Below are 57671 nucleotides of genomic sequence, written 5' to 3'. Positions count from 1 at the left end.
GTTCGGGTTTACTGACTTTAGGCGAAGGTGAGCCAACTTCAAAAGGCGTACCTGCTGATTTTGCTAAACATACATTAACGCTGCCGTATAACAATATTGAAGCGTTGAAAGAATGCTTTAGCAAATTTGGTCATGAGATTGCTGGTGTAATCATTGAGCCTGTTGCAGGCAATATGAACTTGGTGACGCCAATCGATGGTTTCTTGCAAGCGATTCGTGATGTTTGTGATGAATATAAATCAGTGTTCATCATTGATGAAGTGATGACTGGTTTCCGTGTTGCTTTAGGTGGCGCACAATCGGTATATAACGTTAAACCTGACTTGACTACTTTGGGTAAAATCATTGGTGCTGGCTTACCTGTGGGTGCTTTTGGCGGTAAACGTGAAATCATGGAATGCATCGCGCCTTTAGGCGGTGTGTATCAAGCAGGTACATTGTCAGGGAATCCATTGGCAATGCGTGCAGGTATTGCGATGTTCAAGCATCTACGTGAGCCAGAGTTTTATGACAAGCTGGCTGCACAGTTAGCCAAATTACTTGCAGGTTTACAGGCCGCAGCAGACGAAGCGGGTATCCCATTTAAGACTCAGCAAGTGGGTGGCATGTTTGGTTTGTATTTCACTGATCAAGATGACATTACCAGCTTTGATTCAATGTTGGCCTGTGATGTTGAAGCATTTAAGAAATTTTTCCATGGCATGTTAAAGCGTGGTGTATATCTTGCGCCATCTGCATTTGAAGCAGGCTTTATTTCATCGATGCATTCGGATCAAGACATTGCAGAGACGATTCAAGCAGCAAAAGAAACCTTTGCTGAAATGAAATAACGTTGTGATGCATACAGAAGCCCGATTTGTTCGGGCTTTTTTATGGCAACGGTTTAGGTTGATCTGAATAAAAAGAGACCTTAATGGATTTAAAAAAATAATGCTTGATCGGAACGGAATCTTACGAAGTTTCTATCTATTTATATAATAAATCTCAGCTATGAATAGTAGTAAAGATAAACAATCTTTACTGTACTGCAAGCTAAAATATGCTTGAATAATCCACTATCTTTGCGGTTGTCTTCGGCTGCACCAAAGTGCGAACATTTTGGCTTATGCAGGCTGTGGATAGCGTTGCGAGATATCATATTTTAAATAAACGTTTATAAGAAACTCATAGGAATGGAGTAAAAACATGAAAACTAAACATTATTTAGCTTCCGCTGATGTAGACATTCTGGTTGATGCAGCATTGAAATATGCAACAGAGCACAGCTTTAATGTCAGCATTGCAGTGGTCGATGACGGTGGAACGCTGTTGATGATGAAGCGAATGGATGGTGCATCAGTATTATCGACAGCGATTTGTCAAGAAAAAGCATATTCTGCCGCGGTCAGCCGAAGAACAACCAAGGCATCCGAAGATATGATCCGTGATGGTAAAATCGGCTTTTTAACGATCAATGCAGCAAAAGGAATGTTAGAAGGCGGTGAGCCAATTGTATATCAAGGGCAGGTCGTGGGTGCAGTCGGCATTTCAGGCGTACAATCTTTTCAAGATGCAGAAATTGCCCAGCATGCAATTCAACAATTTCTAGCGCAACAGAGCTAAATCATCATTTAAATTCGATTCTGGATGAAAATTCGAGAGAAACACGAAAAAAATCAGTAAAAATACGTGTCATGCATTGTAATTCAGCGCCAAGCTTTTTATGATTGCCCGCTTGTTTTCATCCAGTCGTTGGAAGGCTACCTTGAATGATTTTCTAAGTGAACATTTGATTCATCGTGATGAAGATTTTATGGTCATCCATAAACCTGCAGGCTTGCTCACCGTACCAGGAAAAACACCTGATTTACAAGATTGTTTGATCAATCGTTTATTAGAATTAGAACCGAAAACCTTACTGATTCATCGTTTAGATCGTGATACCTCTGGTATTTTGGTATTTGGTTTATCCAAATTTGGACAAAGTACCATTTCTCGTCAGTTCCAAGACCGTCAAACCTCAAAAATTTATCAAGCTTTGGTTGCAGGGCATTTAGAAGGTCAGGGCACCGTCGATATTCCTGTGATTTATGATCCAAGCCGTCCGCCCTTACATATTGTTGATGCGTCTTATCACAAACCTGCATTAACAGAATGGCAAGTGATCGAACATTTCGAGATTCAAGGACAACCTGTAACCCGCGTTCAACTAATTCCGATTACAGGTCGTTCACATCAGCTTCGTGTGCATATGCAATATTTAGGTCATCCGATTCTTGGTGATACCTTATATGCCACACCCGAACAGCAACAGCTTTATGCGCGTTTGTGCTTACATGCAACGCAGTTAAGCTTCACTCATCCTAAAATTGGTACACAACTGACATTTGATTGTTCCGTACCGTTTTAATCTAAAAACTTTTTTATGAAACACGATGTGATGCACGCTATTTGGTTGCGCTTTGTGTCAAAATACATCGCTTAAAACTACATAAAATGCCTTAACTTTTAATTGAGTCAGGGCATAAAATATGTAGGCTAACATGAGATAAAGGTGGAAAAATTGCAGCAATTTGCTATTGGTCAACGTTGGTTATCAGATACAGAAACTGAACTCGGTCTAGGGGTTCTTATTGATGTAGATGAACGTTCTATCAGCATTTTATTCCCTAAAAGTGATGAAACTCGTGTTTATGCACGGAACAACGCGCCTTTAACTCGCATCATCTTCAATGTAAAAGATGAAGTGCAAGACCAAGAAGGCATCAAGTGGATTGTTGAGTCGATTGAAGACCGTCACGGTGTTCTTCGTTATGACGTTGTTCGCAACTTAGACAATGGTGAACAAGAGCGTAAGGCACTGAATGAAACCCGTATCGGTGCGCAAATCCAGCTGTCAAAACCTTTAGAGCGTCTGTTAGCAAGCCAAGTCGATTATAAAGAATGGTATGACCTGCGTATTGAAGCGATGTTGTTGCAAGCACAAATGCATACCAGTCCTTTACGCGGTTTTTTAGGTGCTCGTGTTGGTTTGATCCCACATCAATTGTATATCGCACATGAGGTCGGTAAACGTTTTGCACCACGCGTTTTGTTAGCGGATGAAGTGGGTTTAGGTAAAACCATTGAAGCTGGTTTGATTATCCATCAACAACTGAAAACAGGCCGTTCAGAACGTATCCTGATTTTAGTACCAGATTCATTGCAATATCAGTGGATGATTGAAATGCGTCGCCGTTTCAATCTGCAATTCTCTCTGTTTGATTTAACCCGTACTGCTTCGATTAAAGAGCATGATCCTGATCTAAATCCATTCCTGACTGAACAATGCATTATTGCCAGTGTCGACCTGATGGTTGACCATGATGACTTGCGTGAGCAAGCCATTGAAGCAGGTTTTGATTTGCTTGTGGTCGATGAAGCGCATCACTTGATGTGGAGCGAAGAAGAAGGCGGCAATGATCGCTATGATTTGATCGAAGAGTTGTCTGAACAAACGGCGGGTGTATTACTGCTCACCGCAACACCTGAGCAATTAGGGGTTGAAAGCCATTTTGCGCGTTTACGTTTACTTGATCCGCAACGTTTCAGCAGTCTTGATCGTTTCCTTGATGAAGAAGAACAATATCAACAAACCGCAAAAATTGCGGAAGTGTTGATGTCAGATGAAGCATTAACAGAAGAGCATTTGGCTGCGTTGGAAGGCTTGTTGGGTCATCGTATTGATGATCAGCCTGAACATCGTATGCGTGCGATTCATGAATTATTAGACCGTCATGGTACAGGTCGTATCTTATTCCGTAATACCCGTGAAGCGATTCAAGGTTTCCCTGGTCGTGATTGCCAACCTGCACCATTAGCAGCACCAGAAGACTGGTCTTTCGATGGCAAAATGCGCGAGCAAATGTGGCCAGAAGAAGGTCAACTTGATGGTGCATGGATGGAAAATGATCCGCGTGTGCCTTGGTTGATGGAAGTGCTGCGCAAAGATTTAAAACATAAAAAAGTGTTATTGATCGCGCGTAGTGGACCTGTGGTTGAAGCATTGGAAAATGTATTACGTCTACATGCAGGCATTCGTACCGCAATGTTCCATGAAGGCATGAGTTTGTTGGAGCGTGACCAAGCAGCGGCATATTTCGCTGAAGAAAGTTATGGTGCGCAAATCCTGCTGTGTTCTGAAATTGGTTCAGAAGGACGCAATTTCCAGTTTGCCAGTGATTTAATTTTATTTGATTTACCTGCAAACCCTGACGTACTTGAACAACGTATTGGTCGTCTGGATCGTATTGGTCAAGAGAACCGTATTCAGATTCATGTGCCGTATTTAATTGGCACAGCGCAAGAGCGCATGTTCCGTTGGTACAACGAAGCGCTCAATATTTTCAGCAGTATTTCTCCAACCGCGCAAACGCTACAAGAGAATTTTATTGTTGAGTTAAAAGATTGTTTATTGGCAGATCAAGGTCAGACGTTTGAAGATTTACTTGAAGAAGTGAATGTACAACGTCAAGCACTAGAAGCAGAGTTGCAAGCAGGGCGTGACCGTTTGCTCGAGTACAATTCATGTCGTCCAGTGGTGGCGCAAGGCATTGTGCAAGCCCTTGAAGATTATGATGACAACACGACTTTGCCAATGTTCGTGAAGCGTTTCATGTCATCAACCAATATCGATTTTGATGAGCAAAGCAACGGTACGGTGATCATTAAGCCGACTGATCAAATGCAAGTTCAAGGAATTACCTTGGATGAAGAAGGCATGACGGCGACCTTCTATCGTGATCAGGCACAAATCCGTGAAGATGCACAATATTTGACCTTGGAACATCCATTTATTGAAAGTGTGATGGAGATGATCCGCACACAATCATTTGGTAGTACCAATGTTGCTTTACTGAAATCCAATGCATTGAAACAAGGTTCAGTGTTATTGGAAGTCTGGTTTAAGGTCGATGTAGTTGCACCAAAAGCATTGAACCTGCCATCCAGCTTACCGAAGCAATTGATTCGCGTATTACTCAGTGAGAATGGTCAAGACTTGTCTGCCAAGATTGATCCAAGCATTTTACGTCCGTACCTGCATCATCTCGATGGTAATAGTTGCCGTCAAGTGGTAAAAGCGCGTCGTGACGTGATTGAAACCCGCTATGCACAAGCTTTAGATATTGCTAAAACCTCTTTGCCAGAATTGATGCAACAAGCCAAAGAGCATTACAGCGGCAAATGGCAATACGAGATTGACCGTTTAACTTATCTCAAGCAATTTAACCCAAGTATTCGTGAAGATGAGATTGAGCGTTTACAGAAATTCCAAAAAGAAGGCTTAAGTCTATTGGATGGTCTATCTGTGACACCAGAAGCGATTCAGGTCTTGGTTGTGGTTAAGCCATAACCGAGGCATAAAAAAGAGGACTTGAATGGTCCTCTTTTTTATGCCGTGAATAAACTTAGTTTTGATCGATATTGGCTTCCAAGAACCATAAATATTGATCCAGATCTTCGAGTGCCGCATGCAGAATATCTTCGGAAATTGGATCCTGAATTTCTTCAATGGTGTCACGTAAGTGATTGGCGACCACACCATAACGATCTGCCAGTTCTTTTAAATGATCTTGTACCGCGTGAATGGCGACAGGATAGGCTTTCAGATGCGATGTTTCCGCAACAGTCTGCGTTGTTCCTAACGCTGTTCCACCGATTTGAACCGCACGCTCTGCGACATTGTCTAAATGGGTGATCAGCGAAGTACGGAACATATCCAACATTTCATGTACCGCAATAAAGTTGCTCCCCCTCATGTTCCAATGCGCTTGCTTGGTGAGTAATGAAAGATCAATCAAGTTGGCAAGGATCTGATTTAATATTTTAACTGTGGCCTCTTTAATCGAGTCATCTAAATTATTACGTGTATATACTTTTAAAGCTTTTGCTGCTGAAGAACTCATAGTTACCTCATTCAATTATAATGTGATGAAACATAGTGAATAAAAACCATTAGATTCATCACTAGCTTATCCCTTGAATCAGCACTTAAGTGTTTTCATTTTCTAGGCTTTTGTAAGTTTGCTTATCATCAATTTTCTTTTTGATACAGCCCGTTTGAATTCAGATTAAATGATGATGACATCTGTTAAACTGCATCTATACGGGTTGAAAATTCCTTAAATCAATCCTGCATCTTTGCATTCTAATTTAATATACGCATAGAAAACTGGCGCAACAATGAGTCCACTTAAGCCAAAAATAGACTCAAAAATCAGCATTGCCAATAACACTTCCCACGCACTGGCATTAATTTTGGTACCAATGATTTTGGCATTTACGAAATATTCAAGCTTATGAATAATCACTAAATAGGCCAAGGCAATTGCTGCGACAGATAAGGAAATCGTCAGGCCAGCCATGATGATCAAGGTATTGGAAATCAGGTTTCCAATAATGGGCAATAAACCAAAGATAAAGGTCAGGATGGTGAGGGTTTTCGCAAAAGGCAGGTGAATGTCAAACAACGGTAGCACGATAAAGACAAAGATCATGAACAGTGCTGTATTGATTAGAGAAATCTTGACCTGAGCAAACACGACATTTTTAAAAGAAACCGATAGCTTTTGAATACGATGTAAAATCGCGGCTTTGAACACAGGCTGTGGCGCATGCTGTTTGAAATTTTGGATCGAGACCAAGATTCCGACAATCAGGCCAATCACCATGGTCGCCAAGTTATGCAGAATATCGGTGCCCGTATTTTTCACAATGGAAATATTATTTTTGATAAAAGACAAGATCTGATTTTTGATATCGGCAACGCTATGCGGCAGATAACCTGGCAGATATTGACTCATTTCAGCCTGAAACTTAATCAGGGTTTGATCAATTTTAAAATTGAAGGAGTTTAGCCCAGTCCCTTTTAAATCATAGATCACAAAACTAATCAGACTGGTAATAAAGAAACCAATCAAGAAAGTGGTTAAAACCCCAAGAATAATACTGATAAAGATACGTGCGCGTTGCCCATCAATATGTTTTTCAACGATCGAACTTAAGCTGTTAATAATTTCAAAGATCAGAAAGCCTGCAAAAAAACTAGGCAGCAGATGCAGGGGAATGACCATCATTAAAAACAAAAACATCAGAATGAAACTGGCGATGATGCTTTGACGGTCACTGAGAAGATTCATGATCTGTATGCCTAATTTAGCTTGTCATTATAATAGCGGACAAAGATACAATTTTTGTTACATTCAGTTTTAGTTTAGGCCGATACAAAGCGTTAATCAATTTCCATTTCATTGATATGACGTGCACCCTCTAAAATCATGCGGATCATGATCATGGTTTGTTCTGCCACTTCAGTACGCTGTTCTATCGGCAGATCAAGCACTTTTGCGCCCATATTGAATACCAGTTGAGTAATGGCTTTAGCAACAAGATCAGCATGACTGATTTTACTGTTATTCATCTGCTCTAAACGAATGAGGTCTTCTTGAAGCTCTTGCTGAAAGAAGTTCAGTTGACGGTCAACCGCTGCTTTATAAGAGGTCGAACCGGTATAACCTTCGCGGAGTAATAAGCTCAGATTTCCTTCATCGGTATTCAATTGTTGAATAAACACTTCAACCGAACTACGGATAATGCTCTGCTGCTTTGACGCTTGTAAGCGTGCTTCACGAATAATACGGCGGAGTACCAAACCAGACTGGTCAATCAGCGCGATTGCGAGTTCATCAATATCTTTGAAATGACGATAAAAGCTATTCGGAGCAATGCCAGCTTCACGTGCAATTTCACGCAAGCTAAGCGAGGCGATACTTTTTTGCGGACCAATCAAACTCAGTGTGGCTTGAAACAACTCTTCTTTAGTAATGGTTGCTTTTCTACCCACTGAGCGCACAGGAGATTTCATAGGAATGACATCTTGTTCATTTATGTTGTCATGGCCGAGCGGTAAAAAAGAAGAATGAACCATTGTTTTCAATATATAAGTAAGCTACTCGGGATTATAACGATTGTCGGTGTACTTGTGAAATGTAAATTCTTATACGAGCGTATATACAAATATATATACATATGTATAATAATTAGCAAACAACCAGAGTAAACCTGCTCATGCAAGCAATTGAAAAGAGAAATTCTCTATTTAATTCGTTGGCTCAAAGTGTAATGAACAGCCATGACGCCAATTTTTGGTTACAGAAAATCAATCCATTGTGGTCAATTAATCAGTCTCTTGCCAAAATCGTAAAAAAACAAATCGTGGCAAAAGATACGGTCAGTCTTATTTTGCAATGTAACAGACACGTCACGCGCGGAGTTGCAGGGCAGCACCATCCAGTTACGGTTGATATTGCGGGTCGTCATTACGAACGAACCTATAGCTTGATGCAGGTAGATGCAGATCATCTTTGTTTAACGGTTAAAAAAGTTGATCAAGGTTTAGTGAGTTCTTGGCTGGTTGAGCAAAGCCAAACAGGTGATATCTTACGTTTGGGGCAACCTTATGGTGAGATGCAGCAGTCAGTTGCAACACCTCATTTGGTATTATTGGCGGCTGGTAGCGGTATCACGCCGATGTTGAGTTTGATAGAAGGTCTATGCCAATCCAAACAATTGAACAAAACTGCTGTGCAATTGATGTATTGGGTGAAAACTCAAGCAGATGCTGCTTATGTTGAGTATTTGAAAGAAGTCTCTGAAAATTTCTCTCAGTTTAGTTATCAAATTTTTTATACCCAAGAACAGGATCAGCGTTTAAATCAAAGTCATGTTGATCAATTGACGGCTTTGGATAAAACCACGGTTTATGCCTGTGGACCATCAGGTTTTGCGGCTACAGCGGAAAGTTTGTTCCAAGGCGCTGCTGCACTGCAAACAGAAGCTTTTAGCTTAAGCCAGTTGGGTAGCGATACAGCAGAAACGGGTTTTATCAATGTTACTTTGACCCAATCAAATAAAACTGTTGCGATTCCAAAAGGTCAGTCGATTTTAGCCAGTTTGGAACATCAAGGCATAAAGCCTAATCATGGCTGTCGTATGGGGATCTGTAACAAATGTGCCTGTAACAAAGCACAGGGCGCGACTAAAAATTTATTGAATGGCGCTGCCAATAGTGAACCAACGCAGTTATTAAAAATTTGTGTCAATTCAGCCCAGTCTGATCTTGTGATTGATCTATAAGTGAGAAATTGATTATGAACATGCCTGTTAAAATTGAATTTTTTAAAAATCCAAAAAATCGTGATTTAACTGCTGCTGAGTTAGATGCTTTTGCTCGTGAACTAGATCAGATCAAACAAGAAGTGCTGGATGATTTGGGTGAGAAAGACGCCAAATACATCCGCCGTGTTTATTCCACCATTCGTTATAGCAGTATGCTTGGGCGCGCTTGCTTATTCTTGGGTTGGTTCCCTCCAGCGTGGTTACTGGGTACAGGCTTACTTGGTTTTGCCAAGATCATGGAAAATATGGAACTTGGTCATAACGTCATGCATGGTCAGTACGACTGGATGAACGATCCTAAATTCAATGGTCAAACCTATGAATGGGACACGGTTGGAACCTCAGATAACTGGCGTCAAACCCATAACTATAAGCACCATACCTATACCAATGTAAAAGGCATGGATGATGACGTAGGTTATGGCGTATTCCGTTTGTTCCCTGAACAACGCTGGTCTAAATTTACCCTAATCCAACCTATGTATATCTTGCCATTTGGCCTGTTATTCCAGTGGGGGGTGGCAATTCAAAACCTAGAATTGGGCAAAGTGGTGTATAAGCGTAAAACCATGACTGAGTTCAAACAAGAGTGGCAGCCTGCACAGAAGAAAATTTTAAAGCAGATGTTTAAGGATTATGTGTTCTTTCCATTGATTGCGGGGCCTGCAGCACTTCCTGTGTTTACAGGGAATTTGGTGGCGAACGGGATTCGTAATGTTTGGACATTCAGCATTATTTTCTGTGGTCACTTTACCAAAGATGTAGAAGTGTTCCCTAAAGCGGTTTTAAAAGATGAAAGCCGTGGACATTGGTATATGCGCCAGATTCGTGGTTCATCAAACCTGACTGGATCAGAGGCTTTTCATATTTTGACAGGGCATTTGAGTCATCAGATTGAACATCATTTGTTCCCAGATATTCCTGCGCGTCGCTACCGTCAAGTTGCACCTAAAGTTCAGGCAGTCTGTGAAAAATATGGTCTGCATTATAATAATGCGAGCTTCGTGAAACAGTTTGGTGAAGTCGTTGGTCGTATTTTTAAATATGCACTGCCTTTCAAAAAATAAGATGTAGCATTAAAAAAGCCCTGAATGCTTTCGCTTCAGGGCTTTTTTATTTTATTTCTTCTTTTGGGAAATCCACATGGTAATGGTGGCATGAAAAACTTTTTCATTATGTTGATCAAGCACATCAACATTCACTAGGTATTCACCTGCTTTTTCCCAATCATAATCAGGCTCAACAGGTGTCGCGATCGCGATCAGATCAGTTTCAGCCTTCTTTAAATATTCAACGGTCATGCCTTTCGGAATCCAGCGATGCGTGTTAGGAACCGTCACCTCAGTCATGGTACCACCAGCAAGTTCTGCCATATTACACATCGCAATCGCATGAACCGTACCTATATGATTGAGCACATTCCGTTTTTTCTTAATGCTGATTTTACAAGAGTTGGCTTTTAGTTCCTCAAATAGCGGAGAAATGCTACTGAAATAAGGTGCCTTTAAGCACAGCATACGTGTGAATGTCCACTTTCCAGCAGGCAAGGCAGATACTTTGTTCCATAGATCTAGAGTTGAGGCCATGGCTAAAACTTCCTATAACAGAATTAAATTCTTTTACAGAATATAATTCTGTTTACAAGTTGTGGTCAAGTCATACACAATAGTTCCGACGATTGGTGAATTTGATTAAACTATGCAAGCAGCCCAACAATTATTAGAACGTTTATATCCACAACGTAGATCATTATTAAAAAGACAGATTCTACAAGATGCTTTGTCATGCTTTCTTGAATATGGCTTAGACACCACCAGTATTGAAATGATTCGGGAAAAATCTGACAGTAGTGTGGGGGCGATTTACCATCATTTTAAGAATAAAGATGGAATCATTGCAGCATTGGTATTTGCCGCTTTAGATGATCAAGCACAATTGCGTGAGGAATATTTGCAAGAAGCAAAATCGCTTAAAGAACTGCTCTATGCGCTGATTTACAGTTATGTCGATTGGGTAGCTGACCAGCCCAAGTTTGCACAGTTTTTATTACTTGCCCATTTTAGTGTGTTACAAGGCGAATATCGACAACGCTTAAATGAAAAAAATAAACACAGGAATCAAAAAATCGTTGGGTATGTTTCAAGCTATGCCGATGCTGCATTATTAAAATCAGTGCCAGCAGAGTTGATGATGTCTTTGGTCATTGGTGCAACAGAAAGCTATTGTCGTGCTTGGCTCTCTGAAAAAGTCGTGACCAATCCTAAAGCATATCAAGAAACTTTGGCACAAGCCGCTTGGGATTCATTGCAAAATCTAGCCCAGCATCAATAAAACAAAAAAAGATCAGGAAAAAATAGATGTCAGCAATGAAAGAACAGCAAAAATATACAGGGGTTTGCTTATGCGGGGCAGTGCATTTTGAGTTTCATCTGACAAAAATTAAAATGATGTATCGTTGCTACTGCAGCCTATGTCGTAAGCAGAGTGGAGCTGCTTCCAATGCCTCAACCTTTGTTCAAGCTGAATTATTCCAATGGCAGCAAGGCGAGCAGTTGATTCAAACCTATGTCAAGGATACAGGCTTTACTAGCAGTTTCTGTACCAAATGCGGTTCACCCGTACCGAATGCTTTAGCTATCAATCAAAAGGTGATGTGGATTCCTTTAGGATTGATTCAGGAAGATTTTATCCCCGAGCTTGAACTAAATTTTTGTGTGAACTCTAAGACCAGTTGGGCCGAAACTCACCAAAAACTTAGTGAGTTTGATGAGTTGCCGAATATGCTGGATTTGGAAAATTATTTTGAAATAAACAACTAAAAGCAGAAAACGGGTGTTTCTGCTTTTAGTAAGCGACATGAGTATTGATTTAGAAATCAAACGAAGTCTGTAAATAATAAGTGCGGGAAGGGCCAGCATAGATTCCACCGACCTGATCAGCTGAACGGGTGTAATATTCTTGATCGAATAGATTTTTGATCCCTAATCCTACTTTTAATCCCGACAATGGAGTATTTGCAAAGTCATAGGCAGCACGAACACCCACAATGCCATAGCCTGGGATATTGCCATAACGTCCAGTACCATCATCCTTACCCGCCGCAATTTGGCTAGACTGGGCATATAGATTGGTATTTAATGTCCATTGATCATGTTTGTAATCAACGCCTGCATTAGCAATCCAGTTTGAATAGAAATCAAGCTCATTGCCAGTGTCTTGACCAGCGGAGGCTGTTGCTTTGGTATAGGTCGTGTTGGCATAGACAGATAGATTAGCCAAGGTATCATTGATGGCGCCAAAGTTATATTTCAAGCCTAACTCTGCACCTTTATGTTTGGTTGCACCCAGATTGGTATACGTCTGAGCCGCATCATCACGTTTGAGCTGATCTGCGAAATCAATATAAAACAAAGTGAATTCTAGTGATAAATAATCATCTAAATAATGCGTTCCGATTTCATAGTTATCTGCCTTTTCAGGATTTAAACCATCCATCGTTAGGTATGCACGATCAGAATTCGTAGTTGCCATCTGGCTATATTGAAAAGGGGCAAATGATTTGCCATAGTTGGCAAAAATGTTCCATTGATCATTGGCCTTGTACATAACGGCAAAGCTTGGAAGCAAGGAATCATAAGTCTTGCTGGCATTGACGCCATTAAAAACCGAATAATCACGATTTAACTTGTACATATTTTCGTTGGCTTTAATTCGCTCGAATCGAAGTCCTGGTGTGAGCGACCAAGCACCTAGATCGGTACGGTTATCGATATAGAATGCATGAGCCTCAGTGTCACCATCGGCTTTAGTCCAACCATAAGAACTACGAGGACCAGTCTCACTGTTATAACTTGCACGATCAACCGATTCACGGCTGGTTTCTTTTAAATAGCGATAGCCGACAGAGACTTCATTAAGTGTATTGCCAAGAGGAAATGCATGTGAATAACGAGGCTCAATGGCAGTGACTTTATAATCACGTGGTGCAGTTTGATAAACGCTAGAGCCAAGACGTTCTACACCAGCATCACGATAACTATCGAGGTGATAAGTGAGAACTTCAAAAGCATTATTGTCTTTTTTATAATTATATTTCAGTGATACGTCATTACGATTTCCTTCCATATAGTCATGGTTGCGCAAAGACTGATAGGGGTTTTGAGCATACTGAGCAGGTGTTAAGCCACCGGGCATGTCGACCTTGGCTTCGTAACGATGCAAGTTCGCTTCGATGCTTGAGTAATCATCTAAAGCGTAGCTGGCTTTCAAACGTAAATCATTGATATTTGAATAATCGTTTTGATCACGATAGCCATCGCCGTTTACACCTGAATAGAGTAAAGCCAACCCTAAACCATTGTCTAATGTGGTTCCGACAAATAGGTTTGGATTTACTTTTAAATTGCCATTTTCAGCAATTTCTGTGGTCATGCCAATGCTGGCTGCAAAACTTTCAGGAATGCGGCGCGTATTGAAATTGATAATTCCACCAACGTTTTGTGGCCCAAAACGTACTGAACCTGCACCGCGAACTACGTCAATCGATTCCATATTGCCCAATGTAGTGGGTGCTAAAGAAAGCTGAGGTTGTCCATAAGGTGCAACAGCTAACGGAACACCATCAATCATCAATTGTGAGCGTGGTGAAAATCTTGAGGTGAGACCTCGTACCCCAATACTTAAAGAGGCATCGCTACCTGAAGTACCTGAATTTTCAGAGGCTTGTACACCAGGAACGGTGCGTAGGGCTTCTTTTACCGATGTAATACCACGTGATTCTAATGCTTGCTGATCAACCACAGTACGGGCACCAGGATGATTTAAAACCTTTTGAGCATTGGCCTGTTCTAACCAGTTTCCTTCTGCCTGAATTGAAATAGTTGCGAGTGTTTGTGTTGTATTCGCTTGGTTATCATCTGCAAATGTTGTTGTGGCAACACAACTGAGTAACGTCGTGATTGCACAGCTTAGAGGTAAGCGTTTAAATTTTGAGAAATAAAGAGAATGAGAAAATGAACACATCATAAATTGATTGCCGAATGGAGTAGGATAGGGGAGTTATTTTGCGCTATTATTCTAATTGATTATAATTCTCATTTATAGCTATTGTTTAGCTAAACTAATTAAAATTTCACATAAAATATATAATTTTTATTGAGGATGTAAAACCTATATCTATTCAGTTGGCATAAAAAGGTTTGATTTCTATATAAGTGGGATGAGCAATTCTTTGTACAGGCAGGATGCAGAAAAAGCCGAACTTATCAGCTCGGCTTTTTTGATTTAGAAATCATATGAGGTTTGTAAGAAGAAAGTTCGTGGTTGTCCCACGTATTTACCGCCAGTAGAGTCTGATGAGCGCGTATAATATTGCGTATCAAACAGGTTCTTTACACCACCTGCAATTTTCAAGCCTTTAAGCTGATTGTTAAAGTCATAACCTGCTCGTACCGCAAAGGTTGAATAGCCAGGGATGTCGCCTGTGCGGCCATCTGCGGTTTCTTCGGTAATATAAACGGTACCTGAACCTGGTGCATGTTGTTTAGACTGAGCGAACATATCCGCATTGATTGACCATTGATCGACTTGATAGGCTAGCCCTAGATTGCCTATATGACGTGAATAGTAAGGTAAGTCTTTACCTTCAAACTTTCCTGCTTCAGAGGTTGCTTTGGTAAAGGTGTAGTTACCATAGATTTTTAGTCCTTCTAAAGCATCAGCGAGCTGACCAAAATCATAGCTGATTCCAGTTTCAAAGCCTTTATGACTGGTGGCACCTAAATTAGTCCAAATTCCTGTACCGATATTATCAGGACGTTCCAGCATCAATTCTTTGTCAAAATCTAAATAGAAGACGGTCAATTCAGCACTCAAACCATTGCCTAGGTACTTGGTTCCTATCTCATAGTTTTTAGATTTTTCAGGATGTAGTCCATCAAGGGTAGTAAAGGCAGTATTGATTGTTTTATTCACCATTTGAGTGGTGACTAACTGGTTATATTGTTGTGGACCAAACGAAACGCCTGCATTGGCAAAAATATTCCAGTTTTCAGTGGCTTTATAAAGTACCGATAGGCTTGGCAGGAATTCTTCTGACTTGATTTTTGGATAAACCGTATTGGTGACGACACCATCTTGATAAGCTGTGAAGTCATTATGTGTATCAATCGATTCGAAACGCACACCAGGCGTAATCACCCAATTGCCTAAACCAAAACGGTTATCGATATACACGGCATGGGCTTTGGTACCACCATCACTGGTTGTATTCGGAAGGCGATCACCTGGTACGCCAATTAGGGTGTTATATGGGAGCGTACGTCCTGAAAATTCAGAACTTTCTTCCTGTAAATATCGATAGCCGACAGTCACTTCGTTATCCATACCTGCCCAACTATAGGCACGTGAATAGCGTGGTTCAATGCCAAAATACTTATAATCACGAGGTGAATTACTGAGTGTATTTGTGCCTTTATTACCAATCGACTCTAAGTCACTGGTACGAAAAGAATCGACGTAATAGCCTAAAACCTCAAAGTTATTTTGTTCGTCTTTATGGCTATATTTCACAGAAATATCAGAACGGCGACCGGCGAAATAATTACGGCTTTGATTGGACTGATAAGGATTGTCTGCAAATTGTGCGGCTGTTAAACCTTCTGGCATTTCTCCACGACCTTCGTAATGGTGCAGATTGACTGCAATCGCATCCTGATCAGTCCATTGGTAGGCAGTTTTTAACATGACATCATCGATATCAATTTTATTGTTGGCTTCTCGATAGCCATCACCTTTACTGCCAGAGTAAAGTAAAGCTAGCCCCAAACCATTATCCAGTGTTCCACCAATAAACAAATTCGGTGTGTACTTTAATTGGTCAGTTCCTGTTGCAAACTCAGTGGTTAAGCCCACTGAACCTGAAAACTCTTGTGGAATTGCACGAGTGGTAAAATTAATGATTCCACCAACGTTTTGTGGCCCAAAGCGAACGGATCCAGCACCACGAACCACATCAACTGACTCAATATTCCCCATCGAAACAGGCGCTAAAGATAATTGGGGCTGACCATATGGGGCAAAAGAAAGTGGTACACCATCCATTAACACAGTCGAACGTGGTGATAAACGTGAAGCTAGGCCGCGAACCCCAAGATTGAGCGAAACATCGCTACCACCTGTACCATTGCTGTCCTGAACTTGTACGCCTGGAATTTGTTTTAACGCATCACGAATCGACGTGGTTGCGATTTCATCCAATCGTTTGCGGTCAATAATCGTTCGAGCACCTGCATGCTGTTGTACTTTTTCTGCATTGGCATTATCCAGCCAATTACCTTGTGCTTGAATTGAAATTGTCGCAAGCGTTTGAGTTTCATTCGCTTGTGCTTCATCGGCAAAAGCCGCATGAGATAACCCACTGAGTGAGATAGCAATCGCAAGACTGAGAGAAGAGGGCTGAAATTTTATCAATGACGCAGCAGAACAGGATGCAGATTTCATAGAGATGGCAAATGCTGTAAATTTTCCGAATATTAATCAGTTATTCGAACAAATGAAATAAGAACGATTATCACTTATAACTATGGGATGAGTTAAGTTAATTGTTTTTTTGCTAAAGATATTTTTGGCTATTTAAAAACACAAAAAACCGTGCTTGAGCACGGTTTTAGTGGGGGGATGAAATTGAGGTTATTTAAACTGAATTGAACCGTTGGCGTTAACTGTGATTTTAGATTCGCCCGCTGCCATATCCTGAGCAGGTGCCGCTTCTGCCATGGCAAATTTCGCCATACCACCACGCATCATTGGTTGTGGGAAGTAATTGCTGGTATTCAGATTCAAGCTGACCAGATTGTATTGGGCTTTACTCCAAGCTTGAGTAATCGCTTGCGCGCGTTGCTGGAAGTTTTTCGAAGCTTCAATCAACAACTCATTTTCAACTTTTTTACGCTGTTCATCAGACACGGTAAAGTTAATGGATTGTGTTTGGAAGGTTTGTTGTAACTCACTGATCAACTGGCTCGCTGCTTTAAAGTCTTTACTTTCAAGTTGGATCTCGGCACGAGCGCGCCATTCTTTCAGTTTATTACTGTCATTGTCATACACAGGGTAGGTACTTTGTGCACCTGTTTCGACTTTCACTTGTGAATATTTACGTGAAATTGCTTGCGCCTGATTCATCAATTGGTTGATCTGATTTGACAATTCAGCAGGTTGTTTGTTGCTTTTTTCGATATAAAGAACGGCACGCATTTCATCATTCGCGACTTGGCGTGAAGCATCCGCTTGGATATTGACAATATTGTAGTTCAAATTTTCTGTCTCGTGAGCAAAAAGGCTTGGGCTGAGTGCTGCCCCGATCATCATTGTTGCAAGTGCTAAAGTACGCATAAAAATTTCCTTAGAATTTAGTATCGAAAATTTATTTTTACAAGTTTGATATTAAAAAGAACTCATGGTGAACTTCTGCATATTTTGTGGTGACTTTGTAAGGGATTAGCAGTGTTTTGCAACAGAAAAATAAAACAAAAAATATTAAAAATGAATGAATTATATGGATTAATTTGACCATTTATCTAAAAACAGAAGTCCAATTAAAAAAAGCTTACTTTCTTTAGCTTGTCACATAGTATGATGATAATTCATCATACTTATTGGAACGAAACATTTTTTCAATAAGATTAGATGAACGTAAGACATAAAAAGTGTTTATTTTATTTCAAAATTAGGTATCATCTCGCTCCTAGTTGAAAGATATAAAATTTGTGTCTCACTAGATTCTAAAAAGCACCGAGTCAAACGACCGCAAGTCACCAGACTTATTTCTTTTACCCATATCAGAGATGGTAATTCGATATGAGCGTTACTTCTGTAAACCCTGCCACTAATTCTACTAACGAATACTACCTGACTCGCCAAAGTCAGATGGAATCCAATGTTCGTAGCTATCCACGTAAATTACCATTAGCGATAGCCAAAGCATTAGGTTGCTGGGTTACTGATGTTGAAGGTACTGAGTACCTCGATTGTCTAGCTGGGGCAGGAACATTGGCTTTAGGTCATAACCATCCTGCGGTAATTCAAAGTATTCAAGATACGCTTGCAAGCGGTCTCCCATTGCATACTTTAGATTTAACAACGCCTTTAAAAGATGCATTTACTGAAGCATTACTTGAGCAATTACCAGGTGGTAAGGAAGAGTATTGTCTACAGTTCTGTGGTCCATCTGGTGCAGATGGTACAGAGGCAGCAATTAAATTAGCGAAAACCTACACAGGTCGTAGCACAGTGATTAGTTTCTCTGGCGGCTACCACGGCATGACGCACGGCGCACTTGCAATGACAGGTAACCTGTCTGCGAAGAATGCGGTGAATGGCTTAATGCCTGGCGTACAGTTTATGCCATACCCGCATGAATATCGTTGCCCACTTGGTTTAGGTGGTGAAGCGGGTGTTGATGCTTTAACTTACTTCTTTGAAAATTTCATTGAAGATGTTGAAAGCGGTGTGACGAAACCTGCTGCTGTGATTCTTGAAGCAATTCAAGGTGAGGGCGGTGTCGTGACTGCACCTGTTAAATGGTTGCAAAAAATTCGTGAAGTGACTGAAAAGCACAACATCGTTTTAATTTTGGACGAAGTTCAAGCTGGTTTTGCACGTTCAGGCAAAATGTTTGCCTTTGAACATGCAGGTATCGAGCCTGATGTTGTGGTGATGTCTAAAGCGGTAGGTGGTAGTTTGCCACTTGCAGTACTCGGTATTAAACGTAAGTTTGATGCTTGGCAACCAGCAGGTCACACGGGTACTTTCCGTGGTAACCAACTTGCCATGGGTACAGGTTTAGCTTCACTTAAAGTGATCAAAGAACAAAACCTTGCTCAAAATGCGCAAGAGCGTGGTGACTTCTTACAAGCTGAGTTCAAGAAACTTGCTCAAGAATTCCCATGTATCGGTAACGTACGTGGTCGTGGTTTGATGATCGGTGTTGAGATCGTTGACGAGCGTAAACCAGCGGATCATATGGGTTCACTACCAGCTGATGCTCAATTGGCTGCTGCAATCCAAACTGCTTGTTTCAACAATAAATTATTGCTTGAAAAAGGCGGCCGTAACGGTACAGTCATCCGTTTACTTTGCCCATTAATTATCAATCACGAAGAATGCGTAGAGGCGGTTGCTCGCTTCAAGAAAGCTGTTGCTGAAGCATTAAAAGCAGTACGAGGCTAATTCATGGTTGATTTTGCAGAACATCGTAAAGCGTTACTCTGCAATGATGCTCAATCCATTGCTGACTATGAGTCAGCAATGGGCGAGGCGGTACAAGCCGTTTCAGCATGGTTGCAAAATGATAAAATGTACACGGGCGGAAGCATTAAAGATTTGCGTGCAGCAATTTCTTTTCAACCGTCTAAAGATGGTTTAGGTGTACAACAATCTTTACAACGCATGATTGAGCTTTTCCTCAATAAGAGCTTAAAAGTACATCATCCACACTCACTTGCACACTTACACTGCCCGACTATGGTGATGAGCCAAATCGCGGAAGTGCTAATCAATGCGACCAACCAATCAATGGATTCATGGGATCAAAGCCCAGCGGGTTCGTTGATGGAAGTTCAGTTGATTGATTGGCTTCGCCAAAAAGTGGGCTATGGTGCTGGTCAAGCAGGTGTGTTCACTTCTGGTGGTACGCAGTCAAACTTGATGGGTGTATTGCTTGCGCGTGACTGGTGCATTTCGAAAAACTGGAAAGACGAAAATGCTAAGCCATGGTCTGTTCAGCGTGATGGTATCCCAGCAGAAGCAATGAAAAACGTCAAAGTCATCTGTTCTGAAAATGCACACTTCTCTGTGCAAAAGAACATGGCGATGATGGGTATGGGTTTCCAGTCAGTTGTGACCGTTCCTGTGAATGAAAATGCACAGATGGATGTCGATGCACTGGAAAAAACCATGGCGCATCTTCAAGCTGAAGGTAAAATTGTAGCGTGTGTTGTTGCAACTGCGGGTACAACAGATGCGGGTGCGATTGATCCACTCAAGAAAATCCGTGAAATTACCACCAAGTATGGTTCATGGATGCACATTGATGCAGCTTGGGGTGGTGCACTGATTCTTTCAAATGACCATCGTGCAATGCTTGATGGGATTGAATTATCAGACTCAATTACGCTTGATTTCCATAAACATTATTTCCAAAGCATTAGCTGTGGCGCTTTCTTGTTGAAAGACGAAGCAAACTATCGCTTTATGCATTATGAAGCAGAATATTTGAACTCTGCTTATGACGAAGAGCATGGTGTACCTAACCTTGTGTCTAAATCATTACAAACGACACGTCGTTTTGATGCATTGAAATTATGGATGACCGTTGAAGCATTAGGCGAAGAGCTTTATGGTTCGATGATTGATCATGGTGTGAAATTAACGCGTGAAGTTGCTGATTATATTAAAGCGACTGTTGGTCTTGAATTGTTGATTGAACCTCAGTTTGCTTCAGTCTTATTCCGTGTTGTACCAGAAGGTTATCCTGCTGAATTTATCGATAGCTTGAACCAAAACGTTGCAGATGAACTATTTGCACGTGGTGAAGCGAATATTGGTGTGACCAAAGTAGGCAATGTTCAATCATTGAAAATGACCACTTTAAGCCCAGTTGCAACGCTTGAAAACGTTCAGAACTTGCTTGCATTAGTGCTTGCAGAAACTGATCGTATTAAAGATGCAATTGCTGCAGGGACTTATGTTCCAGCCATCGATTAATTGATCTTAAAGCAATAAAAAAGGCACATTATGTGCCTTTTTTATTGCTGCAAAATTTTCTTTATTCAGTTCTTGTGTTTGTTTTGCAATGTTTATGCACAAAGTATGCATTTTAAATAAGAATCAGAAATAATTACGCATAAATTGTGACGCGCAAATTTCATATTGTATTGAAAGATTCTCAAGTTTTTTGCTGGATAAATATCACTTGTCTTGTGCTTAGTAGCGGTCGATTTCCTTGATAAGAGCAAAATCAAAAATGAGAGCCATGATGACAATGAATTGAAGGAACAACACATGCAACAACTGAATATGCAAAACGAATTTAAACTGATTATTAACGGTCAATCTTGCCTCGGTGAAGCGGGCGAACTCGATATTATCAATCCAGCAACAGGTACAGTTGCAGCAAGTTGCGCCAAAGCTTCAGTTGCGCAGGTGAATCAAGCCATTGCTGCAGCGCAACAAGCATTTAAAAGCTGGCAGCGTAGTTCCCATGACGAACGTAAAAGCATACTCAATAAAATTGCTGATGGGATAGAAAAACATGCGGAAATGTTGGCTGAGTTAGTGGTACTTGAGCAAGGTAAGCCACTAGCGTTGGCACAGATGGAGGTGCAGGGTGCGATTGGCTGGACGCGGTATACTGCGAGTTTGGACTTACCCGTGGATGTCTTGGAAGATAGCGAGCAGAAACGTATTGAACGTCACTATCAACCTCTAGGTGTCGTCGCTTCGATTACACCTTGGAACTGGCCACTGATGATCGCCGTCTGGCATATCATGCCTGCTTTACGTGCAGGGAATGTGGTCATCAATAAACCATCTGAATTTACGCCTTTAGCCACTTTAAAGCTGTGTGAAATCATTCAGCAAGAAGTGCCAGCAGGTGTCATCTCGATCGTCGTAGGGGATGGCGAAATTGGAGAAGCGCTATCAACGCATTCAGATGTACAAAAGGTTGTTTTTACTGGATCAACCAAGACTGGCCAACATATTATGTCGGGTGCGGTCAAGACCTTGAAACACTTAACTTTAGAGCTTGGCGGTAACGATGCAGGTATTGTATTACCTGATTCGGATCTAGACCAGATTGCCAATCGTATTTTTAACGTTGCATTTCTAAATGGTGGACAGACATGCGCGGCTTTAAAACGCTTATATGTGCATGAAAGCCAATACGATGCTTTAGCACAAAAACTTGCTGATATTGCTAATGCACAGATCGTGGGTGATGGTATGGCTGCCGGAACGACCTTCGGGCCAGTGCAAAATCAGATGCAATACCAGAAAGTCAAAGCTTTAATTTCTGATGCTATGGCGCATGGAGCGAAAGCTTTATCTGGTGATCAAAGATTACCTACGCAGGGCTATTTTATTGCGCCGACCATTCTCACTGAACTGGATGAAACATGCCGAGTAGTGCAGGAAGAACAGTTTGGCCCAGTGTTGCCAATTCTCAAATATATCAGCATTGATGATGCGATCGCGCGTGCCAATGCGAGTGAGTTTGGATTAGGTGGTTCAATTTGGTCGAGTGATTTGAAAGCGGCACAGTTCTATGCAGCACAACTCGAATGTGGAACAGTGTGGATCAATACTCATGCAGAAATTGTCCCACATGCGCCTTTTGGTGGCTGGAAAATGTCGGGTGTCGGTGCTGAGTTTGGGATGGAAGGTTTGCTGGAAAATACCATTGGGCAAACGCTGCATATCAATAAAGTTTAAACTTTTATAATTTTAAGGCGGATTCGATATCCGCCTTTTTCTTTTTATGCATGCTGCTGTTTAAAATTGGATTTAAGTTGCAGGGTAGTAACTATGACTTTTGCTTTTACTTAAAAAATGATTCTGTTCTTTGATTTTTTTTAACACAATGTAAGATTTGATATGTCCAATAAAACCATAAGAAAGTAGCCGTTCGGTAACGAATTGGGAAAGCTGTTCCAGATTTTCCGCGACAACTTTTAAAATAAAGTCTGCATCGCCACTAATTGAAAAGGCATCTTGAATATTGTCTTCAGCTTCAATGAGGTCCTGAAATGCTTGCTGTGACTTGGCTTCATGAATACGCAAATTAATATGGATCATTGCTGTTACCTCCAAACCTAAGGCTTGTTGGTGAATGCGGGCTGCATAACCCAAGATCACGCCTTTTTGCTCCAGTAGTTGCCGTCGTCTAGAACACTGGGAAGCAGATAAACCGATTAAATCTCCCACTTCCTGATTGGTGAGCCGTCCATTCTTTTGTAATGCCTGAATGATTTGCCAGTCGAACTTATCCATTGCATAAAATCCTTTTATGATACACAAATATTGTATTTTTATTAAAATCCGTTTTTATTATGCACGAAATTTAACAGGTAGATGAAATATTATTTTTCTATGGAATAAAAAATTGACTTGAAAGGATGTAGAGCAATGTTCATAGAAATTGGTGATTTTTTAAATCTTCGTCTTCAACAAATGGGTATCCAACATCTGTTTGGTGTACCTGGTGATTTTAACCTTTCTTATCTCGAACAAGTTGAAGCAGATGCGCAACTTGAATTTATCGGTAATTGTAATGAATTAAATGCTGCTTATGCGGCAGATGGTTATGCGCGGATCAATGGGTTTGCCGCACTCACCACCACTTATGGTGTGGGTGATTTAAGTGCCATCAATGGCATTGCGGGTGCGTATGCAGAGAATGTGCCTGTGGTGCATATTTCGGGTATTCCACCTTTGCATGTGGTGCAGAAAGGAACTTTAGTACATCACACACTGGTGGATGGCAACTACGACAATATCATGAACTGCATGAAAGAGTTCACGGTCGCGCAAACACGTTTAACCCCCGCCAACGCAGCCTTTGAAATTGACCGTGTATTACGCCAGTGTTTTCTGGATCGTCGTCCAGTTCATATCCAGCTACCTTCAGATATTACCCACGTTAAAATTGAAGTGTCAGATCGTGCATTAGATTTGTCCTATCCAGCGGTGGAGCCCGAGCTATTAAACAGCGCTGTCGCGAAACTGTGTGAGGTAATTGGTTCTGCTAAAAATCCGGCATTGTTAATTGATAATGAAGCATCCGTCTTTGGGGTAACTTCACTACTGAGTGATTTATCACAAAAATGTTCGATTCCCTTTGCCAGCATGCTTACGGCAAAAAATATTATGGATGAAGGTTCACCTCGTTATGTGGGAACGTATGTCGGTGGAGCGAGTCAGCCGCAGGTTCGCAATACCATTGAACAGTCCGACTGTTTGATTGGTGTTGGTGTACGTTTTAGTGATGTGGGAACAGGCGTGTTTACCCATCAAATTGCTACTGAAAACTATATCGAAATTAAGCCCTATGCATTGACGATTTTTGGACAGGATTTTCCAGGCATTGAAATTGGACAACTTCTGGTAGAACTGAATAAGAAGGTTGCAGCGCGTAAACTATCCAAACCGATTTTGGAGAAACAGCCTTTAAAAACTGTGGAAGTTTCGGAACAGCAAACATTAAGTCAGGACATTTTATGGAATGCAATTGCAGGTTTTCTAAAAGAAGATGATGTCATTATCGGAGAGGTAGGAACCTCGAATTCTGCTTTGGCAGGTATACAGTTGCCTGCAACTGCGAAATATATTGCCCAACCACTATGGGGTTCGATTGGTTATACCTTGCCTGCTTTACTCGGCAGTTTGCTGGCGGCACCTGAACGCCGCCAAATCCTATTTATTGGGGATGGTTCGTTTCAGCTCACCGTACAAGAACTCTCAACCATTATCCGTCATGATCTCAAGCCGATTATCTTCTTATTGAACAATGGCGGCTATACCATTGAACGTTTGATCATGGGGGAGAATGCTGCGTATAACGATGTCCAGAATTGGAAATATGCCGAAATTCCAAATGTCTTTAATGGCATGAAAGCCTATAAAAGTTGTGTGGTAGAAACCGCTGGTCAACTTAAACAAACATTAGAAAATATTGATCAATTTGATGGTCTGACCTTTATCGAATTAAAACTGCCCGCTATGGATGCGCCCTTGAGCCTGAAAAAGTTTGCTTCGGTGATTGCCCGTTTTGATTATGGCGATCGAGGTTATGAAATCTTAAAACAACGTTCCCAAGCATTACCGTGTAAAAAAGCAATTTCCTTCTAATCAGAAGAAAATTTGGAAAATCTTCAAATTTATAAATTGATAAGAGAGCGAATCAGATTCGGAGCTTCATGGTGAGCTTCGAATCATGCGCTGTATAAAAGGTGTACAGGATGTGACACACACATTGGAGATAAAGTGATGGATGTAAACAATAAACATGAGTTAAAACAAGGATTGTCCAATCGGCATATTCAGTTAATTGCGCTAGGTGGCGCGATTGGTACAGGATTATTTCTTGGTCTTTCACAAACCATCAAACTGGCAGGGCCTTCTATATTATTGGGTTATGCAATTGCAGGTGTGATTGCTTTTTTAATCATGCGTCATTTAGGTGAGATGGTAGTCGAAGAACCAGTCAGTGGTTCATTTAGTTATTTTGCCAATAAGTACTGGGGCCGAATGGCAGGCTTTATGTCAGGTTGGAATTATTGGGTGCTGTATGTGCTGGTTAGTATGGCAGAACTCAGTGCAATTGGGACCTTTATCCAGTTTTGGTGGCCTGAAATTCCCACATGGCTGACTGCACTGGTTTTCTTCGTGTTGATCAATGCAATTAATCTGGTCAATGTCCGCTTCTTTGGTGAGTCAGAATTTCTGTTCTCCTGCATCAAGATTGTTGCGATTTTAAGCATGATTGGTTTTGGTGCTTATCTTTTACTTTCTGGTTCTGCTGGACCGCAAGCAGGCATTGCCAATTTATGGCAACACGGTGGCTTTTTCCCACATGGTGCGCATGGTTTTGTCATGGCACTTGCGGTGATTATGTTTGCGTTTGGCGGACTTGAGCTGATCGGGATCGCTGCAGCAGAAACTAAGAAACCTGAAACCACTATTCCAAAAGCAGTCAATCAGATCGTGTATCGTATTTTGATTTTCTACATTGGTGCAATTGGGATTTTATTGTGTCTTTATCCGTGGAATATGGTGGCGGAAGGAGGAAGTCCTTTTGTCTTAATCTTCCAGTCGTTAAACAGTAATGGTGTGGCGAATATATTGAACTTTGTGGTTTTGATCGCGGCGGTTTCGGTTTATAACAGCTGTATTTACTGTAATAGCCGGATGCTGCATGGCTTGGCAGAACAGGGCAATGCACCTGCGATATTGAAAAAAGTCAATGCGCGTGGTATTCCTGTACCTGCTGCCATTGTCTCTGCATCGGTGACGGCAATTTGTGTGGTGGTCAACTATTTAATTCCTGGTGAAGCTTTTCAGCTGTTTATGATGCTGGTGGTTGCTGCTTTGGTCATTAACTGGTTGATGATTTCGGTCACACATTTGAAATTTAATAAAGCAATGCGCCTGAAGCAACATCAGACCAAGTTTAAAAGTCTCTGGAGCCCATGGAGTAATTATTTAACCATTAGCTTTGTCTGCTTTATCCTGATTATTATGGCGATGACACCTGATATGCGTTTAGCGGTGATTCTTGGGCCGATTTGGTTGGGTGTTTTAGCACTGATGTACGTACTAAAATATAAAAAGAAGAACGTTATCTCTACAGCCGCGCAGCCAAATATTTAAGTTGAAATTTGCCTATGCAGCGTAAGAAAAAGAGTCCAAGGTTTGGACTCTTTTTCTTTATGCAAACTACATATTGCTAGGTTGTATCGGGACATTCATTGAAAATGTCATTTTTAGTCAAAAAACTAGACCTATTTCAATAAAATTATCTGGATAAATCTATGTATTTTATAAAAGGAAAAATATGAACAAGGACGCGTTCTAGGCAACTCGAACTCATCCCAAAACTGAGAAAAACAATATGTTCAATCAATGGCCTGCTTTCATGGGCTTTATAAAGCAAATGCATAAGGCAATCGATCATCCTACGATACGCTCCAAGCGGTCTTTTTTACAAGAATTCGCTTGGCAACCTCAACATCGGGCCCAACAAAAAGGTTGGAGTCGTTACGGAATCATTATTCCAGATTTACCTGATCCACATCAATTTTTTAGCTTTCTTTCTATTGTTAGTTCAGCCGAGTCTGAGGCGGTTGAGCCTGATCCATTGTTGCAAACCCATCTCGGCAAGAATGCCATGATTGTGACAGGGACTGCGGCAAAAATGGCACGGCATTCTCAAAGTCATTTAATCCCGCAAAATTATCAGTCTGCTGAAGCTAATCCATTTTTACAGTTTGGCAAAGATGTCAGCATTGCAGGGCAGTATCCATATTACCGTGTTGTGATTCGTCAAGCTGAATTCAAACTGGATATCCAACTTAAAAACACCGATAAGGTGTCTTGGTTTATACAAATGCCGATGTATGACCACTTTAGCTTGTTATCATATTATGAAGGGTATTTTCGCTATCAAGGTGGTATCCAAAAAATTTCAGGATTATGTACCTTTGAATATGCTTTCTGTAAGAGTTTGAATGATTCATCATCTATTGCGGAGAGAAAAATTCCGCTCGATTTTAGTACCTATCATATTGTTTCACTTGATGAACAGACGCAGCTTTTATTGAATGAAACACACTTTAATGGCGAAAAAATGGTGAATAAAGCCTTTCTTCGAAATATAGAAGGGGGGAATCAAGCTTTGGACGCTGAATTTGAAATTTTAAGTTATCAGTCTCGGTTAGCGATTGCAGAAGATGGTCGACCGCTTAAACTGCCATTTAAATTCCGTTGGTTAGTCAAAAATAAACGTGGCGATACTGAGATTATTATTCGTGGAGAAGTGGATACCACCATGTTATATGGGATGAGTAATGGGTATGTCGGTGGTTATGGTTATGAAGGCTTTTATAAAGGACGTGAGATCGAGGGGCGAGGATACATGGAATATATTGACCGTCGAGAGGGTTAATAATTTACTGACAGCATGGAGTTATGGTTTTTAAATGAATCAAGAGCAATGCATTGTGGTTTATCTTATTGATTGCTCTGCTTTATTGATTAGTTAGAAGGGCGGAAACTTATCCTGTACCAGATTAAGTTGTAGATTATGTTCTAAATAGGCTTTTAAACTATCCAGTACTGTTGTGAAACCGCCCGTACTATCAATAATAAAAGCAATCAGTTCATCGCCGTGTAAAGCAATATTGTAGTTTTGAATCTTCAGATAAGTTTGATCATCTGTTAATGGTTCAAAGATAAAGTCGACGGTACTGCTGGGCTCACCCCACTGAATTTGAATCAGTTCATTGGCAATGATTTTTATGACCGTCACTTTGCTTGAAACTTGGTATTTTTCCCATGTCCATTCAACGGTTGTACCCTGCTCAAGTTTCCCTGTGGAGGAGCTAAACCAGAACTTGGAGGTGATTTCAGGATGGATAAAAGCATCGAACACCTGTTGAACAGGTTTACGAATCATCATCTGTGTTTCAATTGTGACAGGATTGAGCATGCTATCTGTCCTTTTCTGATAGGGAATTGTCATAAAACATATATAAACTCTCAGAGATGACCAAGATGCTTTTTGTTAAGTCAAAGTTCTTGTGATTATTAAAAAATTATAGAATTCAATGCTTCGTTGCTAATTTTTTTCTTGTTCATCTATAATTATTTTATAAAAATACAGCGAAAAATAAGGTTTTATGACCAAGAATTTTCTAAAAATTAGTCTTGGAAAATGACCATCACAAAAGCGTCATAAAGTTGTCACTTAATTGTCATATTATCTGCTCAAAATGCAGTTAACCAAAGTACAACACTTAACTTGAAAAGAGTTGTAAATCAAATTGCATAAATGAGAGAAAACAGAATGCGCTTAAATCCACGTCACATCGCAATTGCATTAGCTGTATCTGGGGCAACTGTAGCAACGACTGCGAATGCAGCTCGTGATACGATTCAAATTGCTGGTTCATCTACTGTATTACCATTTGCAAGTATTGTTGCTGAAGAGTTTGGCAACACATTCCCACAGTTCAAAGCACCAGTTGTTGGTTCAGGTGGTACGGGTGGTGGTTTGAAGCAGTTCTGTCAAGGTGTGGGTGATAACACTATCGACATCGCGAATGCTTCTCGTCAAATTAAAGACACAGAATTAGATGCATGTAAAAAGTCTGGCGTAAACCAAGTACAAGAAATCAAAGTGGGTTATGACGGTATCGTATTCGCATCAAATGTAAAAAAAGCGGCTTATAAATTAAAACCAGTTCATGTATTCACAGCACTATCTGCACAATTGCCTTCAAACGGTAAATTAGTTCCAAACCCATATACCACTTGGAACCAAATTGATAAATCATTACCAAATGAACCAATTACACTGGTCATTCCTGCATCTAACCACGGTACACGTGAAGTGTTCCAAGAGAAAATGATTGATGCGGGTTGTGAAGCATTTGATTACTACAAAGCTTTAAGCAAAGATGATCAAAAGAAAGCATGTTCAACTTTCCGTAAAGATGGTCGTGTAATTGAAATCGCGGGTGACTATACTGAAACTCTAGCTCGTTTGAAGACTTCTCCAAACGCAGTTGGCGTATTTGGCTTAGGTTTCTATGACTCAAACCGCGATAAATTACGTGTAGCGACTGTAAATGGTGTGACACCATCAGAGAAAACAGTATTAGATGGTAGCTACCTTGTTTCTCGTCCATTGTTCTTCTATGTGAAGGGCGAGCACTTGAAATCAATCAAAGGCTTACCACAGTACACAGAATTCTTCTTAAACAAGAAAATTTCTGGTAAAGGTTCTAAATTAGAAAAAGCTGGTTTAATTCCTTTAAGCGACAAAGAGCGCGCAAAAATCCTAGCTGATTTCAAAGCTGGTAAATCAGTTAAGTAATATTGTTAAAAGGGAGGCTGGTGAGACGTTGGATCATCAGCCTTTTTGTCTAGCTAAGTTTTTTCAAATCATGAAAATTGAGAAAACAGTGGAGATTACATGAATCTGCTACTTATCGGTGTGTTATTAGCCCTTGTGGCAATTGCATATCAAATCGGGCTGAGTAAAAGCCGTAACCTAGCAGGTAAGGGAAATAACTCAGCAACACTACATTCTCGCCCAGGATATTATGGGGCGTTGGTTGCTTTGTGGTGTGGTATTCCTGCTTTTTTAATTTTGATTATTTGGAACTTGGTTGAACCAAGTATTTTACAACATATTATTTTCAATAATATTCCTGCGTCTGTAAGTTCGACTTTAGATGCGGCGGGTCGTGATGTTTTAACCAGTCGAGTGCAAGCAATTGCGTCTGGTTTCGGGGTAACAGATCAACCAGCAGCCTATGAACTTGCAGCAGCGCAACAGCTTTCAAAATTCCAAACCATTGGCTCTTTCGCAAAACTTGCAGTGGTCATTAGTGCAGGGTTGGCTGGTTTGGTTTGGGCAAAGCGCCATGTGAGCCAACAATTCCGTGCGCGTAACCAAGTCGAAAAAACTATTAATGTTGCATTGATACTGTGCTCTGGTGTCGCAATCCTGACCACCATCGGTATTGTTTTATCGATGTTGAAAGAAGCTTTACACTTTTTCCATTTTGTTAGCCCAGTTGATTTCTTCTTTGGTACTGAATGGAATCCAGGCTTTAGTACATCAGGAAATGCAGAAGGTAGTTACGGCATTTTACCGCTGATTTGGGGTACTTTAATGGTCAGTGGTATCGCATTATTGGTTGCGGTGCCAATTGGTTTGTTGGTTGCGATTTATTTAGCTGAATATGCATCACCAAGCTTACGTTCTTGGGCAAAACCTACGATTGAGGTTTTGGCGGGGATTCCTACGATCGTTTATGGTGTATTTGCCTTAATGGTCATTGGTCCATTCTTCAAGATTGTCGGTGAAAGCGTTGGTATTAATATCAATGCGACCAGTGCACTCACGGCAGGTTTTGTAATGGGAATTATGATTATCCCATTCGTTTCATCATTATCCGATGACATTATTACTCAGGTGCCTCGTGCATTACGCGACGGTTCTTTGGGCTTAGGTGCAACCAAATCAGAAACCATTCGTCAAGTGGTTTTACCTGCTGCGCTACCAGGGATTACAGGTGCATTCTTGCTTGCAGTATCCCGTGCAGTCGGTGAGACCATGATTGTGGTGCTAGCAGCAGGGAATAGTCCATTGTTGCATGCCAATCCATTTGAAGCAGTTTCGACAGTGACCGTGACGATTGTGAAGCAATTAACGGGAGATACTGACTTTGCGAGCCCACAAGCACTGGTGGCATTTGCACTGGGTTTAACGCTGTTTGTGATTACTTTGGGTCTAAACATTATTGCACTGTACATCGTGCGTAAATATCGTGAGCAATACGAATGAGTTCATCAAATACATCTCCTCTGGATCAGAACGTATTGGATCCTCAAGTAGCTGCTGAACAACGTGAGCAGCGTAAAAGAAAGATCCAAAGTTCTTTGGCCAAGCGTCATCGTAAAGAAAAAACCTTTCGCTTTGCAGGTATCTCGGCGGTTGTTATCGCACTGGCATTTGTTGCTTTACTGTTTGGCAGTATCTTGGCGAAAGGTCTACCATCTTTTTGGCAAAGTAGCATGACCGTTCCTGTTTATTTTGATCCAGCTATTATCAATGTGGGTGCGAAGCCAAAGCAAACCGCAGGTGAAACACCCGCTCATTTTGAAGAGCGCATGGTTGCTTGGCAAACTGAAATGGGTATGGTGGACTGGGATGCCTTGATCGTAAATGGCATTGTTGCTAAAAATAAAGCATTAGAGCCTCAACGTGATTATCTGAGCAGTTTATATACCAGTTCGGAAGCGTATCGCTTACGTGATATGGTGCTTAAAAATCCTGCGCTGATTGGAACAAAAGAAGAGATCAAATTTCTAGCGGATGCCAATGTTGATGTGTGGTTGGCGGGGAATATTGACCGTACTTTGCCAGATGATCAGCAACAACTTGAACCGGAAGTACGTCAACTTGCAGATCAATTAAAGGCTGAAGGGATTATTGAGAATACCTTCAATACCAACTTGTTCTTTAGTCCAGATTCTCGTAGTTCACCTGCAACAAGTGGTTTAGCGGGTGCATTTATGGGTTCATTATTCATGATGATGATCGTGATTGTGATCTCGATTCCAATTGGTGTTGCGAGTGCAATCTATCTTGAAGAGTTTGCGCCAAAGAACATGATGACTGACATTATTGAAGTCAACATTAACAACTTGGCAGCAGTTCCTTCGATTGTATTTGGTTTGTTGGGTGCGGCGATCTTTATTGGTTGGATGCAACTGCCATTATCTGCGCCATTAGTGGGTGGTTTAGTACTCAGCTTAATGACTTTGCCAACGGTGATTATTACCACACGTGCATCGTTAAAAGCAGTGCCTCCTTCGATTCGTCAAGCGGCTTTGGGGCTAGGTGCGTCGAAAGTACAAACAATTTTCCATCATGTGTTACCGCTGGCATTACCCGGCATTATGACCGGTGCGATCATTGGGGTGGCGCATGCACTGGGTGAAACTGCACCATTGCTTTTAATCGGAATGAGCGCTTTCGTGGCAAGCGTACCGACCACACCGCTTGATCAAGCGACAGCGTTGCCTGTACAGGTTTATTTATGGCAAGGTAATGAGTTACGTAACTTCTTCGAAGGACGTACTGCCGCTGCGATTATTGTGTTACTGGCATTAATGATTGGTTTGAACAGCCTTGCTATTTGGCTCCGTAAGAAATTTGAAGTGCGTTGGTAATTGAGGAGAGTACAATGAATACGATTGATATTATGAACGCCGTAGAAAAGGATAAATCAGTGAACCCACAGCAAAAAGAATTTACGTCATCTGAAGCGCAAGTTCAGCAATCAAATACTGCATTTGTCTCTCAGTTTGAAACGGCTTCATCAAATAAAAAGCCAAAGACAAGTGAAGTGAAAATCAGTACCAAGGATGTTCATGTTTATTATGGTGACGCTGAAGCAATCAAAGGGATTGACCTTGATGTTTACCAGAATGAAGTGATCGCATTCATTGGCCCATCGGGTTGTGGTAAATCGACTTTCTTACGTACTTTAAATCGTATGAATGACACCATTGATAGCTGCCGTGTGACAGGTAAGGTTACACTGGATGATCAAGATATTTATGATCCAAATCTTGATGTAGTGTTATTACGTGCACAAGTTGGTATGGTATTCCAAAAACCAAACCCATTCCCAAAATCAATTTTTGACAATGTTGCTTATGGCCCTAAATTACATGGTCTAGCACGTGATAAATATGATTTAGAAGAAATCGTTGAAAATAGCTTGCGTAAAGCGGGCTTGTGGGATGAAGTTAAAGATCGTCTGAATCAACCTGGTACAGGCTTATCTGGTGGTCAGCAACAACGTTTATGTATCGCACGTACCATTGCAGTGAGTCCAGAAGTGATTTTGATGGATGAGCCATGTTCAGCACTCGATCCAATTGCGACTGCAAAAATTGAAGAATTGATCTCAGAGTTGTCAGAACAATTTACCATTGCAATCGTAACTCACTCCATGCAGCAAGCAGCGCGCGTATCTGATCGTACCGCTTACTTTCATTTGGGTGACTTGATTGAAGTGAACTCGACTGAAAAAGTCTTTACGCAGCCTGATCATCAATTGACTGAAGCTTATATTACAGGCCGTTTTGGTTAATCTTGATCAGTATACAGAAAAGGGTCTTCGGACTCTTTTTTTATATATAAATGAAAATGAATCTATTTTGCAAAATCGCTATTGAATTTTTATTGAGCAGACCACATCTTAGAACAATAACGCCGAACTTATAGAGCACATACTTCATGTTATTCCATTTACCTAAGTTTCCTGCTGAAATTCGTATTAGTCATTTAAATGCGCGTGTGAATGAACAAAGAAAAAGAATTGCGCAAACGACAGCATCTCGTTTGGAGTTATTGCAACTTGTTCAACAACTTGGCAAAGAAGCCAAAATTCGTAAAAAGAATGATCAAAAAATCTACGTCCTCGACTTTAAAGGGGATGTTCAAGCTTCTGCCGTAGATACCATTCGTGAAGAAATTACCTTGATTTTAGCGACTGCTAAAGCAGGGCATGACCGTGTCGTGGTCCGTTTAGAGAGCCCAGGTGGCATGGTGCATGGCTATGGTCTTGCAGCAGCTCAATTGGTGCGTTTGCGTGATGCTGGTTTTAACGTCACTATCTGCGTCGACAAAGTCGCAGCGAGTGGTGGTTATATGATGGCCTGTATTGCCAACGAAATTATTTCTGCGCCGTTTGCTGTAGTGGGTTCGATTGGTGTGGTTGCACAAGTACCCAACTTCAATCGTTTGCTAAAGCAGCATAATGTTGATTTTGAGCTATATACCGCAGGTGAGTACAAGCGTACCGTGACCATGTTTGGTGAAAATACGCCAGAAGGTAAGGCGAAGTTTGAAGAAGAATTGCAGCAGACTCATTCTTTATTTAAACACTTTGTTGAGAAATACCGTCCTCAACTGGATATTTCAAAAGTTGCCACTGGTGAGCATTGGTATGGCGAAGATGCGCGCGAGCTGAACTTGGTTGATAAGTTACAAACCTCAGATGAGTATTTATTAAGCCTGTTACCAAAGCATGATATTTATGTGATTAATACCCGTAAACGTCCAACATTTGGTGAAAAATTGGGCTTACAAGCTGCACAAATGGCAGAGAGTCTAATTCCAACCGTATTGGGTAAAATTACTGATAGCCTTGCCAAAGCCAATAGCACTTTGGTGCAAATGCGTGATCCTAAATTTTAAGCATCTGCATTCAACTGTTCTGTTAAAAAAACCAGCCGACATGGCTGGTTTTTTATTATAGATAGGACTGGATTTTAAACATTTGGTCAATTTAACAAACATGACAAAACTTCTGATAGAAGAGATTGTAGTCATATCGATCATTTGATATTTTATTTGCAAGATGAATTACTTAATTATTCATTAATCTAAAAATTATTTAAAAATATAATTGATAAGTGAGCATAAGAATGACAAGAGTCGTTGTTTCTTCGAAGAAAAACTCGAATATTCTACAGGATGCCCAACTAAAAAGTGTGGTTTTAGACCAACCTTCGATTGTGCAAATTGGTGTAAATCAGGCAGATATTAAGTCAATTATCAAGCAAGGTAATGATCTTGTCATTACACTAAAAAACGGTGAGAAAATTATTCTCAGCGATTTCTACACCGATGCCAATCTCACAGAACATACCTTGGCAATATCTAAAGCAGATGGTTCCTACGCAGTTGCAGAGTTTGATGATTCAGGCAAATTTGTACGTTATGCACCAACCACATCACTGGCGCAATTTGCCTATACCGAGCCAGTTACACAAGCGACGCCTGTTCAAAGTACGGAGAATGATCTAGGGATTAGTAAATCACAATTATGGAAAGTCGGTTTAGCTGCTTTGGTCGCGGAAGGGGCATATTTGTGGGCCGTCAAAGATGATGACGATGATAAAAATAAGAACGATAGCCAGCCAATAGATATCACTCCACCCGCAATTAAAGCCACTATAGCAACGGATGATTCGCAAACAATCACTGTAAAAACAGAGGCGAATGTTAGAATTGAAATTAAAGATTCAACTGGAAAAATACTTGCTACGGGACAAGCGGATGCTCAAGGAAATTATACCTTTAAATTATCCCAGCCCTTGCCAGCAGGTGAAAAAGTTACGGTAACGGCAATCGATAGTGCTGGAAATGCGACTAAGAGTGAAGTGATTGGAAATAAAGATGTGACCCCACCTGATGCACCAATGGCACAATTGAATGCAGACGGTACGATCGTCTCTGGTAAGACTGAAGCGAATGCTAAAGTGTCGGTTTTCGATGCTGATGGGAATTTACTTGGTACAGTTACCGCAAATAAAGAAGGTCTATATTCTATAAAAATTTCTCCACCCTTAACTAGTGACAAGGGCGGGACTGTGATTGCTGAAGATGCGGCAGAGAATAAATCCACTCCATCTAAAGTCGTTGCTGGAAAAGATACGTTACCCCCTGACCAACCTTTGGTTGATGTAAATAAAGAGGGGACCTCTATTCAAGGGCGTGCTGAAGCCAATAGCAAAATACAGATCAAAGATGCTGATGGAAAAGTGATTGGCAGTGGAACTGCGGATGCGCAAGGCAAATTTCAAATTACGCTTTCACCTGCATTAGCCGCAGATAAAAAAGCTTCAATCATCATTGAAGATGCAGCAGGGAATAGTTCTAAGCCACTTGAGATTACTGCAGGCAAAGATACCATTGCACCAGACAAAGCTATAGTACAGATCAATGCGGCGGGTGATTCCGTAACAGGGACTGCCGAAGCAAACAGTAAGGTAGAAATTAGAAGTGCTAATGGTAAGACTGTATTGGGTACAGGCACAGCGGATGCAGAAGGAAAATTTACCATTACACTATCACCTGTTTTGACTGATAAAAATATCGGCAAAGTTTATGTCGTTGATGCAGCAGGTAATCGCTCCGAGGCAACGGATGTAACTGGAACTAAAGATACGATTGCCCCGAATGCGCCAGTCCTGCAAAAAGTCACTGATGATGTCGGTGCAGTAAAAGGGAATATTGCAGCGGGTAGTGATACCGATGACAGTAAACCCAAGTTAGAGGGTATGGGTGAAGCAAAAGCCGTACTGACCATCTATGATAATGGGCAACCTATAGGGACTATCACCGTAGGGGACAATGGAAACTGGAGTTTTGAAATTACTAAAGACTTAGCATTGGGTCTACATAAAATTACTTTGACTCAGACTGATGCTGCTGGAAATATTAGCGAAGTGAGTAGTGCTTTTAGCTTTAATGTCGTGGCGCCAGCGGCGAAAGCTTCTTTGGTGGATTCAATTGATTTAGATGCTTTGCAAGCCAATCAAGTCGAGCCACCAGTAAATGAATCTGCAACGACTGAAAAGTTAGGCGTAAATGAGTTGCTAACGCCTGCTAGCCAAACCTCAAATCAGCTAGATGAGGTTTTGAATCAATTGCTTGTTGGCCAAACGACTACGACGCTGATGAACAACGCAGGCAATTCGGATTCAAGCAATCTAGAGTATGCACAAAGTATCAAAGCTGATCCATTAGATCAGCTTGCTGTCCTGCAACACTCGATTATTTAACAGGTCTTTGTCTCAATCGAAACGCTTATTTCTGAATAAGCGTTTTTTCTTTGATGAGTTGGATGAAACCAATCAGGATTGCTCCGAGGGTGGCAAGGAACATGTCTTTGTGAGCATCCCAGATATCGCCTTGTTGACCATTATAGTTCTCGGCATCTTCAGGAGATAAGCCGATTGCAATCCACCACTCGATCAATTCATAGAACATACTCGATGCCATGACAAATTGCACAACCAGCAGGAATAAGGTAAAGGGTTTGGCGGCGGGTAACCAGACTTGGAAACAACGATAAAAAAATGGATAGAGCAGTAAACCATATGCAAAATGGACCAGCCGATCATACATATTACGTGACCAGCCCATCGTTTGATTGAGATCAAAATGAAACAGATATTCAATCCATTCATTATATGGAACATATGAATAGAGATAGTGTGCACCTAAAATATGAATCAAAAGAAAGCCGAGATAGAGGCAAAAACTATAAAAATTAATGCCAATCTTTTTCATGATCACCATCAATGCAATCAGCATCAATACTGTACCCGCTTGGTGCAATAAATAGGCTTCAAATTCAAGCGGTTCAATACTTGCTATCGCGACGATCAGTAGCACAATAGCAAGTGCAATATAATGTTTTAAAGTGAGTTGTTTTTCGATCATGCTGTATCCTAAATACAGTCAGGCAAATGTTATTGATCTTACTCAGCTGTCCCTAAAGCGATTGTTTCTTTAGTTGTAGAGATACCACCGAGTGCCTGACACGCTTGTTTATATAATTGATATTTTTGTTGTACAACTTCATCCAGTGGAATGTCAAAGAGATCTTCACCATTTTTATATTGTTCAATATAGTTTGCGGCTTTTTCTTTATTGGCTGCCAAAGATTGTTGATAAAAATTGGACATAGAAGAAGTTGCTAACTCATTGGATTCAATATTGTTACATTGAAAACTCTGTAGCACTTTTTCAGCGCGTTTTACTTCGTTTGATTTTCCAAAGATGCAACCTGTTAAGCTCAGGGTGGCAATGAGTAAGTACAAAAGCTTCATGATCGATAAAGTAGAATTTTAAAGGACGTATTATTGTATATATGATTCATTTTATAAATTCATTATTTATGTCTAACACGATAAAATTTAATATTTTTGTGCAATCACATGATAGGATTTGACAAAATAAATAGGGTGGATTGAAAAATGAAAATAAGAAAAGCGCAGAAGCATGATGTTGATGCGTGTGTACCCTTGATTTATAGCGCAGCTGAGGCCTTATTTGATTATATTTATCAGCACAAACAGATCGCAGCAACACGCTTTATTTATAATGAATTCCTGTCCGAGCAGGGCTATAGCAGTTATCGATTACATTGGGTTGTTGAACATAATGGTATTGTCGTAGCCACAGTTGCTTGTTATAGCAAAAAGGATTTACTCAAGATGGATCAGGGAACGGTTAAAAATATATTGGCCATGTACAAACTTAGATTCCCTCTCGTGGTTTCGAGAGCATTACATGCAGGTTCAGTTGTAACTAAGCCTTGCGAATCATGTTTGCATATTGCCAATTTTGGTGTGCATCCAAATTATCAAAGTCAGGGAATTGGTTCTTTATTACTACAGCACCTGAAAAGTTTAGCTCAACAACAAGGGTACACGGCATTATCCTTAGATGTTTCACAGAAGAATCCAAATGGACAGCGGCTATACGAGCGGATTGGTTTTAGAGTTGTAAAAGAAACTGAGTTTAAAGGTGCTAAAAATAGTGCTATTCCAAATGGTCGTCGAATGGAATGGTGGTTCTTAATCTGAGTTTGTGGAATGAAGGTAAAAATATTCAATCGGTTGATATAAAATGATTTTTAGCGTTATGCTAAATAGGGACGGCATCAAAACAACGAGTTATGTACATTAAGCACATTTTTTTATTCTGTTTTCTGATCAGCTTATCACTTGGGTCTTATGCGGATGACTATGATTTTTTTGCAGAGTATGAGCCAGAAGACACGGAACAAATGTTTGATTCAGCCTATCCGCAGACCAAAACAGAATATTCCGTTTTGCATAACATGTTTTTTCAGAATGAGCGGTGGCGTGTCTATAACTATACAGCATATCAAACCAATCAGTTTAACCATAAAATGCTGACGGGTGATACCACCAGTCTTTCACTGGATGATTTTTCGATTTCAGTGGGTTACGGCATGATGTATCAGTTGAACCAGACCAACCGCATAGGTTATGAATATCTATCCAGTTTTCCCTTTGATCGGGGGCAATTAATTCGATTTTTCTGGTTACGTATTTTTTAACTGGTTTTTTGATATAACCCAGCTCGTACAACACCTGCTTTGGTTTCTTTGATTTTCTGCCATGTACTTGGCAGTTTCAGCTGCGATAAATCTCGATCTGCTTCTACATAGATAAATGCATTGTTGCTGATCATCGGGTCAGCGAGTTCGGCCAGTTCTTGCCATAAATCGAGACTATAAGGCGGATCGAGAAACACCACATCAAATGTTGTATTTAACTGCTTTAATGTTTGTTGTGCTGTAGCAACGTGTAATTGGCAATTCTTAGCGTTTAACAGTTGAATATTGTCTTTTAAAAAGCGTGCTTGGGTCTGATTCGGTTCAATCATTACAACGTTGGCCGCACCACGAGAAAGGGCTTCAAAGCCCAACGCGCCTGAGCCGGTGCATAGGTCCAAGACCTGTGCATTTTGAATATCCCACATCAACCAATTGAACAAAGTCTCACGGACACGATCAGGTGTGGGGCGTAGGCCTTCAATACTTGCGAACGGCAAAGTACGACGTTTCCATTCACCACCAATAATGCGTAATTGATTTTTCATTATTCAGTTACTCCATCAACTGGTTGAGGCGTCGCTGCAACTGGTGTAGAGGCTGCGGGTGTTGATGCCGCCTGTGGATTTTGTGCTGTGCTTGTAGAAATACTACTGCTTGGCAACTCGCCTGGTTTAATGCCTGCTGTCATTAAACCACCACTGACTTGATGTGTGGCAGGGCGAAGCGGATTCTTTTTACGTGTCACTAACCAGTAGTCAAATATTGGACGTGCCAGTTGAGCGGCAGACCCACCATGTTTACCATTTTCCCAAACCACTGCAATCGCAATTTCAGGGTTCTCGGCAGGCGCAAAGCCGACAAATAAACCATGGTCCCATTGTCGAGATGAAAGTGCGGCCTCGTTATAACGTTTACCTTGGGCAATACTTTTGACTTGGGCTGTTCCTGTTTTGCCCGCAATCGAATATTGCAAACCACCTTTAATGCCACGTCCTGTACCAGATTGAATGACATCAACCATGGCCTCGTGCATATTGATCCAGTCTTGCTCTGTACCATTGAAATTGATTTTGCCATCAGGTGCATTGTGTACGCTAAATTTTTTGACGCCTTTCGTTTCTCTGAGTACATGCGGTGTGACATGTGAACCTTTATTGGCGGTAATCGCTGTTGCCATCGCCAGTTGCAAAGGCGTTGAAGTAAAGGCCCCTTGTCCAATACTGACCGAAATGGTTTCGCCTTTCAGCCATTTTGATTTGCGTGTACGCATTTTCCATTCTGGGCTTGGATAAAGACCAGAACTTTCGCTTGGTAAGTCGACACCAGTTTTTTCACCAAAGCCAAATTGGCGCATCCAATCATTCATTTTTTCAATGCCCATCCGATAGGACAAGACATAGAAATAGGTATCGCACGACACAATTTGTGCTTTGTGCATATTGACTGAACCATGACCACTTTTCTTATGGTCACGGAAGCGGTGACTATCGCCCGGCAGTGAGAAATAACCTGGATCAGAGATTGCGGTGCTCCAATCCACAAGACCGTAATGAATGCCACCTAAACCAAACATCGGTTTAATGGTTGATCCAGGAGGGTAAGCCCCCTGAACCGCGCGGTTATAGAGTGGTTGATCGAGGTTATCTCGCAGCCCACTATAGTCTTTGGAGCTAATCCCTGTAACGAATAGGTTTGGATTGAAGCTTGGACTAGACACGAGCGCCAGAATTTCACCCGTGCGTGGGTCCATAGCTACGATCGCACCACGACGATCAGCCAGTTGTTTTGCGGCAATAGTTTGCAGACCATAATCGAGCGATAAATAAAGATCATTACCACGCGCTGGATTTTGGCGACCTAAATTACGTAAGACATTACCGTGTGCATCTGCTTCGACCGACTCATAACCAGGTACGCCATGCAACAGGTCTTCATAACTTTTCTCGACCCCAATTTTACCAATCAGGTTAGTTCCCGCATATAAATCTTTATCAATCGATTTGAGTTCTTTATCGTTAATACGTCCCACATAACCAATCACATGTGCAAATAGCTCACCATGTGGATAGTAACGGGTCATCTGGGTTTCGATTTTCACCCCAGGAAAGGCATATTTGACTTCACTGAATTTGGCAATGTCGGCTTCAGTCAAATTTAGCTTAATCGCCAAGCGTTCGGTTTTACGTGCTGTTTTAACGCGGCTTTTAAAACGGTCGACATCATCCTGAGTCAATCCTAAGATTGGAATTAAACGTGTGATGGTTGCATCAATATCACTAACATCGGCACGGCTTAAGGTCGCGGTAAACACAGGGTAGTTATCTGCCAATAACACGCCATTACGATCGTAGATATAACCACGCGCCGGTGGCAGCGGCTGTAAGCGAATTCGGTTCTTATCTGAGGCCGTTGTAAAATCATCGTAATGAACAATCTGTAAATATGCATAACGACAGATCAGTAAAAGCAGAAAAATAGTCACAACTGAAATTGCAAAAAAGATTCGACCCCGATAAATGCGCTTTTCTTGTTGCATGTTTTTTAAAGGAAAGTGCTGTTTCATAGGGTGTCGACTTAATTACAAGATGGAGAGAATACGAAAGCTACGTATTTTAACGTAAGTTGCATGATCATACTGTAGAATTTTCAACAATTCATGCAAATCACAGCGCGACAGCTTTTGACTTTGCAGACATTAAAATTGTATGGTCTTGTATATTAGAAGCAAAATAATTCTGTTAAAGTCACAAACAGTTTGAAATAGGATTTTCCAATACACTCTTAGGGAAAATGGAGAAAATAATGAGAAAAATTTGCCTTTTATTATCGGTTTTAACATTTACAGGCTTAACCCATGCGGATGAAAATCCTTTTAAGCCTGAGCCTAAATTAAAAGACGCAAACGTTTCCACATGGAATGTGGGTGCAGGTTTTACCAAAAAATTATTACACGCCAACCTTGAATGGGTAAATCCGTATGGTATTGCTTATGCCAAAGCGGGTGCCTTTTTAAATGATGACAACGAGGCAGGTGGGCAAGTTGGGTTCCGTTATCCTTATTATTTAACAGGGACCGATAAAAATGGTTATTACATCGGTGTTTATGCAGGTCATCTAGACACTAAAAATTTCGGTGGCAAAGAGAAAGCAAATCTGGGTGTGGGTGCTGATATTGCTTATGTTTGGCTGAATAGCGAACGCATCAGTACTTTCAGTGTGGGAGCTGGGGTACGTGAGAAAATAGAAGATGGCAATGGCAATACGGTGAAAAAATCAGAGCCAGTTCTTCAGTTTTCTTATACCTTAAGTTTTGGTTTATAAGAGAGGAATCAAGATTCATCCTTTTATAGGCCATCATGTATCAATAATTCTGAGAGTCATGCATGTTTGATTACGTCAATGAATTGTGGCAGATTTTCTTAAATCGACCTGACCATCTGGCAGTCTTAAGTATCATTCCTGTGACCGCCTTTGTGACATGGGCGCACGTGTGGATGGCATTAAAAATGGTGTTTTACCCAATTAACTTTTGGGGATTCCATTTAGGACCATTACCTGTAGGTTGGCAGGGGATCGTGCCGCGTAAAGCAGGACGTATTTCAGGCATCATTACTGACAATACTTTATCTAAATTGGGTTCATTGCGTGAGTTTTTAGAAGCAATGGATCCTGAAGATATGGCGATGATCATTGGTGAGCAAGTCGGATTCGAGCTTGAGCATTTGATTGATGAAGTCATGATTGATCGTAATGCCGTACTTTGGGAAAACCTACCTTATTCGATTAAGCGTCGCATTTATGCACAGGCACATAAACAGTTACCTACCACGCTGAAAGAATTAGTGACTGAGCTGACCATGAACGTCGAGTCACTGGTTGATATGCGTGAAATGGTGGTTAGCCAAATGGAAGGCGATCGTCGTTTAATGGTCCGCATGTTCCTAAAAGTCGGCCAGAAAGAAATTAACTTTATTTGGCATATCAGTGCATTAATCGGGATGTTCTTTGGTATTTTCCAAATGATCGTCTGGTTCGTGGTGCCATGGCATTGGACTGTACCGTTCTGGGCGGCAATTTGGGGCTTTTTAACCAACTGGATTGCGATTTGGATGGTATTTAATCCGATTGAGCCACATTATATTCGTTATCCACAGATTTTCCGTCGCACTAAAGACCGTAAATTCCCTTGGATTGTACCTGTTTTAAAGATTGGTACTTACAATATTCAAGGCGCATTTATGAAGCGTCAGGAAGAGGTTTCCGATGTGTTTGCCAGTGTGGTGACTGAAGATTTAATTACCTTAAAATCGATTATGACTGAAATGATGTATGGCAGTAAAAAAGACAAAACCCGTCGTATTGTCAAGCGTCATATTAATGAAATTATGGAAACCCCATTGGTCAGAACCTCATTGCAGCTTTCATTAGGTCCAAGAGAGTATGCTAGACTCAAGACCGACTTGATTGATCGCTCAATTGAAATTACCATGGGACCTGTATGTGACCCAGCTCTGAATGCAAGTCGCGCGCAGAAGATCTTTCAAATGTTTAGAGACCGCATCCGTGAACTAACACCGAAAGAGTTCCAGAACTTATTGCGTCCTGCGTTCCAAGAAGATGAGTGGATCTTAATTGTACTCGGTGGGGTGACTGGTTTCTTTGCTGGTTTAATTCACTTATTTGTTGCTTTCTTATAATTAATTTGATGTTGGTTGAGCGATAAGTCTGTATGATATTGCTCAATTTAAGATTTATTGTTTTTAAATGAGGATGTTCTTTTATGCGCATTATTTTACTCGGACCACCTGGGGCAGGCAAAGGTACTCAAGCTCAGTTGATCTGTAAGCGCTACAATATCCCACAAATTTCAACCGGTGATATGCTCCGTGCTGCAATTCGTGAAGGTACTGAACTTGGCTTAAAAGCGAAAAGTGTCATGGAGTCAGGCGGTTTAGTTTCTGATGAACTGATTATTGGCTTGGTTAAAGAACGTATTGCTCAGCCTGATTGTGAAAATGGTTGTATCTTTGACGGTTTCCCGCGCACAATTCCACAAGCTGAAGCATTAGAAACAGCAGGGATTGGCATTGATCACGTGATTGAAATTGCTGTACCGGACGAAGAGATTGTGCAACGTCTTTCTGGTCGTCGTCAGCACCCGGCTTCTGGTCGTGTTTACCACACTGTTTACAATCCACCAAAAGTGGAAGGTAAAGATGACGAAACAGGTGAAGACCTTGTACAACGTCCAGATGACCAAGAAGAAACGATTCGTAAGCGTCTGGGTTCTTACCACAGCGAAACTGAGCAATTGGTTGGCTTCTATCAAGGTCGCGCAGCTTCTGGTGAAAATGCGCCAACTTATGACAAATTAGATGGCCTACGTGCGATCGAAAATGTTCAAGCTGATTTATTTGCAATCTTAGATAAATAATTTAAGTTGCCGATTTTAAAAGAGCTCTGAATATAGGGCTCTTTTTATTTGGAGAAAGTTCATGCTTAAAGTCGTTTTGATTTTAGTGGTCATTTTCAGCATCATTTTACTGTTGTTTTTATTGTATCAGAGCCAGAAAATGCTACGTCATGTACAGAAACAGCAGGCTTTGGAAAATAAATTGAATGGTAAAGCTCGCCAACTACATCCAAAACTGCAACAGCAAAAAAAACCTCAGGATTAACTGAGGTTTTTTATTGCAATGGGTTTGCTGGCACCAAATTCAAAACGATCTGGCCAGTTACAGACATCTGCAACGATACATTCCCCACACTTGGGTTTACGTGCGATGCAGCAATAACGGCCATGTAAGATCAGCCAGTGATGAGCATCTATAATAAATTCTTTCGGAATCACTTTAATCAAGCGATCTTCCACTTCTAACACGTTTTTTCCAACAGCCAAACCTGTTCGATTACCTACCCGAAAGATATGCGTATCGACAGCCATCGTCGGTTGACCAAATGCCGTATTTAACACTACATTCGCTGTTTTACGTCCTACACCGGGTAGTGCTTCTAATTCTTTGCGTGTTTCTGGAATTTGACCTTGATATTGATCGACCAAGATTCGGCAGGTTTTGATGACATTTTCAGCCTTAGAATTATACAAGCCAATGGTCTTGATATATGATTTTAAACCATCAATTCCAAGGTCTAAAATGGCTTGAGCGGTATTAGCAACAGGATATAGTTTATCCGTGGCTTTGTTGACACTCACATCAGTCGCTTGAGCAGACAGCAAGACCGCAATCAGTAACTCAAAAGGAGAGGAGTAGTTCAACTCGGTCTGTGGATGTGGTCTTTGTTCACGTAAACGTTCAAAAAAGGTCTGGATCTGCTTTTTTGTCATATTCTTTACGGACATTTAGACCTCCTGCAATTCAGTTAAACGTTGTTGTAAGGCAAGCAATTGGGCTTGCTTTGATTCATCAGCACGAACACTTAACTGCTTTTCTAATTTTTTAATCTGTGTACGTACTTTTGCAAGTTCGATTGTTGTTTTTGCATCGAGCGTTGGACTTTCTTTCGGCTTATCCACTAAGGTTATCACGGGAACATTATTGAGTGCCTGAGAAAATTGGGCGAAGAACTCCACATCAATTTCAGCACGCACAATGGGCCCTTTACGATTTAATCGACGTTTTTCTTCACGTTGGATATGCGCGTAATAACGATGTCTTAAATCATCCTGTTCAGCACGACGTAACTCAGCTGTAGGCATGGGTTTAGTGTCAGCCACCAGATCAATACAATCAACAGGACACGGTGGAATACATAACTCACAACCTGTACACAGATCGGTCAAAATGCTGTGCATCAACTTGCCGCTACCAATAATGGCGTCTACAGGACAGGCACTGATACATTTGGTACAACCAATACATTCATCTTCACGAATCACCGCTTTAATCCGTTGCGGTCGACCATCTCGCTGAATTTCCCAAACACTGGGTTCTGCTTTGAGTGGTGGACGCTCTAATAAGGTTGCTAGTGCATCTGCAACGGGTTGTCCACCAGGCACACATTTATTGGCATCTTCACCCTCTGCAATTGATTTTGCGTAAGGCAAGCAGCCATCACGATGCCCACATAAACCACATTGTGTTTGTGGTAACAGTTGGTCAATTTGGACAATAAGCGCGTGTTGTGCAGTTGCGGACATGTATCGAGGATGAAGCAAAAAACAGGGAGCTTAGTATAGCAAATAATGATTTATTGCGGCGCAGCAATCTCAAAATATCCAGATAGATGAAAAGGTCTTGTGCTTAAAAATAGTGCTTTAATTGATTTCTTTTAGTGCGATTGAGTTTGTGGAACCATCTGACTTTCTGTAATAACGTGACTTTTTCTACATTTTTGACCTTTATTTAGTATATAAATAATGAATATTTACCAACTTAAGATTATGATTTTAATTAATAAAAATAGTTAACCCTAAAAATAATATTGTGATGAAATAGTAATCTGTATTTAATAGGTGAAAACTCTATTTTGGTGCATTTTTCGCACCAAGATAAATCACTAACTCGGGGGTGAATGTTGAAATACAATAGCTTAAATGACTTTCTGGATTATGTTAAAGCTAGAGATCCATATCAACCTGAATTTTTACAAGCGGTCGAAGAAGTCATGACTAGTTTGTGGCCATTCATTGAGAAAAATCCGAAATATGCTCAATATGGCTTGTTAGAACGACTGGTTGAACCTGAGCGAGCGATTCAATTTCGTGTATCGTGGATGGATGACCAAGGTCAGACCCATGTCAATCGTGGTTTCCGTGTGCAATATAACTCGGCAATTGGTCCATACAAAGGGGGAATGCGCTTTCATCCTTCTGTGAACTTGTCCATTTTAAAGTTTTTAGGTTTTGAGCAAACATTTAAAAATGCTTTAACGACCTTGCCAATGGGTGGTGGTAAAGGTGGTTCAGATTTTGACCCAAAAGGTAAATCTGAAGCAGAAATCATGCGTTTTTGCCAAGCCCTGATGTTGGAGTTGTACCGCCATCTTGGTTCAAATACCGATATTCCTGCTGGAGATATTGGTGTCGGTGGCCGTGAAGTTGGCTATATGACCGGGATGATGAAGAAGTTAAGTAACGACACATCATGTGTGTTTACTGGCAAGGGTATTTCTTTTGGCGGGTCACTGGCTCGCCCTGAAGCAACAGGTTACGGTACAGTTTATTTTGCTGAAGAAATGCTAAAAACCCGTGGCGATAGTTTTGCCAATAAAACGGTATCAATCTCAGGTTCAGGCAATGTGGCGCAATATGCTGCCGAAAAGGCCATGTTCTTGGGTGCGAAAGTGGTGACCTTGTCGGATTCAAATGGTACGGTCTATTTAAAAAATGGATTTTCCAAAGCCTTGCTCGATGAAGTGATGGAACTGAAAAATGTTCAACGTGGGCGTATGTCAGCGTTTGCATCAAAGCACGGTTTTGAATATTTCGAGGGTAAAACCCCATGGCATATTCCAGTCGATATTGCTCTGCCATGTGCAACGCAAAACGAATTAAATGCGGATGATGCAGTAACGCTATTGGCGAATGGCGTGATATGTGTGGCAGAAGGCGCGAATATGCCATCTACACTTGAAGCAGTTGAAAAGTTTGTTGCAGCGAAGATTTTGTATGCACCTGGTAAAGCTTCAAATGCGGGTGGCGTTGCAACATCTGGTCTTGAAATGTCGCAAAATGCCAATCGTCTAGGTTGGTCTTTTGAACAGGTGGATGAGCGTTTACATGCGATCATGAAAGAGATTCACCGTAACTGTGTTAAATACGGTACTCAGGAAGATGGTTCAATTAACTATGTCGATGGTGCCAATATTGCTGGTTTTGTAAAAGTCGCTGATGCCATTTTAGCGCAGGGTATTTATTAAAAATCTCTAAAACTCCCTCTTTAATCAAGAGGGGGCTTAGCAAAAAAAATCCGATGACAAAGCATCGGATTTTTTATTTCTATAATGAAATTATGGTTTTTTCACAATTTCTTGTTCAACAACCATATCTAATACGTCTGCAATGCTTGATTGGTCAGCAGCAGGGTTTTTAATGTCAAAGCGTTTAACACGTACGATCACACGTTGTTGTGGATTGTGTTCAAAACCTTCGATTTGACCGTAGTAAAGTGACCAGTTTTTATCTGCGTAAGTTTTTAAACCTTTGTCATCATATTTAATTTCACGAACTTGCATACAAGTTTGCGGTGCAACGCCTGTGCAAGATTTAGTTTCTGGTGAAATTTCCAAGAAAATAGTTTTACCTTCAGACTGGTATTTTGCTTCAGGTGTCATTTTACCTACGAAAGTATATTTTTGACCTTTGGCATCAGCGATGACTAAAGTCGGTTGTTCTGGGTTGCTTGCATTTACTTCAAAAGCGATTTTACGTTTTTGTAAAAGCTCACCAGCAAATTGTTCTTGCTTCATTAGCGCAGGATCACAAGCCATTAATGTTGATGCACCGTCACCCGTAGTGATCAAACCATTTTCAACTTTCCATGAAGTATTTAAGCGGTTACAACCTGTGTCTACAGATAAACGATCATTCGCCAAGAAGCTTAATACGATTGGACGTTTAGTATCAGCAGGTTGATATGACCATGTGTAGTTGGTTAATGCATTGCTATCAGCCACTTTTGCACCTGTAAATACATGCTTTTGACCTTTGCCATCAGTAACAGTCAAAATTGCTTGACCATTTACTGTGCTAACTTCAAATGGTACTTTTTTCTCGCTGAAAATATCAGAAGATAAACGCTCTTGTTGCATTAAATCATCAGCACAAGCCATCATGGTTGATACAAGTGGTGAAGTGACAATGCTATTGCCTTCAACTTTCCAAGTACCACCTTGGTTATTACAACCGGTTTGGATTGCAAGTTTTTGGTCAGCGTTAAAAGATAAAACTAAAGGTTTAGATGCTTTAGAACCTTGGTAAGTCCAATTATATTCAGTTAAGTTTTTTGCAGCAGTTGTATTAATTTGAGAAATTACATTATCAGTCACATTTTGCACTGTTTGGCACGCCATTAAAGAAAGTGGAAGTAATGCAAGAACTAAATATTTGATTTTCATATTCAAAACAACAGTAAATAAATAACAGTCATAAGCTTAAAGTATTCTTAAAAAGAGAACATGTCATCCTTTTAGCAATTAAGTTTGTTAAATGTTTCTATTTGTAAATTTTAAGAAAATATAGCAGATTTATAGGCTTGCCTTTATTTTAAGCAAGCCCATTTTATTTTTATGTGATTTAGTTGGATATTTAATCAAAACGATAAATATCCATACCGAGAGAACCCATGGAGAAGCTGCTATGTACAATATTGAAGCGAAAGCCTGTGCCCATAGCAAAAAATAAAGGTGCAAGATGTTCAAGAGTAGGGTGGTTGCGCTTGATATAAGGAAGCGTTGGCCAGTCCAATACAGCATCGTAGTCTTGATGCGTAAGTTTACTCACAACGGTATTGCGGAAGGTGCTGGCCCATGTTGGTACGTCTGCATCTGCTTGCCATGACAGTTCTGCAAGGTTGTGGGTAATACTGCCCGAACCAATCAACAGAATTTGTTGTTCACGTAATGGAGATAGAATTTGTCCAATTTTGTAGATCTCATCTGCATTCATATCGATCGGCAATGAAATCTCAATCACAGGGATGTCTGCATCTGGATACATATGCAATAGAGGCATCCAAACACCGTGATCACGTGGGCGTGTACTATTTGCATGTGCAGCAATCTCTGCTTCGGCAAATCGTGTAAGAATTTCTTCTGCCAGTTTTGGCGCACCTGCGGCTGGGTAGTGGATGTTATACAGTTCAGGTGGAAAACCACGGAAGTCATGCCAAGTTTGTGGTCGTGTTGATGTATTGACCTCTAAGGCTTGGCTTTCCCAATGTGCCGACATCACCACAATGGCTTGAGGTTTAGGCAGGTTATTACCCAAGCGATGAAGTGCAGGTCCCACTTGTTCAGGATTAAGGGCAAGCATGGGTGAACCATGGGAAATAAATAATCCGGGTAACGTCTGGAGATCCATAAATAAGCACCTGAGAGGGAATACCTCATTATCGTGACAAAACTGGCATCAGAATGACAGCCCTGAAACTTCAACATGTTGTTCTAAAATCAGAACAGTTTTACGCCCGATGGTAAGGGTGGTTATGATTAATTGTCATGGCTCGATATAGTTGCTCAATCAGCAAAATACGCACCATGGGGTGAGGCATAGTCAATTTTGAAAGTGACCAATGCCAAGCAGCAGCTTTACGAACCGCATCGGAATGTCCATCAGGACCGCCAATTGCAATCGCAATATCATTGCCTTCAAGCATCCATTGCTTCATGGTATCCGCAAGTTTTTCGGTACTCAATTCACGACCACCCACTTCTAAAGCAATCAAGGTTTCATTGGATTTGAGTGCATTAAGAATGCTTTCACCTTCGATTTGACAATATTTCAAAATATCTGCTTCAGAGTCATTTTTACCGCGCTTTGCCATTGGAAGCTCAACGACCTGAGTCTGTACAAAAGGTTGAATACGTTTGAAATAATCTTCAAATCCAGTCAACACCCAAGCAGGCATTTTTTGACCAATGGTGAGAATGCGGATTTTCATAAGGCATGTGCGATTGAGGAAATGAACAATATTATAAACGCTGTTGTCTCTTCCATGCAGGCAAGTGCGGTTTATCTTGTCATAAAAAATACAAAAAACAGCGATAGAGTACTCATAAAAAACGCAGCTCAAAACGCGTATGAGCTGCGATCAAAGTGCCATCCGTCTGGAGTTCGGATGGCGCTAAAATGAGTTCATGAGTCAAATTTAGCCTTTGTTTTTATCGACTCTATTTTATTATGCCGTATGTTGGTTATTTTTCAACCATATTGTGTAACAAAAAAAGAGAGCCGAAGCTCTCTTTTTATTTTCAACTATTTAGCAGATTAGTGACGTGCCGCCTTTGCATCTTCGACTGGTTTCACAATCGGTGTTTTCGGCAAAGGCTTTGGTGTATCCGTCAATGCTAAAGGTAGGATGTCATCAATGCTTTTCACCGCTTTGATTTCTAAGCCTTCTTTTACATTGTCTGGGATCTCAGCCAAATCACGAACGTTATCGTGTGGGATGAAAACCAGTTTAATTCCACCACGGTGAGCTGCAAGAAGTTTCTCTTTTAAGCCACCAATACGCATCGCACGACCACCAAGACTTGTTTCACCTGTCATGGCAATGTCTGGACGAATCGCAATACCAGTAAATGCTGATACAAGTGCAGTCGTGAGTGCCAGACCCGCTGATGGACCATCTTTTGGTGTTGCACCTTCAGGTAAGTGAACATGCACATCCGTTTCTTCAAAACGAGAAGCTTCAATACCAAGTTCATCAGCACGGGTACGTACAACAGTCATTGCTGCGGTAATTGATTCTTTCATGACATCACCGAGTGAACCCGTCGTAATGAATTTACCTTTACCTTTTACTGCCGCAACTTCAATGGTGAGTAATTCACCACCCACAGAAGTCCAAGCCAAGCCATTTACACGACCTACTTGTGCTTCATCTTCGGCAATACCAAAGTCAAACTTGTGTGGACCTAAGTATTCTGGAAGATTTGCAGAAGTAACATCAATCTGTAAATTTTTCGACTTTTTGCTGACCGCTTCTTTCACAACTTTACGGGCAATTTTAGACACTTCACGTTCTAAACTACGGACACCTGCTTCACGTGTATAACGTTGTACGATGTCACGGATTGCTTCTTCGTGAACAGTCAATTCTTTTGCACGTAGACCATTGTTCTTGATTGCTTTAGGAACAAGGTAACGTTCAGCAATATTCACTTTCTCATCTTCGGTATAACCCGGAAGACGAATCACTTCCATACGATCCAGCAAGGCTTCAGGGATATTCATACTGTTTGCTGTACAGATGAACATGACTTCTGAAAGGTCAAGATCAAGATCTAAGTAATGGTCATTGAACTTGCTGTTTTGTGATGGATCAAGTACTTCAAGCAATGCTGAAGCTGGATCGCCACGGTAGTCTTGCGCCATCTTGTCAATTTCGTCGAGCAAGAACAATGGGTTCTTGACACCAACTTTTGTCAACGATTGCACGATTTTACCTGGCATTGCACCGATATAGGTACGACGGTGACCACGAATTTCAGCTTCATCACGTACACCACCAAGTGCCATGCGGACAAACTCTCGACCTGTTGCTTTTGCCACAGATTCACCAAGCGAGGTTTTACCCACGCCCGGAGGGCCAACCAAACAGAGGATCGGACCTTTGAGTTTTTTAACACGAGACTGGACCGCCAAGTATTCAACAATACGATCTTTTACATCATCTAAGCCGTAATGATCGGTATCTAGAATTTCCTGTGCTTTAGCAAGGTTAATGCTGACTTTGCTCGCTTTATTCCAAGGCGTATCTAAAATCACTTCTAGATAGTTGCGAACAACAGCAGCTTCACTCGAAGCAGGTTGCATTGCTTTAAGTTTACGAAACTCAGCTTCAGCTTTTTTGCGTACGTGTTCAGGTAAATCTGCTTCTGCAAGACGTTTTTCAATTTCAGCAACGTCATCTTCAGCACCGCCATTCATATCGGAAAGTTCACGCTGAATGACTTTCATTTTTTCATTTAGAAAGTATTCACGTTGGTTCTTTTCCATTTGGCGTTTTACACTGTCATGCAGCGTTTGCTCAATTTGCTGTTCAGCAGATTGATTCATCAAATAGCTCATTAACTCTTGCAAGTGAGCTTCAAACTCGTCGTGCTCTAAAAACTTTTGTTTTACTTCAATATTTAAAGGCACACGAGTTGCAACGAAGAACATCAATTGCAATAAGTCTTCGATTTTATTTGCTGCTGCAACGAGTTCACGTGCATTACGCAATTTCGCTTCTGCATATTGAGCGAATAGGGTACGTAATTCATTTAAGCGAGTCTCTTGGGTCTCTTGGTCCAAAGGCAATGTCATTGGGCTTAAATGATGCTCAGCTGTTAAGTATTCTTCGCCATCAATAATGCGTTCGAGTTTTGAACGATGCAGGCCTTCAATCAGTACTTTGATGCAGTTTTCATCATTCTCATGATTCACCACTTGTACGATTTTAGCCACAGTTCCATATTGATAGAGATTATCGTGATCAATTTCTTCTGTGAGCGAATCTTTTTGCGCAACTACAAATACTAAATTGTCACTGTTACGAGCCACATCCACTGCATTGATCGATTTTTCACGACCCACAAATAGCGCGATTTGCATATGTGGATAGACCACAACATCACGTAATGCTAAGAGTGGTAATACACTTGGAACCTGTGGCTCTAAGCTAGTTTCATTATTTAAAATATATTCAGACATGGGCACTCCTAATGAGTGACAACGGTGTTGCCATGTTTTTTATAGTGATGTGCATTTCAAAAAATACAAGGGGTTTTGATTAGAAAATATAAAAAAAAGACTAAATTACTCAAGATTCATTGCGGAAATAAGAAAAACAGAGGGCTACCGTTTGAAATAATAGAATTTTTTAGGGCTAAGCAATCCATCCAGAGGTTGATCCCATTTTTGTTTTGATAAGAGGTGCTCTACATATTGAAATTTATGTGCGAGACCAAGACGATAAGGGAAATGCGTCGCAGTCGCGAGTGTTCGATCATAATAGCCACCTCCCATACCGATTCGTGTTCCCTGATGATCACAAGCCAATAAAGGCATGATGAGCAAATCTAAGTGTGAAACATGCCGACCTCGACTGGCCATCGGTTCTTTCATACCGAGTGGATGGTGGGAAAAACGTTTATTTAAATATTGTCTTGCACTTACTCTGACCCAGACTAAATTCTGATTCATATTACAGATCATAGGTAAATAGACCTGTTTTTTTCGTTGAAAACAAAGCTTGATGAGTTTGTGAGTATGAACTTCGCCAAAGGCGTGTAGATAGAGGCCAACTTTTTGTGCAGCTTTAAATCGAGGGGAGTGATTAAGTTGTATTAAGACTTGTTGTTCAGCTTTATTTTGCTCAAAAGCAGAGAGTTGCCTTCTTTTTGAGCGAAGTTGTTTTCTTAATGAGTTTAGGGTAGGGCTCATAAAGTTTTAAAACCAATCCTGATGGAAGCAATCATACTTGATTTATTCAATAAATTCTAAAATCAAAGATTCTGTTATTTATAAGTAAAATTTCAAACTCATAGTGTTATTTGTATTTTTTCTAATAAGTGTTATTTCAATAATTTATTCCAATAATTAATGTGAATTTTAGGCATTGCAAATTATTTTATTATTTATTATGGAGCTATTACTCTATTTTTCATGTTCTTTATAAAATAAAACAAAAGCAAAACAAAATAAAACAATTTTATATTTTTGTGATTTAAATCATATATTTGTTTATGTGATTTAAATGTAAATATGAGAAATATGTCTCATATTTTTAATAATAATATTTACTGAATCTTTACCAATTTACTCGATTTTATTAGCATCCGCGACTCTTTTTCGGCACCGAAACTAAAAATGCTTATTGGCATTTTTAGACCATCAATAACTGTTGTAATGATCTGAGAATTTTTATGAATAAAGTCTATAAAGTGGTTTGGAATGCATCAATTGGCGCATGGGTTGCAACGTCTGAACTTGCAAAAAGTAAAACAAAAACTAAATCTAATGTTCTCAATCTGTCAGCTGCTATTTTAGCTGGGGCAATTAGTTTTTCTCCTGCTGCATTTGCGGCAACGAATATTGAGGGTGGTACAGGTTCTGGAACCTCTATATCTGGAAATCGATGTGCTGAAGGGGCTGCAAGCACTTCTGGTAACAGAGATATTGCAATTGGATGTGGCGCACAAACTCAGGGAAGTGGTAATTCAAATATCGCAAATCGTCAAAACCCCCATAATAATTCAACGGGTGCATTTGCTGGTGCGATGAAACAAGGGGGTTCAGTCAGCGTTGGTACAGGTTCAACGGTTGAACAGAATTTTGGTACTGCAATTGGTTCTTATGCAACGACGAAAGGTATTGCTGCTGTTGCAATTGGTACGGCTGCACTTTCAACGGGGAATACATCTTTAGCCATTGGTCGTCAATCAGCAGCAACAGCAGATTATGCACAAGCACTTGGTAATGTTGCAGCAGCAACAGGCAAAGGGTCTTTAGCAATTGGTCATTCTGCAACAGCAGAAGGCTATCGCGCAATTGCAATTGGTTCGCCTGATATCGAAAATGCTGGTTCAGTTGCGGGCCAGGCAGGTGCTGAATATCAATCAAAAATGGCAACGAAAGCGACAGGTAAAGATTCGATCGCATTTGGTGGTGGTGCAGTTGCAACACAAGAAAACTCGTTAGCGATTGGTGCATTCTCTGAATCTACAGGTGCAAAATCGGTTGCAATTGGTACAGGTGCAAAAGCAAAAAAAGACAATGCAGTTGTGATTGGTGACCAAGCAGAGACCACTTATGAAGGTGGTGTTGCGATTGGTAAAGGTGCGCGTTCGGAAGCTGAAAATAGTATTGCGCTTGGTAAAGATTCAAAAGCAACACAAGCAACAGAAAATAGTTTTTTAACCAAACAAGCGGCACCAACAGGCGTTTTATCTGTAGGTGATGTTGGCGCTGAACGCCGTATTCAAAATGTAGCAGACGGTGCAGTAGATTCTGATGCTGCGACTGTAGGTCAGTTAAAAGCAGCTCGTACACATTATGTGAGTGTAAATGATAATGGGGTACAGGGTGGTAACTATGAAAATGACGGTGCAAGAGGTCGTAATTCGATTGCTGTAGGCGTAAGCGCAAGTGCGACAGGTTATGATGCCGTTGTAGTTGGGTCACAAGCAAAAGGTGCAGGGATTGGTGCAGTTTCTGTAGGTAATGCAAGTGAAACCGTAGGTAGTGGTGATGTTGCGATTGGCCGTAATGCTTCAACAAAGGGAGCTGCGGGTACAGCAACAAGCTATAGCAATCAATCGATTGCAATTGGTGATCAGACAAAGGCTGTAGGTGATCAATCCATTGCGATTGGTGCCGATGTGGTTGCGCGTGGTAACTCATCTGTTGCGATTGGTGGAGATGACGTTGATAAAATTGCTCAAGATGCTGAGCTAAGTAAAACCTATACTGAAATTACGGGTGGCGTACTTAAATCTGGCCGTTATCCAACAACAGAAACCAATCATGGTTCAACAGCGGTCGGTGTTCAGGCTGTGGGTACAGGTGCATTTGCATCAGCATTTGGTATGACATCTAAAGCAACAGGCGATGCGTCATCGGCTTTTGGTGTCATGTCGAATGCCTCTGGTAAAGGTGCTGCAGCATTTGGTGCTGTCTCTCAAGCAACGGGGGATGGCGCGTCTGCGATGGGTATTAACTCAGTTGCTTCTGGTACAAATTCAACTGCAATTGGTTCTGGTAATAAACTAGGTGAAGGTGCATCAGCCACAGGTCATGGTGCAGCTGCTGTTGGTAGTGGTGCGAAAGCAACGGGTGATAGTGCTGCTGCAATTGGTAAAGGTGCTGAGGCAAGCAATGAAAATGCTGCTGCTGTCGGCGGTGGAGCAAAAGCAACAGGTAAGAACTCTGCCGCAATTGGTGGTGGTGCAATTGCAGATCAGGAAAATGCGGTAGCAGTTGGTCAAGGTGCACAATCAATGGTAGTTGGTGGTGTTGCATTAGGTGCACGCAGCCGAGTTGAAGCTGAAAATAGTGTTGCATTGGGCCAAGATGCTATTGCAACTGAAGCAACAGGAAGTTCATTCCTGACAAATCGCGATGCTTCGATGTCAAATGGTGTGATTTCTGTTGGTTCTGCTGGTAAAGAACGTCGTATTACCAATGTCGAAGATGGTTCAGCTGATTCTGATGCAGTTACCGTACGTCAGTTGAAGAACGTTGATACTCGTGTAAATCAAAACACACAAAATATTAACAATTTAGATCAAAAAATTGATGCTACGAAAACTGATTTAGGTAACCAAATCACCGATACCAACAACAAGTTGGATGATGCGAAAAAAGACTTAGGTAACCAAATTACGGATACCAACAACAAGTTAAATGACACTAAAGATCAGTTAACGACGCAGATCACAGATACCAAGACCGAGTTAAATAACACGATCAACAACACCAAAACCGAGCTGGAAAACAAAGGTCTGAACTTTGCAGGCAATGCAGGTAAGGACGTTCATCGTAAGTTGGGTGATAAGTTAAACATC

48 protein-coding genes (1 of these 48 running past the window's edge) are annotated in these 57671 nt (G+C 40.9%); 28 read left to right on the top strand and 20 right to left on the bottom strand.

Annotated features, from left to right (window positions below):
• The 4 genes from hemL to rapA all read left to right on the top strand — a co-directional run.
• On the top strand, positions 1-830 hold the 3' portion of the coding sequence (gene hemL, locus F887_RS04775) for a glutamate-1-semialdehyde 2,1-aminomutase (protein ID WP_005296001.1). Its footprint begins 469 nt before the window's first position; only the last 830 of its 1299 coding nucleotides appear in the window; the start codon falls outside the window, past its left edge; it ends in the stop codon at positions 828-830.
• 355 nt (positions 831-1185) lie between these two features.
• A complete protein-coding gene (locus F887_RS04780) occupies positions 1186-1602 on the top strand; it encodes a GlcG/HbpS family heme-binding protein (protein WP_005295998.1) in 417 nt (138 codons plus the stop codon).
• Between the two features lie 142 nt (positions 1603-1744).
• A complete protein-coding gene (locus F887_RS04785; protein WP_171067406.1) occupies positions 1745-2389 on the top strand; it encodes an RluA family pseudouridine synthase in 645 nt (214 codons plus the stop codon).
• 144 nt (positions 2390-2533) lie between these two features.
• Positions 2534-5371, top strand: a complete 2838-nt coding sequence (gene rapA, locus F887_RS04790; RefSeq protein ID WP_005295994.1) for an RNA polymerase-associated protein RapA — start codon at positions 2534-2536, stop codon at positions 5369-5371.
• 55 nt (positions 5372-5426) lie between these two features.
• Here rapA and dps read toward each other — a convergent pair whose 3' ends face one another.
• From dps to fabR, 3 genes are all read right to left on the bottom strand, one after another.
• Positions 5427-5924: a DNA starvation/stationary phase protection protein Dps gene (gene dps / locus F887_RS04795; protein ID WP_005295991.1), complete on the bottom strand. Its 498-nt coding sequence runs from the start codon at positions 5922-5924 to the stop codon at positions 5427-5429.
• Between the two features lie 216 nt (positions 5925-6140).
• Positions 6141-7157, bottom strand: a complete 1017-nt coding sequence (locus F887_RS04800) for an AI-2E family transporter (RefSeq protein ID WP_005145126.1) — start codon at positions 7155-7157, stop codon at positions 6141-6143.
• A 92-nt stretch (positions 7158-7249) separates the two neighbouring features.
• Complete coding sequence (gene fabR / locus F887_RS04805) at positions 7250-7945, bottom strand: HTH-type transcriptional repressor FabR (RefSeq protein ID WP_005145127.1); 696 nt, start codon at positions 7943-7945, stop codon at positions 7250-7252.
• A gap of 140 nt (positions 7946-8085) precedes the next feature.
• Between fabR and F887_RS04810 the strand changes: the two genes are divergently transcribed.
• Together F887_RS04810 and F887_RS04815 are read left to right on the top strand one after the other, a co-directional pair.
• Entirely contained in the window at positions 8086-9153 is a 1068-nt protein-coding gene (locus F887_RS04810; RefSeq protein ID WP_005295988.1) for a ferredoxin reductase, read from the top strand.
• 14 nt (positions 9154-9167) lie between these two features.
• Complete coding sequence (locus F887_RS04815) at positions 9168-10262, top strand: fatty acid desaturase family protein (protein WP_005145130.1); 1095 nt, start codon at positions 9168-9170, stop codon at positions 10260-10262.
• Positions 10263-10313: 51 nt separating this feature from the next.
• Here the strand turns inward: F887_RS04815 and F887_RS04820 are convergent, their stop codons facing one another.
• Complete coding sequence (locus tag F887_RS04820; protein WP_005295984.1) at positions 10314-10781, bottom strand: hotdog fold domain-containing protein; 468 nt, start codon at positions 10779-10781, stop codon at positions 10314-10316.
• Positions 10782-10893: 112 nt separating this feature from the next.
• Here F887_RS04820 and F887_RS04825 point away from each other — a divergent pair, with 112 nt between their 5' ends.
• Together F887_RS04825 and F887_RS04830 are read left to right on the top strand one after the other, a co-directional pair.
• Positions 10894-11526, top strand: coding sequence for a TetR/AcrR family transcriptional regulator (locus F887_RS04825; RefSeq protein WP_005295982.1), 633 nt, complete (start codon positions 10894-10896; stop codon positions 11524-11526).
• A 26-nt stretch (positions 11527-11552) separates the two neighbouring features.
• The gene (locus tag F887_RS04830) at positions 11553-12014 is read left to right on the top strand and encodes a GFA family protein (RefSeq protein ID WP_005295980.1); all 462 of its coding nucleotides are present in this window, start codon (positions 11553-11555) and stop codon (positions 12012-12014) included.
• 49 nt (positions 12015-12063) lie between these two features.
• On the opposite strand, the gene F887_RS04835 is transcribed toward F887_RS04830, so the two are convergent.
• The 3 genes from F887_RS04835 to F887_RS04845 all read right to left on the bottom strand — a co-directional run bounded on the left by F887_RS04835 (position 12064) and on the right by F887_RS04845 (position 17586).
• A complete protein-coding gene (locus F887_RS04835) occupies positions 12064-14220 on the bottom strand; it encodes a TonB-dependent receptor family protein (protein WP_005295977.1) in 2157 nt (718 codons plus the stop codon).
• Positions 14221-14478: 258 nt separating this feature from the next.
• On the bottom strand, positions 14479-16695 hold the full coding sequence (locus F887_RS04840; RefSeq protein ID WP_005295976.1) for a TonB-dependent receptor family protein: 2217 nt from the start codon (positions 16693-16695) through the stop codon (positions 14479-14481).
• 189 nt (positions 16696-16884) lie between these two features.
• Positions 16885-17586, bottom strand: a complete 702-nt coding sequence (locus tag F887_RS04845) for an SIMPL domain-containing protein (protein WP_005295973.1) — start codon at positions 17584-17586, stop codon at positions 16885-16887.
• Positions 17587-18051: 465 nt separating this feature from the next.
• Here F887_RS04845 and F887_RS04850 point away from each other — a divergent pair, with 465 nt between their 5' ends.
• From F887_RS04850 to F887_RS04860, 3 genes are all read left to right on the top strand, one after another.
• Entirely contained in the window at positions 18052-19422 is a 1371-nt protein-coding gene (locus F887_RS04850) for a diaminobutyrate--2-oxoglutarate transaminase (protein WP_005208276.1), read from the top strand.
• 3 nt (positions 19423-19425) lie between these two features.
• Positions 19426-20958, top strand: coding sequence for a pyridoxal phosphate-dependent decarboxylase family protein (locus tag F887_RS04855; protein ID WP_005295970.1), 1533 nt, complete (start codon positions 19426-19428; stop codon positions 20956-20958).
• Between the two features lie 297 nt (positions 20959-21255).
• Positions 21256-22686, top strand: coding sequence for an aldehyde dehydrogenase family protein (locus F887_RS04860; protein ID WP_005295968.1), 1431 nt, complete (start codon positions 21256-21258; stop codon positions 22684-22686).
• Between the two features lie 72 nt (positions 22687-22758).
• Here F887_RS04860 and F887_RS04865 read toward each other — a convergent pair whose 3' ends face one another.
• Complete coding sequence (locus tag F887_RS04865) at positions 22759-23244, bottom strand: Lrp/AsnC family transcriptional regulator (protein ID WP_005295966.1); 486 nt, start codon at positions 23242-23244, stop codon at positions 22759-22761.
• Positions 23245-23379: 135 nt separating this feature from the next.
• Between F887_RS04865 and F887_RS04870 the strand changes: the two genes are divergently transcribed.
• From F887_RS04870 to F887_RS04880, 3 genes are all read left to right on the top strand, one after another.
• Complete coding sequence (locus F887_RS04870) at positions 23380-25101, top strand: alpha-keto acid decarboxylase family protein (protein WP_005295964.1); 1722 nt, start codon at positions 23380-23382, stop codon at positions 25099-25101.
• Between the two features lie 138 nt (positions 25102-25239).
• Positions 25240-26622, top strand: a complete 1383-nt coding sequence (locus tag F887_RS04875) for an amino acid permease (protein WP_005295962.1) — start codon at positions 25240-25242, stop codon at positions 26620-26622.
• A gap of 241 nt (positions 26623-26863) precedes the next feature.
• Positions 26864-27916: a DUF6670 family protein gene (locus F887_RS04880; RefSeq protein ID WP_005295959.1), complete on the top strand. Its 1053-nt coding sequence runs from the start codon at positions 26864-26866 to the stop codon at positions 27914-27916.
• A 93-nt stretch (positions 27917-28009) separates the two neighbouring features.
• On the opposite strand, the gene F887_RS04885 is transcribed toward F887_RS04880, so the two are convergent.
• The gene (locus F887_RS04885) at positions 28010-28459 is read right to left on the bottom strand and encodes an SRPBCC family protein (RefSeq protein WP_005295957.1); all 450 of its coding nucleotides are present in this window, start codon (positions 28457-28459) and stop codon (positions 28010-28012) included.
• A gap of 357 nt (positions 28460-28816) precedes the next feature.
• On the opposite strand from F887_RS04885, the gene F887_RS04890 reads away from it, so the two are divergent.
• The 6 genes from F887_RS04890 (at position 28817) to blp2 (ending at position 37128) form a co-directional block, all read left to right on the top strand.
• Positions 28817-29848 (top strand): substrate-binding domain-containing protein, encoded by a 1032-nt coding sequence (locus tag F887_RS04890; RefSeq protein ID WP_005295954.1) that lies wholly within the window; start codon positions 28817-28819, stop codon positions 29846-29848.
• A 99-nt stretch (positions 29849-29947) separates the two neighbouring features.
• The gene (pstC, locus tag F887_RS04895) at positions 29948-31327 is read left to right on the top strand and encodes a phosphate ABC transporter permease subunit PstC (RefSeq protein WP_005295952.1); all 1380 of its coding nucleotides are present in this window, start codon (positions 29948-29950) and stop codon (positions 31325-31327) included.
• Entirely contained in the window at positions 31324-32718 is a 1395-nt protein-coding gene (pstA, locus tag F887_RS04900; RefSeq protein ID WP_005295949.1) for a phosphate ABC transporter permease PstA, read from the top strand. Before pstC ends, pstA begins: the two co-directional genes overlap by 4 nt.
• A gap of 14 nt (positions 32719-32732) precedes the next feature.
• Positions 32733-33647, top strand: coding sequence for a phosphate ABC transporter ATP-binding protein PstB (pstB, locus tag F887_RS04905; protein ID WP_005295947.1), 915 nt, complete (start codon positions 32733-32735; stop codon positions 33645-33647).
• Positions 33648-33793: 146 nt separating this feature from the next.
• On the top strand, positions 33794-34756 hold the full coding sequence (sohB, locus tag F887_RS04910; RefSeq protein WP_005295944.1) for a protease SohB: 963 nt from the start codon (positions 33794-33796) through the stop codon (positions 34754-34756).
• 230 nt (positions 34757-34986) lie between these two features.
• Complete coding sequence (gene blp2, locus F887_RS04915) at positions 34987-37128, top strand: Ig-like repeat protein Blp2 (RefSeq protein WP_005295941.1); 2142 nt, start codon at positions 34987-34989, stop codon at positions 37126-37128.
• 25 nt (positions 37129-37153) lie between these two features.
• Here the strand turns inward: blp2 and F887_RS04920 are convergent, their stop codons facing one another.
• Together F887_RS04920 and F887_RS04925 are read right to left on the bottom strand one after the other, a co-directional pair.
• Complete coding sequence (locus F887_RS04920) at positions 37154-37792, bottom strand: DUF2238 domain-containing protein (protein WP_005295939.1); 639 nt, start codon at positions 37790-37792, stop codon at positions 37154-37156.
• Between the two features lie 38 nt (positions 37793-37830).
• Entirely contained in the window at positions 37831-38181 is a 351-nt protein-coding gene (locus F887_RS04925) for a hypothetical protein (RefSeq protein ID WP_005295937.1), read from the bottom strand.
• Positions 38182-38328: 147 nt separating this feature from the next.
• On the opposite strand from F887_RS04925, the gene F887_RS04930 reads away from it, so the two are divergent.
• Complete coding sequence (locus F887_RS04930; protein ID WP_005295936.1) at positions 38329-38940, top strand: GNAT family N-acetyltransferase; 612 nt, start codon at positions 38329-38331, stop codon at positions 38938-38940.
• 92 nt (positions 38941-39032) lie between these two features.
• Complete coding sequence (locus F887_RS04935; protein ID WP_005295932.1) at positions 39033-39440, top strand: hypothetical protein; 408 nt, start codon at positions 39033-39035, stop codon at positions 39438-39440.
• On the opposite strand, the gene rsmD is transcribed toward F887_RS04935, so the two are convergent.
• A complete protein-coding gene (gene rsmD / locus F887_RS04940; protein ID WP_005295930.1) occupies positions 39437-39985 on the bottom strand; it encodes a 16S rRNA (guanine(966)-N(2))-methyltransferase RsmD in 549 nt (182 codons plus the stop codon). The two genes, F887_RS04935 and rsmD, sit on opposite strands and share 4 nt — an antisense overlap.
• Positions 39985-42003, bottom strand: coding sequence for a penicillin-binding protein 2 (gene mrdA / locus F887_RS04945; protein ID WP_005295927.1), 2019 nt, complete (start codon positions 42001-42003; stop codon positions 39985-39987). The genes rsmD and mrdA overlap by 1 nt, the downstream gene beginning before the upstream one ends.
• 239 nt (positions 42004-42242) lie before the next feature.
• Here mrdA and F887_RS04950 point away from each other — a divergent pair, with 239 nt between their 5' ends.
• The 4 genes from F887_RS04950 (at position 42243) to F887_RS04965 (ending at position 45118) form a co-directional block, all read left to right on the top strand.
• Positions 42243-42761: a hypothetical protein gene (locus F887_RS04950; protein WP_005295925.1), complete on the top strand. Its 519-nt coding sequence runs from the start codon at positions 42243-42245 to the stop codon at positions 42759-42761.
• Between the two features lie 62 nt (positions 42762-42823).
• Positions 42824-44137, top strand: a complete 1314-nt coding sequence (locus F887_RS04955) for a DUF445 domain-containing protein (protein ID WP_005295923.1) — start codon at positions 42824-42826, stop codon at positions 44135-44137.
• An 83-nt stretch (positions 44138-44220) separates the two neighbouring features.
• Entirely contained in the window at positions 44221-44874 is a 654-nt protein-coding gene (gene adk, locus F887_RS04960) for an adenylate kinase (protein WP_005295920.1), read from the top strand.
• Between the two features lie 61 nt (positions 44875-44935).
• A complete protein-coding gene (locus F887_RS04965) occupies positions 44936-45118 on the top strand; it encodes a hypothetical protein (protein ID WP_005295918.1) in 183 nt (60 codons plus the stop codon).
• Here the strand turns inward: F887_RS04965 and nth are convergent.
• Together nth and F887_RS04975 are read right to left on the bottom strand one after the other, a co-directional pair.
• Complete coding sequence (nth, locus tag F887_RS04970; protein WP_005183976.1) at positions 45115-45801, bottom strand: endonuclease III; 687 nt, start codon at positions 45799-45801, stop codon at positions 45115-45117. The two genes, F887_RS04965 and nth, sit on opposite strands and share 4 nt — an antisense overlap.
• On the bottom strand, positions 45802-46599 hold the full coding sequence (locus F887_RS04975; RefSeq protein ID WP_005295916.1) for an RnfABCDGE type electron transport complex subunit B: 798 nt from the start codon (positions 46597-46599) through the stop codon (positions 45802-45804).
• 374 nt (positions 46600-46973) lie between these two features.
• On the opposite strand from F887_RS04975, the gene gdhA reads away from it, so the two are divergent.
• On the top strand, positions 46974-48320 hold the full coding sequence (gene gdhA / locus F887_RS04980; protein WP_005295913.1) for an NADP-specific glutamate dehydrogenase: 1347 nt from the start codon (positions 46974-46976) through the stop codon (positions 48318-48320).
• A 90-nt stretch (positions 48321-48410) separates the two neighbouring features.
• On the opposite strand, the gene F887_RS04985 is transcribed toward gdhA, so the two are convergent.
• The 5 genes from F887_RS04985 to F887_RS05005 form a co-directional block, all read right to left on the bottom strand.
• Positions 48411-49517, bottom strand: coding sequence for an META and DUF4377 domain-containing protein (locus F887_RS04985; RefSeq protein ID WP_005295910.1), 1107 nt, complete (start codon positions 49515-49517; stop codon positions 48411-48413).
• A 190-nt stretch (positions 49518-49707) separates the two neighbouring features.
• A complete protein-coding gene (locus tag F887_RS04990) occupies positions 49708-50481 on the bottom strand; it encodes a DODA-type extradiol aromatic ring-opening family dioxygenase (RefSeq protein WP_005295907.1) in 774 nt (257 codons plus the stop codon).
• 100 nt (positions 50482-50581) lie between these two features.
• On the bottom strand, positions 50582-51061 hold the full coding sequence (gene rlmH / locus F887_RS04995; protein ID WP_005145201.1) for a 23S rRNA (pseudouridine(1915)-N(3))-methyltransferase RlmH: 480 nt from the start codon (positions 51059-51061) through the stop codon (positions 50582-50584).
• 326 nt (positions 51062-51387) lie between these two features.
• Complete coding sequence (gene lon / locus F887_RS05000; protein ID WP_005295904.1) at positions 51388-53817, bottom strand: endopeptidase La; 2430 nt, start codon at positions 53815-53817, stop codon at positions 51388-51390.
• Positions 53818-53961: 144 nt separating this feature from the next.
• Positions 53962-54549, bottom strand: a complete 588-nt coding sequence (locus tag F887_RS05005) for a 5-formyltetrahydrofolate cyclo-ligase (RefSeq protein WP_005295901.1) — start codon at positions 54547-54549, stop codon at positions 53962-53964.
• A 482-nt stretch (positions 54550-55031) separates the two neighbouring features.
• Here F887_RS05005 and F887_RS18840 point away from each other — a divergent pair.
• A partial coding sequence (locus tag F887_RS18840) for an ESPR-type extended signal peptide-containing protein (protein ID WP_005295899.1) occupies positions 55032-57671 on the top strand: 2640 nt, incomplete at its 3' end.

Origin of the sequence: Acinetobacter sp. NIPH 2100 (assembly GCF_000369805.1) — a bacterium.
GTDB lineage: Bacteria > Pseudomonadota > Gammaproteobacteria > Pseudomonadales > Moraxellaceae > Acinetobacter.
Note: the sequence above shows the minus strand (reverse complement) of the source record. Positions and strands in the feature narration are given on the sequence as shown.

Coding starts and splice junctions, on each gene's coding strand:
- mrdA (WP_005295927.1), bottom strand. CDS start 42,003: ATGAAACAGCACTTTCCTTTAAAAAACATGCAACAAGAAAAGCGCATT.
- pstA (WP_005295949.1), top strand. CDS start 31,324: ATGAGTTCATCAAATACATCTCCTCTGGATCAGAACGTATTGGATCCT.
- F887_RS04855 (WP_005295970.1), top strand. CDS start 19,426: ATGGTTGATTTTGCAGAACATCGTAAAGCGTTACTCTGCAATGATGCT.
- F887_RS04950 (WP_005295925.1), top strand. CDS start 42,243: ATGAGAAAAATTTGCCTTTTATTATCGGTTTTAACATTTACAGGCTTA.
- nth (WP_005183976.1), bottom strand. CDS start 45,801: ATGTCCGTAAAGAATATGACAAAAAAGCAGATCCAGACCTTTTTTGAA.
- F887_RS04840 (WP_005295976.1), bottom strand. CDS start 16,695: ATGAAATCTGCATCCTGTTCTGCTGCGTCATTGATAAAATTTCAGCCC.
- pstB (WP_005295947.1), top strand. CDS start 32,733: ATGAATACGATTGATATTATGAACGCCGTAGAAAAGGATAAATCAGTG.
- F887_RS04870 (WP_005295964.1), top strand. CDS start 23,380: ATGTTCATAGAAATTGGTGATTTTTTAAATCTTCGTCTTCAACAAATG.
- F887_RS04975 (WP_005295916.1), bottom strand. CDS start 46,599: ATGTCCGCAACTGCACAACACGCGCTTATTGTCCAAATTGACCAACTG.
- dps (WP_005295991.1), bottom strand. CDS start 5,924: ATGAGTTCTTCAGCAGCAAAAGCTTTAAAAGTATATACACGTAATAAT.
- F887_RS04965 (WP_005295918.1), top strand. CDS start 44,936: ATGCTTAAAGTCGTTTTGATTTTAGTGGTCATTTTCAGCATCATTTTA.
- F887_RS04825 (WP_005295982.1), top strand. CDS start 10,894: ATGCAAGCAGCCCAACAATTATTAGAACGTTTATATCCACAACGTAGA.
- F887_RS04845 (WP_005295973.1), bottom strand. CDS start 17,586: ATGCGTACTTTAGCACTTGCAACAATGATGATCGGGGCAGCACTCAGC.
- F887_RS04885 (WP_005295957.1), bottom strand. CDS start 28,459: ATGCTCAATCCTGTCACAATTGAAACACAGATGATGATTCGTAAACCT.
- F887_RS04830 (WP_005295980.1), top strand. CDS start 11,553: ATGTCAGCAATGAAAGAACAGCAAAAATATACAGGGGTTTGCTTATGC.
- F887_RS04820 (WP_005295984.1), bottom strand. CDS start 10,781: ATGGCCTCAACTCTAGATCTATGGAACAAAGTATCTGCCTTGCCTGCT.
- F887_RS04850 (WP_005208276.1), top strand. CDS start 18,052: ATGAGCGTTACTTCTGTAAACCCTGCCACTAATTCTACTAACGAATAC.
- F887_RS04985 (WP_005295910.1), bottom strand. CDS start 49,517: ATGAAAATCAAATATTTAGTTCTTGCATTACTTCCACTTTCTTTAATG.
- adk (WP_005295920.1), top strand. CDS start 44,221: ATGCGCATTATTTTACTCGGACCACCTGGGGCAGGCAAAGGTACTCAA.
- F887_RS04800 (WP_005145126.1), bottom strand. CDS start 7,157: ATGAATCTTCTCAGTGACCGTCAAAGCATCATCGCCAGTTTCATTCTG.
- F887_RS04835 (WP_005295977.1), bottom strand. CDS start 14,220: ATGATGTGTTCATTTTCTCATTCTCTTTATTTCTCAAAATTTAAACGC.
- F887_RS04920 (WP_005295939.1), bottom strand. CDS start 37,792: ATGATCGAAAAACAACTCACTTTAAAACATTATATTGCACTTGCTATT.
- F887_RS04880 (WP_005295959.1), top strand. CDS start 26,864: ATGTTCAATCAATGGCCTGCTTTCATGGGCTTTATAAAGCAAATGCAT.
- rsmD (WP_005295930.1), bottom strand. CDS start 39,985: ATGAAAAATCAATTACGCATTATTGGTGGTGAATGGAAACGTCGTACT.
- F887_RS04990 (WP_005295907.1), bottom strand. CDS start 50,481: ATGGATCTCCAGACGTTACCCGGATTATTTATTTCCCATGGTTCACCC.
- pstC (WP_005295952.1), top strand. CDS start 29,948: ATGAATCTGCTACTTATCGGTGTGTTATTAGCCCTTGTGGCAATTGCA.
- lon (WP_005295904.1), bottom strand. CDS start 53,817: ATGTCTGAATATATTTTAAATAATGAAACTAGCTTAGAGCCACAGGTT.
- F887_RS04780 (WP_005295998.1), top strand. CDS start 1,186: ATGAAAACTAAACATTATTTAGCTTCCGCTGATGTAGACATTCTGGTT.
- rlmH (WP_005145201.1), bottom strand. CDS start 51,061: ATGAAAATCCGCATTCTCACCATTGGTCAAAAAATGCCTGCTTGGGTG.
- F887_RS04810 (WP_005295988.1), top strand. CDS start 8,086: ATGCAAGCAATTGAAAAGAGAAATTCTCTATTTAATTCGTTGGCTCAA.
- F887_RS04935 (WP_005295932.1), top strand. CDS start 39,033: ATGTACATTAAGCACATTTTTTTATTCTGTTTTCTGATCAGCTTATCA.
- F887_RS04955 (WP_005295923.1), top strand. CDS start 42,824: ATGTTTGATTACGTCAATGAATTGTGGCAGATTTTCTTAAATCGACCT.
- F887_RS04875 (WP_005295962.1), top strand. CDS start 25,240: ATGGATGTAAACAATAAACATGAGTTAAAACAAGGATTGTCCAATCGG.
- F887_RS04890 (WP_005295954.1), top strand. CDS start 28,817: ATGCGCTTAAATCCACGTCACATCGCAATTGCATTAGCTGTATCTGGG.
- fabR (WP_005145127.1), bottom strand. CDS start 7,945: ATGGTTCATTCTTCTTTTTTACCGCTCGGCCATGACAACATAAATGAA.
- F887_RS04865 (WP_005295966.1), bottom strand. CDS start 23,244: ATGGATAAGTTCGACTGGCAAATCATTCAGGCATTACAAAAGAATGGA.
- F887_RS04930 (WP_005295936.1), top strand. CDS start 38,329: ATGAAAATAAGAAAAGCGCAGAAGCATGATGTTGATGCGTGTGTACCC.
- F887_RS05005 (WP_005295901.1), bottom strand. CDS start 54,549: ATGAGCCCTACCCTAAACTCATTAAGAAAACAACTTCGCTCAAAAAGA.
- F887_RS04860 (WP_005295968.1), top strand. CDS start 21,256: ATGCAACAACTGAATATGCAAAACGAATTTAAACTGATTATTAACGGT.
- blp2 (WP_005295941.1), top strand. CDS start 34,987: ATGACAAGAGTCGTTGTTTCTTCGAAGAAAAACTCGAATATTCTACAG.
- F887_RS04815 (WP_005145130.1), top strand. CDS start 9,168: ATGAACATGCCTGTTAAAATTGAATTTTTTAAAAATCCAAAAAATCGT.
- gdhA (WP_005295913.1), top strand. CDS start 46,974: ATGTTGAAATACAATAGCTTAAATGACTTTCTGGATTATGTTAAAGCT.
- sohB (WP_005295944.1), top strand. CDS start 33,794: ATGTTATTCCATTTACCTAAGTTTCCTGCTGAAATTCGTATTAGTCAT.
- F887_RS04925 (WP_005295937.1), bottom strand. CDS start 38,181: ATGAAGCTTTTGTACTTACTCATTGCCACCCTGAGCTTAACAGGTTGC.